The 57671-nt window shown below is 62.6% G+C and carries 49 protein-coding genes and 5 pseudogenes (1 of these 54 running past the window's edge); 36 read left to right on the forward strand and 18 right to left on the reverse strand.

The window, feature by feature from the left end; translation table 11 throughout:
- Positions 1 to 130: 130 nt before the first annotated feature.
- Positions 131 to 1441, reverse strand: a complete 1311-nt coding sequence (locus tag U1701_RS16250; protein ID WP_332783631.1) for an SLC13 family permease — start codon at positions 1439 to 1441, stop codon at positions 131 to 133.
- Positions 1442 to 1584: 143 nt separating this feature from the next.
- On the opposite strand from U1701_RS16250, the gene U1701_RS16255 reads away from it, so the two are divergent.
- Both U1701_RS16255 and U1701_RS16260 read left to right on the forward strand, forming a co-directional pair.
- On the forward strand, positions 1585 to 2391 hold the full coding sequence (locus U1701_RS16255) for a hypothetical protein (protein WP_332783632.1): 807 nt from the start codon (positions 1585 to 1587) through the stop codon (positions 2389 to 2391).
- 147 nt (positions 2392 to 2538) lie between these two features.
- Positions 2539 to 4032, forward strand: coding sequence for a L,D-transpeptidase family protein (locus tag U1701_RS16260; RefSeq protein WP_332783774.1), 1494 nt, complete (start codon positions 2539 to 2541; stop codon positions 4030 to 4032).
- Here U1701_RS16260 and U1701_RS16265 read toward each other — a convergent pair.
- Positions 4029 to 4444: pseudogene (locus U1701_RS16265) on the reverse strand (chloride channel protein); the annotation flags it as partial. The gene U1701_RS16260 and the pseudogene U1701_RS16265 overlap by 4 nt on opposite strands.
- 15 nt (positions 4445 to 4459) lie before the next feature.
- On the opposite strand from U1701_RS16265, the gene U1701_RS16270 reads away from it, so the two are divergent.
- The gene (locus U1701_RS16270) at positions 4460 to 4807 is read left to right on the forward strand and encodes a LysR substrate-binding domain-containing protein (protein ID WP_332783633.1); all 348 of its coding nucleotides are present in this window, start codon (positions 4460 to 4462) and stop codon (positions 4805 to 4807) included.
- Between the two features lie 22 nt (positions 4808 to 4829).
- Here the strand turns inward: U1701_RS16270 and U1701_RS16275 are convergent, their stop codons facing one another.
- A complete protein-coding gene (locus U1701_RS16275) occupies positions 4830 to 5057 on the reverse strand; it encodes a hypothetical protein (protein ID WP_332783634.1) in 228 nt (75 codons plus the stop codon).
- A 309-nt stretch (positions 5058 to 5366) separates the two neighbouring features.
- Here U1701_RS16275 and U1701_RS16280 point away from each other — a divergent pair, with 309 nt between their 5' ends.
- The 4 genes from U1701_RS16280 (at position 5367) to U1701_RS16295 (ending at position 8299) form a co-directional block, all read left to right on the forward strand.
- Positions 5367 to 6470 carry a sensor histidine kinase gene (locus U1701_RS16280; protein WP_332783635.1) on the forward strand — a complete coding sequence of 368 codons (1104 nt, stop codon included), beginning with the start codon at positions 5367 to 5369 and terminating at the stop codon, positions 6468 to 6470.
- Between the two features lie 119 nt (positions 6471 to 6589).
- A complete protein-coding gene (locus tag U1701_RS16285) occupies positions 6590 to 6997 on the forward strand; it encodes a response regulator (RefSeq protein ID WP_332783775.1) in 408 nt (135 codons plus the stop codon).
- Between the two features lie 212 nt (positions 6998 to 7209).
- Positions 7210 to 7392: a hypothetical protein gene (locus U1701_RS16290; protein WP_332783636.1), complete on the forward strand. Its 183-nt coding sequence runs from the start codon at positions 7210 to 7212 to the stop codon at positions 7390 to 7392.
- Positions 7393 to 7903: 511 nt separating this feature from the next.
- Positions 7904 to 8299: a response regulator gene (locus U1701_RS16295; RefSeq protein ID WP_332783637.1), complete on the forward strand. Its 396-nt coding sequence runs from the start codon at positions 7904 to 7906 to the stop codon at positions 8297 to 8299.
- On the opposite strand, the gene U1701_RS16300 is transcribed toward U1701_RS16295, so the two are convergent.
- From U1701_RS16300 to U1701_RS16315, 4 genes are all read right to left on the reverse strand, one after another.
- On the reverse strand, positions 8276 to 8575 hold the full coding sequence (locus tag U1701_RS16300; RefSeq protein ID WP_332783638.1) for a response regulator: 300 nt from the start codon (positions 8573 to 8575) through the stop codon (positions 8276 to 8278). The genes U1701_RS16295 and U1701_RS16300 overlap by 24 nt on opposite strands.
- 60 nt (positions 8576 to 8635) lie before the next feature.
- Complete coding sequence (locus U1701_RS16305) at positions 8636 to 12466, reverse strand: PAS domain-containing protein (RefSeq protein WP_332783639.1); 3831 nt, start codon at positions 12464 to 12466, stop codon at positions 8636 to 8638.
- 58 nt (positions 12467 to 12524) lie between these two features.
- Positions 12525 to 12716, reverse strand: coding sequence for a hypothetical protein (locus U1701_RS16310; RefSeq protein WP_332783640.1), 192 nt, complete (start codon positions 12714 to 12716; stop codon positions 12525 to 12527).
- Positions 12717 to 13032: 316 nt separating this feature from the next.
- The gene (locus tag U1701_RS16315) at positions 13033 to 13320 is read right to left on the reverse strand and encodes a winged helix DNA-binding protein (protein ID WP_332783641.1); all 288 of its coding nucleotides are present in this window, start codon (positions 13318 to 13320) and stop codon (positions 13033 to 13035) included.
- A 219-nt stretch (positions 13321 to 13539) separates the two neighbouring features.
- Between U1701_RS16315 and U1701_RS16320 the strand changes: the two genes are divergently transcribed.
- Complete coding sequence (locus tag U1701_RS16320; protein WP_332783642.1) at positions 13540 to 13908, forward strand: helix-turn-helix domain-containing protein; 369 nt, start codon at positions 13540 to 13542, stop codon at positions 13906 to 13908.
- Positions 13909 to 14021: 113 nt separating this feature from the next.
- Here the strand turns inward: U1701_RS16320 and U1701_RS16325 are convergent, their stop codons facing one another.
- Positions 14022 to 15386 (reverse strand): methyl-accepting chemotaxis protein, encoded by a 1365-nt coding sequence (locus U1701_RS16325; RefSeq protein ID WP_332783643.1) that lies wholly within the window; start codon positions 15384 to 15386, stop codon positions 14022 to 14024.
- A gap of 420 nt (positions 15387 to 15806) precedes the next feature.
- On the opposite strand from U1701_RS16325, the pseudogene U1701_RS16330 reads away from it, so the two are divergent.
- Positions 15807 to 16923: pseudogene (locus U1701_RS16330) on the forward strand (IS3 family transposase).
- A 91-nt stretch (positions 16924 to 17014) separates the two neighbouring features.
- Here U1701_RS16330 and U1701_RS16335 read toward each other — a convergent pair.
- The gene (locus tag U1701_RS16335) at positions 17015 to 17770 is read right to left on the reverse strand and encodes an EAL domain-containing protein (RefSeq protein WP_443026082.1); all 756 of its coding nucleotides are present in this window, start codon (positions 17768 to 17770) and stop codon (positions 17015 to 17017) included.
- Between the two features lie 350 nt (positions 17771 to 18120).
- On the opposite strand from U1701_RS16335, the gene U1701_RS16340 reads away from it, so the two are divergent.
- Positions 18121 to 18300 carry a hypothetical protein gene (locus U1701_RS16340; protein WP_332783645.1) on the forward strand — a complete coding sequence of 60 codons (180 nt, stop codon included), beginning with the start codon at positions 18121 to 18123 and terminating at the stop codon, positions 18298 to 18300.
- A 39-nt stretch (positions 18301 to 18339) separates the two neighbouring features.
- A complete protein-coding gene (locus tag U1701_RS16345) occupies positions 18340 to 18534 on the forward strand; it encodes a hypothetical protein (protein WP_332783646.1) in 195 nt (64 codons plus the stop codon).
- Positions 18535 to 18772: 238 nt separating this feature from the next.
- Here the strand turns inward: U1701_RS16345 and U1701_RS16350 are convergent, their stop codons facing one another.
- Positions 18773 to 19915: a diguanylate cyclase domain-containing protein gene (locus U1701_RS16350; RefSeq protein WP_332783647.1), complete on the reverse strand. Its 1143-nt coding sequence runs from the start codon at positions 19913 to 19915 to the stop codon at positions 18773 to 18775.
- Positions 19916 to 20066: 151 nt separating this feature from the next.
- Positions 20067 to 22460, reverse strand: a complete 2394-nt coding sequence (locus tag U1701_RS16355; protein ID WP_332783648.1) for a bifunctional diguanylate cyclase/phosphodiesterase — start codon at positions 22458 to 22460, stop codon at positions 20067 to 20069.
- A gap of 127 nt (positions 22461 to 22587) precedes the next feature.
- On the opposite strand from U1701_RS16355, the pseudogene U1701_RS16360 reads away from it, so the two are divergent.
- A pseudogene (locus tag U1701_RS16360) lies at positions 22588 to 22929 on the forward strand (transposase); the annotation flags it as partial.
- A gap of 64 nt (positions 22930 to 22993) precedes the next feature.
- Here U1701_RS16360 and U1701_RS16365 read toward each other — a convergent pair.
- Positions 22994 to 23747, reverse strand: a pseudogene (locus tag U1701_RS16365) (IS5 family transposase).
- 44 nt (positions 23748 to 23791) lie between these two features.
- Positions 23792 to 26164 (reverse strand): hypothetical protein, encoded by a 2373-nt coding sequence (locus U1701_RS16370; RefSeq protein ID WP_332783649.1) that lies wholly within the window; start codon positions 26162 to 26164, stop codon positions 23792 to 23794.
- A 433-nt stretch (positions 26165 to 26597) separates the two neighbouring features.
- On the opposite strand from U1701_RS16370, the gene U1701_RS16375 reads away from it, so the two are divergent.
- The 3 genes from U1701_RS16375 (at position 26598) to U1701_RS16385 (ending at position 29437) form a co-directional block, all read left to right on the forward strand.
- A complete protein-coding gene (locus tag U1701_RS16375; RefSeq protein ID WP_332783650.1) occupies positions 26598 to 27485 on the forward strand; it encodes a replication initiator protein A in 888 nt (295 codons plus the stop codon).
- 643 nt (positions 27486 to 28128) lie between these two features.
- Positions 28129 to 28962 (forward strand): helix-turn-helix domain-containing protein, encoded by an 834-nt coding sequence (locus U1701_RS16380; protein WP_332783651.1) that lies wholly within the window; start codon positions 28129 to 28131, stop codon positions 28960 to 28962.
- Between the two features lie 313 nt (positions 28963 to 29275).
- The gene (locus U1701_RS16385) at positions 29276 to 29437 is read left to right on the forward strand and encodes a toprim domain-containing protein (protein WP_332783652.1); all 162 of its coding nucleotides are present in this window, start codon (positions 29276 to 29278) and stop codon (positions 29435 to 29437) included.
- 55 nt (positions 29438 to 29492) lie between these two features.
- Here U1701_RS16385 and U1701_RS16390 read toward each other — a convergent pair whose 3' ends face one another.
- Both U1701_RS16390 and U1701_RS16395 read right to left on the reverse strand, forming a co-directional pair.
- Positions 29493 to 32081, reverse strand: coding sequence for a hybrid sensor histidine kinase/response regulator (locus U1701_RS16390; RefSeq protein ID WP_332783653.1), 2589 nt, complete (start codon positions 32079 to 32081; stop codon positions 29493 to 29495).
- Between the two features lie 93 nt (positions 32082 to 32174).
- Positions 32175 to 32984, reverse strand: a pseudogene (locus tag U1701_RS16395) (IS5 family transposase).
- A 253-nt stretch (positions 32985 to 33237) separates the two neighbouring features.
- On the opposite strand from U1701_RS16395, the gene U1701_RS16400 reads away from it, so the two are divergent.
- The 9 genes from U1701_RS16400 to U1701_RS16440 all read left to right on the forward strand — a co-directional run bounded on the left by U1701_RS16400 (position 33238) and on the right by U1701_RS16440 (position 45945).
- Positions 33238 to 33504 carry an antitoxin gene (locus U1701_RS16400; protein WP_332783654.1) on the forward strand — a complete coding sequence of 89 codons (267 nt, stop codon included), beginning with the start codon at positions 33238 to 33240 and terminating at the stop codon, positions 33502 to 33504.
- Between the two features lie 14 nt (positions 33505 to 33518).
- Entirely contained in the window at positions 33519 to 33908 is a 390-nt protein-coding gene (locus U1701_RS16405) for a type II toxin-antitoxin system VapC family toxin (protein ID WP_332783655.1), read from the forward strand.
- A 97-nt stretch (positions 33909 to 34005) separates the two neighbouring features.
- On the forward strand, positions 34006 to 38226 hold the full coding sequence (locus tag U1701_RS16410; protein WP_332783656.1) for a strawberry notch-like NTP hydrolase domain-containing protein: 4221 nt from the start codon (positions 34006 to 34008) through the stop codon (positions 38224 to 38226).
- Positions 38227 to 38350: 124 nt separating this feature from the next.
- Positions 38351 to 40414, forward strand: coding sequence for a ParB/RepB/Spo0J family partition protein (locus U1701_RS16415; RefSeq protein ID WP_332783657.1), 2064 nt, complete (start codon positions 38351 to 38353; stop codon positions 40412 to 40414).
- Between the two features lie 139 nt (positions 40415 to 40553).
- On the forward strand, positions 40554 to 41477 hold the full coding sequence (locus tag U1701_RS16420) for an ArdC family protein (protein ID WP_332783658.1): 924 nt from the start codon (positions 40554 to 40556) through the stop codon (positions 41475 to 41477).
- Positions 41474 to 42445, forward strand: a complete 972-nt coding sequence (locus U1701_RS16425; protein WP_332783659.1) for a phosphoadenosine phosphosulfate reductase domain-containing protein — start codon at positions 41474 to 41476, stop codon at positions 42443 to 42445. Before U1701_RS16420 ends, U1701_RS16425 begins: the two co-directional genes overlap by 4 nt.
- Positions 42442 to 42651, forward strand: a complete 210-nt coding sequence (locus U1701_RS16430) for a hypothetical protein (RefSeq protein WP_332783660.1) — start codon at positions 42442 to 42444, stop codon at positions 42649 to 42651. Before U1701_RS16425 ends, U1701_RS16430 begins: the two co-directional genes overlap by 4 nt.
- Before the next feature lie 514 nt (positions 42652 to 43165).
- Positions 43166 to 44293 (forward strand): hypothetical protein, encoded by a 1128-nt coding sequence (locus U1701_RS16435; protein ID WP_332783661.1) that lies wholly within the window; start codon positions 43166 to 43168, stop codon positions 44291 to 44293.
- A gap of 95 nt (positions 44294 to 44388) precedes the next feature.
- Positions 44389 to 45945 (forward strand): DUF6418 domain-containing protein, encoded by a 1557-nt coding sequence (locus U1701_RS16440; RefSeq protein WP_332783662.1) that lies wholly within the window; start codon positions 44389 to 44391, stop codon positions 45943 to 45945.
- A 27-nt stretch (positions 45946 to 45972) separates the two neighbouring features.
- On the opposite strand, the gene U1701_RS16445 is transcribed toward U1701_RS16440, so the two are convergent.
- From U1701_RS16445 to U1701_RS16455, 3 genes are all read right to left on the reverse strand, one after another.
- Positions 45973 to 46824 (reverse strand): ferritin-like domain-containing protein, encoded by an 852-nt coding sequence (locus U1701_RS16445; protein WP_332783663.1) that lies wholly within the window; start codon positions 46822 to 46824, stop codon positions 45973 to 45975.
- Positions 46825 to 46928: 104 nt separating this feature from the next.
- Entirely contained in the window at positions 46929 to 48074 is a 1146-nt protein-coding gene (locus U1701_RS16450; RefSeq protein ID WP_332783664.1) for an acyltransferase family protein, read from the reverse strand.
- Complete coding sequence (locus U1701_RS16455; protein WP_332783665.1) at positions 48071 to 48253, reverse strand: hypothetical protein; 183 nt, start codon at positions 48251 to 48253, stop codon at positions 48071 to 48073. The genes U1701_RS16450 and U1701_RS16455 overlap by 4 nt, the downstream gene beginning before the upstream one ends.
- Positions 48254 to 48703: 450 nt before the next feature.
- On the opposite strand from U1701_RS16455, the gene U1701_RS16460 reads away from it, so the two are divergent.
- From U1701_RS16460 to U1701_RS16515, 12 genes are all read left to right on the forward strand, one after another.
- The gene (locus U1701_RS16460; protein ID WP_332783666.1) at positions 48704 to 49000 is read left to right on the forward strand and encodes a hypothetical protein; all 297 of its coding nucleotides are present in this window, start codon (positions 48704 to 48706) and stop codon (positions 48998 to 49000) included.
- A gap of 272 nt (positions 49001 to 49272) precedes the next feature.
- Complete coding sequence (locus U1701_RS16465; protein ID WP_332783667.1) at positions 49273 to 50808, forward strand: hypothetical protein; 1536 nt, start codon at positions 49273 to 49275, stop codon at positions 50806 to 50808.
- A gap of 170 nt (positions 50809 to 50978) precedes the next feature.
- On the forward strand, positions 50979 to 51671 hold the full coding sequence (locus tag U1701_RS16470) for a DUF4336 domain-containing protein (RefSeq protein ID WP_332783668.1): 693 nt from the start codon (positions 50979 to 50981) through the stop codon (positions 51669 to 51671).
- 204 nt (positions 51672 to 51875) lie between these two features.
- A complete protein-coding gene (locus U1701_RS16475; protein WP_332783669.1) occupies positions 51876 to 52511 on the forward strand; it encodes a hypothetical protein in 636 nt (211 codons plus the stop codon).
- 23 nt (positions 52512 to 52534) lie between these two features.
- Positions 52535 to 53146 (forward strand): DUF6927 domain-containing protein, encoded by a 612-nt coding sequence (locus U1701_RS16480; protein ID WP_332783670.1) that lies wholly within the window; start codon positions 52535 to 52537, stop codon positions 53144 to 53146.
- The gene (locus U1701_RS16485) at positions 53139 to 54083 is read left to right on the forward strand and encodes a hypothetical protein (RefSeq protein ID WP_332783671.1); all 945 of its coding nucleotides are present in this window, start codon (positions 53139 to 53141) and stop codon (positions 54081 to 54083) included. The genes U1701_RS16480 and U1701_RS16485 overlap by 8 nt, the downstream gene beginning before the upstream one ends.
- Positions 54076 to 54303 carry a hypothetical protein gene (locus U1701_RS16490; protein WP_332783672.1) on the forward strand — a complete coding sequence of 76 codons (228 nt, stop codon included), beginning with the start codon at positions 54076 to 54078 and terminating at the stop codon, positions 54301 to 54303. Before U1701_RS16485 ends, U1701_RS16490 begins: the two co-directional genes overlap by 8 nt.
- 73 nt (positions 54304 to 54376) lie before the next feature.
- Positions 54377 to 54688: a hypothetical protein gene (locus tag U1701_RS16495; RefSeq protein WP_332783673.1), complete on the forward strand. Its 312-nt coding sequence runs from the start codon at positions 54377 to 54379 to the stop codon at positions 54686 to 54688.
- Between the two features lie 216 nt (positions 54689 to 54904).
- Entirely contained in the window at positions 54905 to 55231 is a 327-nt protein-coding gene (locus tag U1701_RS16500) for a hypothetical protein (RefSeq protein ID WP_332783674.1), read from the forward strand.
- Positions 55232 to 55457: 226 nt separating this feature from the next.
- Positions 55458 to 56417, forward strand: a complete 960-nt coding sequence (locus tag U1701_RS16505) for a DUF2493 domain-containing protein (RefSeq protein WP_332783776.1) — start codon at positions 55458 to 55460, stop codon at positions 56415 to 56417.
- Positions 56418 to 56592: 175 nt separating this feature from the next.
- Complete coding sequence (locus U1701_RS16510; protein WP_332783675.1) at positions 56593 to 57267, forward strand: antitoxin Xre/MbcA/ParS-like domain-containing protein; 675 nt, start codon at positions 56593 to 56595, stop codon at positions 57265 to 57267.
- 10 nt (positions 57268 to 57277) lie between these two features.
- Positions 57278 to 57671 carry the 5' portion of an RES family NAD+ phosphorylase gene (locus U1701_RS16515; protein ID WP_332783676.1) on the forward strand. The gene runs 182 nt beyond the window's last position, so 394 of the gene's 576 nt are visible here — the first part of the coding sequence; its start codon is at positions 57278 to 57280; the stop codon falls past the right edge of the window.

Genomic DNA, 57671 nt, shown 5'->3' on the forward strand with positions numbered 1-57671 from the left:
TCCCGGGGAGCCAGATCCTGCAGTCGGAAGCGAAGCTTGGTGTGCTAGCCGGTTCGTTCGTCTCGGGTCTTCTGGGCTACGCACTGTTGCGCAGCGTCGGTGCCGCGCGGCCGAAGGCCGATCCGGCGGTCTAGAACGGGAAGACGATGCGGATCGCGGCCACCGCAACGGCGCAGGTGATGATATTGAGCGGCAGGCCGACGCGGACGAAATCCATATAGCGGTAGCCTGCCATCTGATAGACGATGACGTTGGTCTGATAGCCGAACGGTGTCGCGAAGGCCGCGCTCGCCGCCATCATCACCGCGACCAGAAACGGACGCGGGCTGACCGACAGGCTGTCCGCCAGCGCCACCGCGATCGGCGTCACCAACACGGCGACGGTAGCATTCGACAGCAGCTCGGTCAGCACCATGGTGACGATGTAGAGCACGACCAGGGCGATCAGGGGGTCGAGACCATGGACGCTGGCGATCAGCATCTCGGAGATGCCGGCGGCAAGGCCGCTTTCCTCCATCGCCGTACCGATCACGACCATGCCGGCGACCAGCACCAGGATCTCGGGCTTCAGGCCGCGATACGCCTCGTCCGCGCTGATGACCCGCAACAGGATGAGAAGTACCGCGCCAGCGAAGGCAGTGGCGGCAATCGGCGCGACCCCTGCCGTGGCGAGCGCGATGGCGCCGCCGAAGACGGCCAGGGCCGCGATCGCCTTGCGCGGCTGAAGCGGGCGGTGCTCGGCGAACACCCCCGCATCGCCGACCGACGCACTGGCGATGCGGGTCGTGTCGACCGAAGCGGGTCCGCCGTCCGGCACCTCGTTTGCGTGGCGCCCCCCGAGCAGGCGGTTGCTGAAGAGGAAAAGGTAGAGCCCGCCGACGATCGCCATGGGCAGGCCGACCGGCGTAACCTCGAAGATGCCGAAGCGTGGCTGTCCAGCGACGCTCGCCATGTCGTCGACCAGCAGGTTGGTCGAGGTGCCGATCAGCGTGCAGCAGCCGGTCAGGATCGTGACGTAGGAAAGCGGGATAAGGTAGCGCTTCGGGCTCTGGCCAAGCGCCACCGCCACGTCGCGCACCACAGGGGCACCGAGAACAACGATCGGTGTCGAGTTCAGAAAGCAGGACACACTGCCGATCATCGACAGGAGCAGCCAGATGCCCGCGGTGCCGAGCCGGCGGCACATGGCAACGGCGCGCTCTATCGCGCGGTCAAGCAGACCCGACAGCTCGAGCGCGTAGGCGATGACGAAGAGCGAGGCGAGCGCGACGATCGCCGGGCTTGCAAAGGCGCCCTGCATCGCGACCGGGCGGACGACGCCCGCCATCAGCAGCACCGCGGCGCCGGTGAGCGCGACGACGTCGGCGCGTACCTTGTCCCAGACGAGTGCTGCGACGACCGCAACGAGGACGGCGAGCGTCAGGACTTGGTCGAACGGCATGGCAGCGAATGCGTCGGACGGGACGCGCGCGGTGTCAACGTCCCGTCCTGCGCATTCGGTGTGGAGCGGCGTGCGATTATCGCTATCGTGCCGCCATGCGCGAACCCAGCCCCCGATCCAGCCGTCTCGCTTTGGGTGGTGGCTTGGCTGCAGCGATTGCGGTGGGAACGGCAGGGTTCGTGCTCGGCCGGGAGAGCGTGCCATTGTCGGTACCGGTCGCGACCGTAGCACCCAAAACCATCACGCCTGCTCCGTCGCCGCAACCGACCGAAGCGGCAGCGATGGTGCTCGGCCGCGCCGACCTTCTGGCGTTGGCGAATACCGCCGCCGACGCGTTTGCATCCGGCAAGGCGGCGCCCGGTGACGTCGGTTCGGCGGCGGGGCGTCAGTTCGACCTCGTGCTGCCATTCGGTTGCGCCGGTCCAAACGATCCCGCCGCGACCGCGATGGGGTGGGAATATGACGCCGGCACCGGCACGCTGCGCGTGTCGGCGACACCGGTCACATGGAGCGGTGCGGACTGGCACGTCCGTCAGGGCGACGAAGCGGCAACCGCGACCGGCTTCTGGATCAATCGCCCGTGGTCGACCAACGAGCGCTGCCCTGTGCGTGTCGGTGAGGCCGCGCCCACCGGCACTGAGCCGGTAACGCTGCCGGGTCAGACGTTGGCGATCGCGACGTTTGGCGGCGACGGTGCGCTCGGCAATGGGAGACGCGCATTCGAGACGGTGCAGCGTGTGCCCAAGTTCGACGGATCGCGGGGCTTTCGCCTGCGCATTACCGGCCGGCTCGACCGCGCGGTATCCGGTGGCCCCGTGCGCTGCGTACAACCCGGCGGCGTCGACCAGCGGCCGATCTGCACAATTGCTGCGGTGATAGACGACGTCCGGATCGAGAACTCCGCGACGGGAGCGACGTTAGCGACTTGGACGATGAGCCACACAGGTTGAGGCCGTGGGCGATGCACCTCGATCGACTGCGCTTCGCGGCAACGGTCGACCCGTTATCGCTATGCCGATCCGAGCCCATGTTAAGATTGGCGCGTTTCATGAGGCATGAATGAGGAAATATCGCGAGCCCGGCTCGGCCGTGGCGCAATGCCGTATCTGATAGTAGCGCTTGGCGGGTTGGCTTGCGCGGGAGGGGCCATCGCCCAGACCACTGAAACCTCACCCGCTGTCACGGCGTCCGGAGACGTCACGACCAGCGCAGCACGCGGACAGCCTGGAGCCTGGTCAAGCACGAACGTCATGGCGTTCGACCAGGTGCTTGCCGATCGCGCCAAGCACGGTCTCGACCATATCGACTTCCTGAGGAAACCCGCCGACGGCGCGGCAGCTGATGACGGGGACGCCGCCCGGACCAAGGCGGCGCTCGAGTATGGAGGGGCGCTTGCCCATGGCCGCGTCGATCCGACATCGCTGTACACAGTGTACACCTTACCGCGTCCGAAGGCGGACCTCGCCGCCGGTCTTGTCCGCGCGCTTGCCAGGAACGGTCTCGCCGCGTGGTTCGACGGCATCGCCCCGCAAGACGCCGAATACAGGCAGCTGTCGGACGCCTATCTCGCCTTCAACGCTAAGGCGTCCGCCGCGACGCCGGCGCTGGTCATTCCCGCCGGCGTTATCCGCGTCGGCGACCGCGATGCGCGCGTTTCGGCCATCGTCGAGCAACTCGTGGAAAGCGGGTATCTGCCCGCATCTCCAGACACGTCCGCCCCGGCAGCCGGCTCACCTGCGGCGCCACTCTATACCCAGTCGATCTCCGACGCTTTGAAGGGGCTTCAGACCGATTACGGCATCGCTGCGGACGGGGTGGTCGGTCCCGAGACGTTGAAGGTCCTGAACCTGGGTGCGGGCGACCGCGCGCGTGCGCTGGCGGTCGGACTCGAACGGCGGCGGTGGTTGGACCGCACGCCGGCGACGACGCGTATCGACGTCAACACCGCCGCCGCCCAACTGCGCTATTACCGGGACGGCGCGCTCGTCGATACGCGGAAAGTCATCGTCGGCGAACCGAGCCACGAAACGCCGCCCTTGTCCTCGCCGATCTACCGCCTCGTCGCGAACCCGACCTGGACGATCCCGAAGTCGATACAGAACGGCGAGATGGCGGGTGTCGGCGACGACTATCTCCAGGCGCATGACATGGTGATGCGCGACGGCTGGATCGTCCAGCAACCGGGACCGAACAATGCGTTGGGGCTCGTCAAGTTCGACATGGCCAACGATCAAGCGATCTATTTGCACGACACGTCCGCTCCGGCCCTGTTCGATCGCAGCCAGCGGCATCTGAGCCACGGCTGCGTGCGCGTCGAGGATGCGCCTGGGTTCGCGCAGATGATCGCGGAAGACGAAGGCGTCGCCGAGGCATGGCAGACCGCAACCGCGTCCGGCGACATGATTTTCGTCCCGTTGCCGCGGCGAATTCCCGTGCGGTTGCTTTACCACAATGTCTATGCCGCCGACGACGGCAGAGTCATTTTCAGGACCGATCCCTATGGCTGGAACGATTCGGTCGCGGAGCAGCTCGGGTTCGCAAAGGCGTCGGCAAGACGTGCCGAGGCCAAGGCGATCGATGTCGGTCCCTAGACCTTTGCGGGACCGGGCATCGCGAAACTCTGCGACAGTCCGTGATACAGCTTCTCGCGGCATACCCACTGGCTGGCGGCATCGGCGATGTAGGCGGTGGCGAACATCGGCAGCATCAGCCCGCGGCTGGCTGTCGTTTCCGACAGGATGATCACCGCGGTCAGCGGCGCGCGGACGACGCCGGCGAAATAGGCGACCATGCCGAGGATCACGACCGCACTGGCCGGTTCGCCGGGAATATCTGGCGCAGCAGATTGCCGACCCCTGCCCCGACCGCAAGCGACGGCGCGAATATCCCGCCCGGCAGCCCAGCGATAGCGGTCGCCGCCGTGGCGACGAATTTCGCCGGCCCGAACCAGAGCGGCGCGTCGACTCGGACGATCATAGCGCGCGCCGCCGAATAGCCGGTGCCCCCGTTCCAGCGGTCGTGCGCGGATCGATCGGCCAGGCAAAGCCATGGGAGGTGACGACGCCGGCCGGAAAAACGCGCATCGCGGTCGATCCCGTTCTCAGCCTGTCGTCGCTCGTCATGGTCCGGGACGCGGTGCGGATGGGCGTCGGCATCGCACGTCTCCCGCTGTCGCTCGTCAGCCACGATCTGGCCGCGGGCACGCTGGTAAATTGGGGTGACGTCGAAGGGCCTCAGACAGCGCTTTGGGCGCTTTATCCGACACGCCGCTTGCTGAGTGCGCGCGTGTCAGCCTTCCTCGAATATCTGCGGGAGGCCTTTCCGCAGGGCACGCCCGACGAGCTTGCCGCCTATGTAGGGCGCTAAGGGTCTTATACGGCACCCGGAATCAGGGCCGCCCTGCTGAGGTGGTCAGGCAATGCCGAACTGTGCCTTGATGCCGGAAGAAGGCGTCGTCGCTGGCTAACTGGCGGTGAGCGAGAATCTGCTTGGCGTCATCGCCGGCCGCATAGCGCAACCGGTCGCTGTCGTCGGTCACGGCGCTGTGAACCAGTTCGGCGACCTGCTCCGGCGAAGAGCCGTTCGCCATGAACGGGCCGAACGCGGCGATGACCAACGAGACCAGGGGCTGATACTCTGCGATCGACTCGTCATTGCTGAATTAGAACGACCGTCCGGCGAAGTCGGTCTTCATCGCTCCGGGTTCGATCACCTTCAGCCGAATGCCGAGCACGCCGAGCTCGTAGTGCAACGCCTCGGAGATACCCTCGATGGCGAACTTCGTCCCGTGTTACAGCGCGCCCAGCGGGAAGGCTACCCGGGCAAGCAGCCTGCATATCGGCGCTTTTGTTGATGCTATATCGAGACTCCGTACGAGACGGCGAAGGAGTGGCGCCCTCGACCTTCGCATAGTATCAGTGATGGCATGAATTTCTCGAACGCTATTGCCGATAACGAACGCGAGCGCATGGCTGCGGTTAGACGCTACGATATTCTCGACACGCCACCCGACGGCGCGTTCGACCGCATCACCGCGCTAGCCGCGCGTCGCTTCGGTGTGCCTATCGCGATCATCAGCATAGTCGACCAGGATCGAATCTGGTTCAAGTCACACCATGGCGTGCCGATCAGCGAGATCGGCCGCGATCCTGGACTGTGCGCCTCGGCAATCCTGAGTGACGTGCCACATATCCTCAACGATGCGAGCATCGATCCCCGTTCGCTCGCCAACCCGCTCGTCGCCAGCGAGTTCGGCCTGCGCTTCTATGCGGGCGTGCCGCTGACCAGCAGCGACGGCTACAATCTTGGCACCTTGTGCATTATCGACAAGGAAGCCCGGCCCATAGAGCAAGCGCAGATTGAGGATCTCAAGGATCTCGCCTCGGTGGTGATGGACCAGATGGAGCTTCAACTTTCGGCGCGCCGCGCGGTCGGCCAGGCGGAGCTGATGGCCAAGGAAATCGACCACAGGGTGATGAACAGCCTCCAATTCGTCTCGGGCCTACTGATGATGCAGAGCCGCTCGCCGGATGTCGGTGAGGCCGCGTCGCATTTGCGGATAGCAGCGAACCGCGTTGCGGCGGTGGCGCAGGTTCATCGTCATTTCTATGCAGGCGATGCGGCCGAGGTGTCGTGCATCACTTTCTTACGCCGACTGTGTGGCGATTTGGCCTCGATCCTTGATCGTGAAGTCGAGGTGGATGGCGATGAGGGGAATGTCCCTACGACGCTGATCCAGCCGATTGGGCTACTCGTCAACGAGTTGGTGACCAATGCCGCCAAGCACGGCAAGGGCAAGATCTCCGTGAGCTACCGCCGCGCCGCTGGTGAGCAGATACTCTCGGTCTGCGACCAAGGCGACGGGCTGCCACCCGGGTTCGATCCGGCTGCTACCGGCGGTAGCCTCGGTATGCGTGTAATCACGTCGCTGATCCGGCAACTTGATGGCAAACTTTCAGCAGTGCCGCGTGCGGGAGGGCCTGGAGCCTGCTTCACTGTGGCGTTTCCGGAAAGCCGTGGGTCCGCGTGATGCGCGCGGCAGCGTCATCGCGACTCTGGCGCACCACACCGGGTGGCCACTCGTGAGAAAATATGTCCGGGCAGAATTTACATAAGGCAACTTCGTCAACCCAAATGGGTTTGAACGGTATGCCCCTTTCGAAAGTCCCCTACGCCCTCGTTGTCGACGACGATCCGCTAATCATGATGGACACGACGACCATCCTCGAAGAGGCCGGTTTTCGGTATTACGAGGCCTTTGACGGGGATGAAGCAAAGCTCATGCTATCGGAGAAGTGGGAGAGTATCACGCTCCTGTTTTCCGATGTGGAGATGCCGGGTGAGACGAATGGCTTCGCACTTGCGCGCCATGTTGCCAAACATTGGCCTGCCATCGAGATTGTCATTGCCTCCGGTCACGTCCTGCCGAAAGCCGGGGAGATGCCCGACAAGGCCACGTTCTTGTCCAAGCCGTTCAACAAGCAGACCGTCCACAGACACCTTCGTGAAATGTTGCCGGACGAAAAAAAGCCGGCGCCGCTCCGAAAGGCTGTTTAGCGGCCTGAGCCGCTCTCGTTGCTGGGCTTCCGAGCGGTTTGTACGGCGCTTTCTTAGCCCCCCGCCAGTGTATCGCACGGCCGACGCCTAACCGTTCGCAATTCGATCCTCCACACGCGGCTCCCGCCTGCCAGACCCCTGTGATTAACATAGCATAATTCCCGAATCAGGTAAGTGGTGCAGGCCTAACGCTTCAAAGGAAGGGCGCGAGCGTGGGCGACACAGACCAACAGTATTTTCAGGGGCGAGCGGAAGCGGAATTGGAACTTGCCAAAAGGGCCAACCATCCAGCAGCAGTGAACGCCCACCATGCTTTGGCAGGCCGTTATTATGATCCAACTTATAACGGTGCCGACAATTATCGGAAAACGTCGGAGCTTCAGACAGGCGCTTAGCTTCCTATTACCGAAAATAGCTATGCTGAATATGTCAGATAGAACGAGCAAGGCGCAAGTTCTACCTCTGCTCGCCATCTCCGGGTGAGCTAATTACCCAATTCATAGGCACTTGAATACGACAACTCCAACCGTCGCTTTCAGTTTTTAGAGACGCTGTTCCGTTGATTCCATAAACCACAGCCCCTTGGACATCTCTACTAAACTCTGTCTCAGCATCCGCCGGAGGCTCAGTGCTTCGACCGGGATCATTCCATTCAATTCGGGGCGTGGTTTTCCATTCTTGTCCGAATCTACGCTCGAGAGTACGGAGAGCTGATTATCGCGGCTCACAACGTCGCCCCCTCAATTCCCATGCGCGCCAGCTCGTGTCAGGCGAACCTGCAACAGGCGTGAAGCCGTACGGAGGCAGCTCGGACTTGCTAGGCTATCGAAAACGGGAGCCTTCTCGGAGGGAGGCACCAAGGACAATGGGCTATCCTTAACCACGCCGCTGCCTTAGGACCGTGGCATGCGCGAGGTAGAACCGAAACACCAGGAGGCAGCGCAGCGATTGCACGATCGATGCGTGCTGATCGTTGAGGACGAATATCTCTTGGCGGATGACCTGGCGCGAGGGTTCGACAAGGAAGGCATTAGCATCGTGGGTCCGGTGCCATCGCTCGCTCAGGCACTTGAGCTTGTCGAGCAGAAGCGCATCAATATGGCCGTGCTCGATATCGCGCTCGATGGTGACAAGGTTTACGATGTAGCGGATGCCCTGATCAGGCGAAATGTCGCGGTCCTGTTCGTGACTGGCTACGATCGGAGTGATATTCCGGCTCGCTTCGCCAAGGTGCCGATGTGCCAGAAGCCGGTAGGGGCCGACGAAGTGATTGCGGCGTTAGCGCGCCTCGTCGCCGAGTAGAGTCCGAGCAACAGTGGTTGGATCCACTGGCTTCTCGAAGCGCTCGATGTGCCGCCACTTCGGAGGCAGGCCCGAGGCGTCATAGCCGGTCGCGAAGACGAATGGGATGCTGCGGCTCATGAGGGCTTCGGCAACGGGGAACACGCCTTCGTAACCAAGACTCACATCGAGGATTGCGCCATCCACAGAGGTCTTGTCGAGCAATCCCAGCGCATCATCGACCGAGGCGGCGGGTCCTACGACATGCGCGCCAAACTCCTCCAGCCCCCGTTGCATGGCATCAGCTATGAATACTCGTCCTCGACCAGGAGGATATGTCGGCCTCGCAACAGCGTCTCATTCACCGCCCGAAACTCCTTCGCTTGCTGTCCGGGAGATCGGAACAGCGATGGTGCAGCGTACCCCATCATCCCCAAGTTCGTAAGTCGTCTTCGCTTTCAGCTGGTAGGGCAGAGCACGTTCTATCAGTTCGCGACCATACCCGCCTCCGCGAGCAGGGACGGCAACAAGAGGCATTTCGACACCGCTCTCCTGCCACTCAACATGGAGACGAGGCGGCTCATCCCCCGATTCCGGCTCGACGTGCCAGCGCACAGTGAGGTGCCCATTTGGAGCCATGAACGCCCCATATTTTACGGCGTTCGTCGCAAGTTCGTGAAGGCCGAGCGCGAGAGTCTGGACCGAACCCGAGCGCAGCGGTACCCCGGCAGGGCCATCGAGCGTGACCTTGTTCGCCGCGCCGTCGATCAAACCATGAGCAGCAAGTTCGGTGCGAAGCAGCTCGTCGAACATAACCCTCTCCCCGGCCGCAAGGTGAGAAAGTAACCCTTGGACACGCGAGAGCGCAGAAAGGCGGAGCCGGAAGCGCTTGCCGAAGTCTTCAAGCGATCCGGAGTTGCCGAGGGTGCGATCAGAAAGCGACCGCACTACAGCAATCAGGTTGCGGGTCCGATGCTGTAGCTCTGCTACCAACACGCCTTGGCGATCGACCGCTTCCTTGGCATCGGTAATGTCAGCCCCAAGGCCGGCGACCCAGGCGACCTTCCCGGTCCCGTCAAACAGGGGAAAGTCGGTGTTGTGCATCCAACCCAACGCCCCATCCGAGGCGCGCCTGAACTGAAACTCTTGCTCGACGCGCTCGCCGGCGCGAATGCGCTTGAAGTTGCGCAGAACTCGCTTGCGATCCTGCGGCTCGATCAATCGCGCCCAATTTCGCAAGCTTGGGTCCCCTCCGCGTTCCGGGCCAGCTATCCCGTAGATTGTGTCGAAGGCGGGACTTGCGAACTCCATTCGCATCGTTGCCGCGTTCCTGATCCAGAGAATATTGGTGGACGCATCGCTGAATTGCCGGAACCGCGCCTCGCTTTCCATCACCCGCTGCTGAGCTTCGAGCAGATCGGTGACATCCGTTGAGCTACCTACGAAGTGGTTTTCACCTACCGGCACCCCGCTGTTTCGCAACCAGCGATACTGCCCGTCGGAACGGCGAAAACGGCATTCGAAGACGTAGGCCTCGCGCCTTTCGAAACCCTGCCCGTACGCCGCGAGATAGCCAGCGGCGTCTTCGGAATGCAGGAACTTCGCCCACCCCATGCCGCGAACCTCATCGACGCTGACCCCGAAAAAATCGAGGTAGTTAGCATTGACGAATACCACTCCGGTCGCATCCGTTTCCCATATGAGAACAGGCGCTGCGTCTGCCATCTTGCGGAACCGCGCCTCGCTATTTGCAAGGGCCACCTCGGTCCGCGCGCGTTCGACCGCCGTCCAAGTGCGTTCGGCGACCTCTTTAACAAGGGAGACTTCGCCCGGTGTCCAAACACGAGGGCGGGTCGAAACGGCGCAGATCGCCCAAAGCGGGCCGCTGTCGGCTTCGCGTACACTCGCGCTGATCAAGGCGCCCACGTCGAGGCCAGTCAAATTAGCGCGCTCGCTGTCCGAAAGGCCCTCCCTCTTCGCGATCTCGTCGATAACCAGAGTCGGATCGAACAAGGCCTGAAGGCCTTCGGGAGAATCGGACAAACGTACCTGAGCGGGCAATGGAGGCAGTTGGTCGTCATGCACCTGATGGGGAACGTCGCTTATGCCTTCGGTTGGCCGGTAGATTCCAATGTAGCAGCGATCGAGCCGCATCTGCTCGAAAAGCATCACGAGCGCCCGGTTCGCTATGGAACCAGCGGATCGCTCCGCCCGCAGCGCATCGCTCAAGCGTAGCAGGAATGCCTGCCGTTCATCGCTTTCACGAAGCTCGATTTCGATCCGGCGCTGCTCGGTCACGTCATTGGCGTTGTGTATTAGGGCTTCCACCTCGCCGTCGTCATCGAGCACCGCTGAGTTGACCGGGCTCCACCAGCGCTGTTCGAACGTGCCGTCTGGCCTTGCGACGTCGTACTGAAGGTTGGGGAGCGTGTCTGGCTCCCGTGAAGCGAGTACTCGCTCGAGCGAGGCCCGCAAGGTGCTCACGCCTCCTATGGTCTCGTCGGACGGGTTGTCAGGGTAAGCATCAAAAATTCCGCGCCCGACCACCTCGTCACGCGTTCGCATGGTAGCTGACAAATAGGCGTCGTTGACATCGGCGATAGTGAAATGCGGCGCGTCCGGCTTGAGAACCAGGAACGGTGCGGGGGATGCCTGGAACAACCGGGTGAAGCTCTGATCCGCCTTCACGCGAGCGGTTACGTCCGTCGCGGCCCCGAACCACTCCCTGATTTCCCCAACGTCGTCGAGGAACGGGATAGCGCGTGAAAACGTCCATCCGACCGTGCCGTTCGCACGCAGCACGCGATGCTCCAACTCGAAGACGTCCTTGGCGGCGATCGCGCGGTCGATCGCTACGCGGACCCTGGGGCGCTCGTCGAGCGGAATGTAGGCGTCAACCCAGTCCGCCGTCGCCGCGTGGGTGTCGGCAAGAAAGGTGGACCCGTCAAGTTGGCGCATCTCGCGCCAGTCCGGGCTCATGCGATAGACCGATGATGAGCCAATTGTTGCCAGCGCGCGAAACCGCGCCTCGCTCTCCCGCAACTTCGTTTCCGATTGCATCCGCTCAATCAGGTCTGCCGCCTGCCGGGCAAGAATGTCGAATAGCGCGAAATCAGTTTCCGCAAACATGCGTGGGTCGCGCCATTGCGTCGAGATCATCCCGATCAAGCGGCCCGCGCGCGTGATTAGCGGTGTTGATTGACAAGAGCGGAGGCCCGATCGGCGAAACTCCTCGAGATCTTGCGTTCGCGCCATCATTGGCGAATTTTCCGCGTCCTCGACGATGCTTCGCTGGAGGTCGTGGAGGGCTGTGCCACAAGCCGTGGCGGAAGCCGCATCGACCGACTGCCAGAACGCCGCGGACTCAGCGTGGAAGTTGCGGAATGCAACGAGCTGGAGGTTTGCGTCGGCCGGATTGAAAATCTGAATGCTCGCCGCATCGGATTTCATGAGCGCAACTGCTACGTCGACAACCTGTCCATACATTGCCTGCGGCTCGTATTCACCTATCAGCCGGCCACTTAACTCCTGCAGCATTTTGGCGTCCGATAGCTCTGTCGCAAGCCGTGCATCGGCTTGAGCACGCCCGGCCGATTCCACGTCACGCGACGCTTCCGCCGCCCGCCTTGCTTCGATCGCCTGATGGGCCGCCGATGCGAACCGCGCGAGGCTCTTGATGAGCCGCGCATCTTCGGCCTCAAATTGACCTTCGGGGCTATGCTTGATCGCCCAAACCGTCCCGGCTGGCGTTCCGTCGATGTGAAAAGGCGCTAGCAATCCTTCGTGGATGCCGGGCTCCGCTTGCAGGAGTGCTGGAAACGCGCGCTCCGGATGATTCATGAGCAGAACCGTTTCGCGCGCTATGACCTCGCCGCATGGGCTCGCCTCGCGCGGCATGGTACCATCGCGATATGGCGACCAGGCTCCAGCCGAAGCAACCCAGCGAAAAGTGCCCTGCTCTCCGCCAGGTTCCAACAGGCTGATCCCTGCGGAATCGCAGTGTGTCAACTCGATCGCTACCTCGACCAGACGCTGGAGCACCGTGTCAGGACGGCTGCCCATTGCTTCGGCAAGTGAAGTGAGTGCCTGACTTTCGGATTGGTAGTCGGGTGTGCGGGAGGGGCGGCAATCAAGTTCGCCGGTTATGATGACGCCATCAACGTCGCAGCTTGTGCTCGCATCAAGCATTTGACGAACCCTCTCTGTAGCGATGGATGCGGTATCGCTGGCTATTCACAGCCAAGCACTACGCCGAAAGCTGTTGGCCCGCGAGGGCTGTGCGAGCGATGTTGATCGCTTTGCGACGATCGTCCGCCGAAAAGCGGTGTGGAAAGGCTTCACGGCCGATTTTATCTGCCATCGCCGAGAGTTCTTCCAGATCGGGCGACCGACCTTCACCGATGCACGCCAGCAAGGCGCGAGGGAACAAGCGTTCCATTTTTTCTCCGTGTGTTTTTTCGATTGTGAACCGTTGGCACCCTTCCGATCCCAAACTATGTTAATTCGGAAGGTTCCAGGTCATCAAACATCCGCACTCTTAAACAGCCGTTCGTGAGCACGGATACCGGGCGATTTGAGATAATTACAAACATGGCGCGGGTTCTCGCTACCAACGACAATCGGCCGGCCGCGGCTGCCTCGCTTCCTCGCTTCGCCCAGTGCACTCGCGCTACTCCGTCGGGTTCTCGCTGCCCCGTAGGTCCCTCACCGAGCCTGTTCGACGTGGTATATTGCGCCCGCGCGTGATCGACCTCTCAATCCGGATCGGATTGAGTGTTCGACGGGCCAGTCCAGCCAGCGACGCTCAAGCTCGCTTCAGCCTGATCTAGCCACTCGTCGATCGCGGCGCGCGGCGTGCCGCTGATACCGATGAAAGAACGACGCCCGTCATCGGCATCGGCGACCTTGGAGATCAGAGCGTCGTCGGCGAGCAACTCGACATAGCGATTGGCCGTCGTAGGTGCGACGCCGCTGGCGAGACAGAGGCTTGAGACATCGACGCGGCGCCCCTCGCGATCGGCGATGTAGAGATCGAGGATCATGTCCCAGGTCGGTTCGCCAAAGCGGATACCCTTGAAGGCTTTCGACCGACGCCAACGGCTTCCCAAGATCCACTTGGCAAAGGACAGCCTTCGGCCGGATCACTAGGAGCGAGGTGGAAGTCACTTCCTAGCGTTTACCTCCCAAATTCACGAGCGAAACGCGCGTTTTGCGCCACGCAGTGTTGTGTCCGCACGGGCTCCAAAGGAAGTTACCGAACGATGACCTATGCCTATCACCCCGGCGCAGGCTTCCGCCGCTTTGACACTGCGGCGGCCTCTGCCGACCAGCTCTCCCAGGCACTTCGCGGCCTGCCCGAGGGCAGCGGCCCGGGTCAGGCGCTCGCCGCCTTTAAGCGCGCCGCCGCCTATCTCGCTATTCCCCCGAGCGTGGTGCAGCTTGTCGATGTCCTGTTTGCTTGGACGAGACCCGAAGATTGGCGGTCGGCTTCGACGCCGATCGTATGGCCGCGCAACGACAAGCTTGCGCGCAAGCTGGGGCTGAAGGTGCAGAATCTGCTCGACCGCGCGATCGCTCTTCGCCTCATCAGCCATAAGGACAGTCCGGGGTCGGTTCCTATGGCGGCGTGACTCACAACCCACGGCCTCCGGCAGACCCCAGGGCGGTTCAGGTCATTGCTGAGCTGACGCCGTGAGTGCCGTATGCTCCGATAAACCCGCCATTCAGTCGTGACCGGAAGCGGTCAGCTGGAGACCCGCGCGACGAAGTCAGCCGTTAGACTCTGTAGCGAATTCAAATCACCGTCCACATCGCGCGAGCTCTCGGCGATGCTGCGAATCTCGCGTTCGACCGTGTCGGTGCGTTCGCCAATGTGTTTCATCGTGATCATCATGAAATTGGCAGATGAGGCTGTCTCCTCGACCGTGGCCAATATCTTCGAAGTCGCATGGCCTTGCGCTCCCATCGCCTGCCGGATGCGATGTGCCTGCCCCTCGATCTCGCCGATCGCGTCGCGAATAAACCTGTTCGCCTCAACCGTTTGAGAGCTCGCCGCCTGGATGGACGAGACTTGTGTTGCGATTTCCTCGGTCGCTCTTGCAGTTTGGCTAGCGAGGCTCTTCACTTCCTGCGCCACGACCGCAAATCCTCGTCCTGCGTCACCGGCCCTGGCTGCTTCAATGGTTGCATTTAGGGCCAAAAGGTTCGTCTGTCCTGCGATCGCCCGGATCAGGCTGACCACTGAATCGATTTTCTGCGCGTGTTGCGACAGGCCCTCAGACGAGGCGAGGGCCTGAACCGACGAGTCGGCGGCCTTGATCGCGATTTCCGCTGCTCCTGCAATTTCGATTTGCGTAGCAGAAATGGCGGAAGATAGATCGATTGCCGTGCGAGCGGCTTCTCCCATGGCCACAGCCGATTGGCTTGCTGAGCTTGCAATCTCGCCGGCTTCGCTACGCATCTTGGCTGCTGTTGCGCCCGCCGCATCCGACCGGCTCCGCAGCCGAGCGGAGTCGTCCAGTGCCGTCTTAAGCTGATGCGCGACTTCGTCCCGAAACAGTTCACCCTGTGCGCCGCGCTCCTCGGCTGCTCGCTCGCGGTCCAACAAGCGCACCTGGGTAAGCAGCAACTCCAACTCCACCATCCCGAGTTGCCGGACTGTTCTGCAATGGTGATTAAGCCGTTCGCGATCATCCTCATACAACGTCTCCAAGGCTTCAATGATAAGCTCGGTGTGTCGCGACAATCCGATCGCCACCATGTGTGACGGCACTTTCGTGCGAAATACAGTCTCGCCAAGAGTTCCTACGCGCCTGATCCACGCATCATCGAACGGAGCACTGAGCTTGAAGCGCATTTCGTCCATTGCGGACTCGATCATCTCGACTCTTTGCGAGGCGGACAGACCTTCATTGTGCGTAAGCGCGACGACGGTTTCCCAGTGGCGCCGTGTGGCGCCCAGGACCGCGTGGCCCGCATCTTCCCAAAGGGACGTAAGGTCGCTGCCGAATGCGCCATCTCGGCTGTACGTTTTGACCCGCGCCGAGACCGCCTCATCATTCAGCAAGGTCCCGCCTTCCCTACCCTGTCCAGTATCGCCGCGGTTCATCAGACTGCCACCCTCGCTTCGAGACCACTCTGCCTGACCCATGGTAAACAAGTTGTGCAAATGTAAGAAGATGGCTTTGTCGGGATCGCCTCATCGACGGCGAGTTGGCATGATCCGACCGGGTGCGCAGCTGTAGTTTGGGGGAGAACGATCTTCTCTGCTGCGAAGAGTAGCGGCTACCGTAATGGGAAACGGTCACAATACGGTACGTTTGCCGATTATGGCCGGGGCGGAGCAAGCAATGCTCATATGGGTCAACGATGCCCACGCGCTGAGGCACAGCAATAAGAGGATCGACCATGGATAAGTTTGGGCGGATCATGAATATGGAGGATGTGCGTGACCTGCTGCCCGTTTCCTGGACCGTTTTGAGCTGGAAAATTCCAGTTTAGGATTGAGGGCCAGGTGACGGAGGCAACGATGAAGAGATCGAAGTTCAGCGAGGCGCAGATCGCGTTTATTTTGAAGCAGGCCGAGGACGGCACGACGATCGGCGAGGTGTGTCGCAAAGCCGGGATCAGCGACGCGACATTCTATGCGTGGCGTAAGAAGTACGCCGGGCTGATGCCATCAGAGATGCGGCGTCTGCGGCAGCTCGAGGATGAGAACGCGAAGCTCAAGCGGCTGGTGGCCGACCTAAGTCTAGACAAGGCAATGTTGCAGGATGTCGTCTCGCGAAAGCTCTGAGGCCTGATCGGCGGCGCCAGCTCGTCGATGACATTCGGAGCATCTGGTCCGTCAGTATTCGGCGGGCGTGCAGTGTGCTTCGGGCGGAGCGATCGACCTACCACTATCGTGGCTGCCGCGCGGATCAGGCCGATCTGAAGAAGCGGATACAGGAGATCGCCGAGACGCGTGTGCGCTATGGCTATCGCCGAATCCATGTGCTGCTCCGGCGGGAGGGCTGGGACGTGAACGCGAAGCGTGTTTATCGGCTTACAAGGAGTTGGGACTGCAGCTGCGGCACAAGCCACCCAAGCGCCGGGTGAAGGCGAAGCTGAGAGAAGGCCGCTGCGCGGCGTCTTGTTCGAATGAAGTGTGGGCGATGGACTTCGTCCATGACCAGTTGGCGACGGGATCGAAGCTGCGCATCCTGACGGTGATCGACACGTTCAGCCGGTTCTCGCCGGCGGTGGTGCCGCGGTTCAGCTTCCGGGCGCCCGACGTGATCGAAGTCCTGGACCGCGTGTGCGGCGAACTCGGTTATCCGGCCTCGATCCGGGTGGACCAGGGAAGCGAGTTCGTCTCCCGGGACCTCGACCTGTGGGCGTACATGAGGGGCGTCACGCTGGACTTCTCTCGGCCCGGCACGCCGACCGACAACGCCTTCATCGAGAGCTTCAACGGCAAGTTCCGGGCAGAATGCCTGAACCAGCACTGGTTCATGAGCCTCGACGACGCGGTCGGAAAATGCGAGACTTGGCGTAGAGACTATAACGAGGTGCGGCCACATAGCGCGATCGGCAACAAGCCGCCGATAACGCTTGTGAACCGGTCAGCGGCACATGGCCCGCCCTGGCCGGCAGGAACTGGATGACGCCCAGTCGGGTGGTCCAAGAACGGGTAGCAGGTCATCCATCTGACGAGCTAACTTACCAATGGCAGGAATTCTGGGGAGCAGGTCACTGCTAGCGCAGCTTGGTTTGGGGCAGTTCATACGCTGGCAGGGTCTGGAACCCAGGTCGCGCGAATAAATACCCCTGCATAAACCGTACGCCGATCGAACACAGCGCCTCGTACTCGCCGAGCGTCTCGATGCCCTCTGCAACAACTGCGATGCCCATCCGTTCGAACATCCTGACCAGCCCCTCGACGATCATCTGTCGCGGCATGCTGGTATCGAGATCGCGGATCAACGCCATGTCGAGCTTCACGATGTCAGTCTGAAAGCGCGACAGCAGGGCGATCCCGGCGTGCCCAGCACCAAAGTCGTCCATGGCAGTCGAAAACCCCATGCGCCGGTACGTATCGACAATGTTGGCGACGTGGCCGCTGTCGATCATCTCCTCGTTCTCAGTGAACTCGAAGATCAGCCGCTCAGTGGGAAAACCGACCGCAGCCGCAGTCTTCAGCGTCAGCTTAATGCAGGCGACGGGCGAATAGACAGCGTTCGGCAGGAAGTTGATCGACAGGAAGGCGCCGGTCTTCACAATCCCGGCTTTAACAGCTTGCGTGATCGCGGCAACGCGACACTGTTGATCGAAAGCGTAGCGGTTCTCTGGCGTGACGGCGGCGAGCACCTCGCCAGCACCTTCGTCGTTCGGGCCGCGCGCGAGGGCCTCATAGGCCCAGGCTCGTCCGGTCTTCAAGTCGACGATCGGCTGGAACGCCATCGCCAGATCAAATTGCGTTCCTGCCTGTCGGCAGCCCTCGCATCCACTCACCGTCGCATATCTATTACAGTAGCCTAAGTGTACAAAGACTAAGGAAGTGTGCCTTGCGCGTACGTTCAGCCTTTCAGGCAGACGCTTCCCGAGCGCCTAGCTCTAGATTGGAGCGGCACTTGATGCCTGTGACGCAAAATACCTCATACGAAACGTTCGACAATCAGGATATTGACGACAAGCTTGCCCGCTTACGCGAGCGCCACGTCACACGTAATGGCGATGAGCCACATGCCTGAGTGCAAGTTCAATCAGCGGAATCCCCCGAGGGGTTGATGTGGGATAGGACGATGAAGTCGGCCCTGCCCTCCCGCTTGGCGCGTATTACTATCCCAGCAAAGGAGCGGATCATGATTGACAGCGAACCGAACTCCGACGAGGGCGCGAGCCCCGCCGAGGACATCAAAAAGCAGAACCCTACCGGAACGACGACCGGCGACCAGACCGGTGAAACTGGCGGCGACCATAAGGTTGGGGATCTCGCAAAGGCAGGCCGCGATGACATGGATACCGATGAGGACGCTGAATAACTGGCTGACCAAAGTCCAACCGCCGCGAAGGAGCAATCCATGACCGACCATGAACCGTCCGATCCAAGCCCGGACGATTTCCAGGAAACAGCTGAAACGAGCCTCGATGCGCGTATCGCAGATGAAAGTGCTGCCTACGAAAAGGCGATCGACACCGACACTGCCGATGACGAAGTGGCAGAGGGAAAATGGAGGTCGACCGACGACGGTGGCGGTACGAGCGAAACCGACTGAGTAGCGATTGATTTACGGTTGACTGCCTTGACTGTTTTGGGGGAATGAGACTGCTGCGCGGTCCCATTTCTTCGTGTTCGGCTACGAGTTTGGTGAAGACCAATTCGGGAACGGCTTTCGGAAAAAGTTGCGTTGGCAGGTCCGTTCGACCGGGCAGCGGCGGGATTGTTCCGCTAGCCGCTCGCGAAGGGTGCTCATCGGTATTCTGGGCTACCGAAGAGCGCTCTCCCCCTCGATATCACCCGCCGATACAGGTGGCAGCGCTATAGCGCCATGTGTTGCGACCGCCGCGCTTGGCCTCGTACAACGCGATATCCGCCGATTTATACAGAATTTCTTCCTGATCGCCGTCATCTGGAAATACAGCGACTCCGACACTGGTACTTGCTATCATTCCCTTACCGTTAAATCGAACTTCTTCGGCGAAACTGTCTGCAATGCGGATGCATATCCGCTTAATTTCGTCAGCGTTGTCGGCGCCTTGGAGGATGACGGCGAACTCGTCGCCGCCCAGCCTTGCCACCTGGTCGTCGGCGCGGACCGCGCGACGCAGTCGTGCGCTGATTTCCACCAGCAGCGCGTCGCCGGCGTCGTGGCCCAGCGTATCATTGATGTCTTTAAACCGGTCGAGATCGATCAGGAGTAGGGTAAAGCGCGTGCCGTGCCGACCTGACAGGGTAATCAGCCGACGCAGATGTTCGGTGAACATGCGCCGGTTGGCAAGCGACGTAAGAGCATCAAAGTAGGCAAAGTACTCAAGCTCGTCCTGTGCCGTCCTTAGCGTCTGTGCCGTCTTTCGGTTGGCGTTCACACTGGATATAACGTAGCCGATAGCAAGCAACGCTGCAAAAACGATTGTGAAGAACTGAACACTGGGGAGCGTTTCTTCGAGCCAAGGTAATGTAAGCAGCATTGCGGACGGAATGCCGCCGACGATAAGCAACAACGGAACCGAACGATAGGTGAACGCCTGTGCGTGGATTAGTTGTGCTGTAAGGATTAAAACTGACACAGCTTCGAACCCGGGCACATGATTTATCCAATATAGCAACGGCATCCCGCTCCAAGCTAACGACACCGACGCTGCCGTCAGCAGATAGATGAGACGCATGCGCACCGGGCGGGCCGGATTACGTCCGAGCACCAGCCGAGCGCGATAGGACGCGATCTCGCTTGATAGGCCAACGATCATCCAAAGGGCGGCCCATCGCTCGTCGATGTTGGCGGCAAGAAGGACCGCTGCCAGCAGAACCACGACGATACGGACAGGTGCGATCTTCTGACCCTCACGCGCGGCCGTATCGATCGTTGCGTCGATGTGCTCGGCAATCAGTCGCCGGATACGTGAAAGCACGTGCCGCTGTAAACTACCTGTGCGCATGAATGTACATATAAGCGCAAGAGGGTTTAATAAGATGCACTGATCGGGGGCTATGGTACATCTGGAGGTCCAGTTGGACATGCGCACTGACACTGATCGACGCCAAGCTTACGGCGTCCCACGAACGACAGTTGGTTTGGGAACTTGCCACTCAGGTGGCCACCGATGGGTGTGGAGCCTTGCTAGCCTTCGTGATGAGGGAGGCCAAGCCGGCGCGATCTAGCGGCCGGCTTATCAGATAGCCTTGGATCGTGTCGCAGCCGGCTGCGACTGAGAAATCGTACTGCTCGCACGTCTCGACACCTTCGACAGTCGTGGACATGCCAAGACATTTGGCCATTGTTATAATTGCACGGACGATCGCTGCGCTCTCTGCATCATAGGGTAACTGCCGCACGAACGACTGGTCTATCTTGATCTTGTCGAATGGGAATTTGCGCAAGTAGCTCAGCGACGAGTAGCCGGTCCCAAAATCGTCCATGGAGACGTGAACGCCTAGAGATCTGAGCTCATTCAGCGTTTCGAGCGTCCCACATTCGTCTGATAGCAAAACGCCTTCGGTAATCTCCAGCTCAAGGCGGGACGGAGCCAGGTTGGCAGAATGGAGAGCTGCGACGATTGAGGTGACGAGCGACCGTTCGCCGAACTGAGCAGGCGACAGGTTGATCGCGACACTAATGTCTTCTGGCCATGTCGCCGCCTCGGCGCACGCCGTTCTTACAACCCACTCACCAAGTGACACGATGAGGCCCGTTTCCTCGGCGACGCCAATGAAGTCGGCCGGTGGCACCAAGCCGCGATCTGGATGGTTCCAGCGCACGAGAGCCTCGGCGGACGTGATGCGTCCCGTTATGGCGTCCACCAGCGGCTGGTAATGTAGTTCCATCTGCCCTTTAGCAAGCGCGAGCCGCAACCCCGCCTCAAGGGTTCGGCGCTCACGCATTTTCTCGTCGAGGGATACATCGTAGCGACGAAACCGCCCCCTACCATCTGCCTTGGCGGCATAAAGTGCAAGGTCGGCGTTCCGCATCAACTCTGCCGGGTCGTCGCCGTCGTCCGGCGCCATTGCTATACCCACGCTCGCGCCCAGATGAATCGATTGTCCGTCGAGCATGAAATCGCGTGCTTCGATCACCTTGACGACGCGTTCCGCCAGCGCTTCGGCTGCGTCGGGTTCGTCAGTAGCCAGTTGCAGGACGGCAAACTCGTCGCCGCCCAAACGAGCAAATACATCGTCACTTCGTAAGGTAGATCGCAGGCGATCCGCGACCATGCCGAGGACGATATCTCCCGCTGCGTGTCCGAGCGTATCGTTGACGACCTTGAAGCGGTCCAAACCAAGCATCAGCACGGCGCTGGTCTGGTCGCGATTGCGACGCGATGCTGTGTGAATGGCGAGAAGATCGAAAAACCTCGTACGGTTGGTAAGGCCGGTCAAGGGATCGGTGAACGCCAGTAGCCGCATCTTTGCTTCGGTCTTCAGGCGCTCACGCTGATCCCTGACCGCGATGACAGTTTGGACCTTGTGGCCGAGGGCTACCTCACGACGCAGGACGCGGACCGGGACTTCCTGTCCGTCAGCGCCAATGAGGTTCATCTCCCGCTCCTCACGTTCTGGCAGGCTCGAGATATCGAGGCCCGGCAGCAGAGAGCTTACGAAGCCGCCTGATAACGAGCCTGCCGCGTGACCGGATAAAAGCTCAACGCTGTCGTTGGCTGTCACAACGACATCGCCCTGGCAAATCAGCAAACCCTCAAGTGCTACGTCGGCGAGCTCGCGAAGGCGCCGTCGGTCCTGTCGCAGGTTCGCTTTCGCTGCGAGATCAAACCGCCAGCCAAGAACTGCCAACACGAGCAGGGCGAGTGACACGCCAGCGACCACTGGCGTAATAGCCTGTGGAGAGACCGCGTTGCTGGGAAAGCGCTTCGCTGCATCGAAATGGAGCGTCATCGCGGCCATGCCGCAGAAATGGAGCAAGGCAATCGACAGGAACAGCAGCGGTGCTCCGGCTGAGCGTATTTGCCGATTGCGGCTTGCCACGGCCACCATAGCAATGCCTGAAAGAGGCAGGCTGACAGCGATAGACGGCAGGACTAGCCCCAGGTTCCATGCGACGGTGCCTTGAACGAGGTACGCCGCCTGTCCAACATAATGGAGAGCTGTCACTCCCACGCCTACGATCAGCCCTGCCACGAACTGCTGCCAGCGCTGGCGCACTCGAATGGCGATTAAAACGCCGACGCCGATCCCAATGATGGCGCAGGTCAGCGATATGGCGGTCAGCACCGGTTCGAACGCGGCAGGCATGCCCGGCTTGAATGCGAGCAGGACAATGAAGTGGGTAGCCCAAGCGGTGCCGGCGCTCGCTATAATGCTGACCACACCCCACTTGGTTCGGGCGGATCCACTCGCCCGAGCCGCATGATGGCCGATCGCGAAGGAGGCATAGATGCCGATCGCGCAGACGAGGCTGGCAGCTATCATCAGGCGAGGATCATGCATGTCTCGCATGCACTCGATCACAGAGGAGAGCGAAGCGGCCATGCGTAACGTAGTAAGTTGAAGTTGTTAATGAAACTCTCCTGCCAGAGGTGGCTCGGAAAAACTGCACAGCGGGATAAGTGGAGTGTCGGCCCGAAGGCAGCCAGAATGGCTGCGTACAGGAGGCATGATGAGCACGCGCCCGCGCCGGAATCATAGTCCGGCATTCAAGGCAAAGGTGGCGTTAGCCGCGGTGAAGGGGGAAAGGACGCTCGCCGAGTCGGCACAGCAGTTCGACGTCCATTCAAACCTCATCAATGAGTGGCGGGCGAAGCTGCTGGAGAGCGCGGCTGACGCGTTCGGCGCGGAGCAGGCTCCGGCCGAGTCTGCGGTCGATGTGACGGTGTTGCATGTGAAGATCGGCGAGCTGACGCTGGCGAACGATTTTTTCCGGGGCGCTCGGGAAGGCCGGACTGTTGCCAAGCGCAAAGCGATGACCGATCGTTCTCACGATCTGCCGGTCTCACAGCAGCTGGTGAATTGGCTTCCCTGGTCCGTGTTGAAGATTTCGGGTTCCTAGGGTCAGGACTCGTTGATCAGAGCCAGAAGATGACGGTTGCGGCGAGCGCGATAGCGGAGAAGAAGACGGTCGGGCATCGATCGTAGCGCGTGGCGACGCGGCGCCAGTCCTTCAGACGGCCGAACATAATCTCGATACGGCTCCGGCTCTGGTAGCGGCGCTTGTCGTATTTGACGGGGATGATCCGGGATTTTCGGCCAGGTTCAGGGCGTTATGCCCCTTGCCTGAAGAGCGTCCCTGTACCAGTCTGCGTCGTAGCCGCGGTCGCCCAGCAGCCACTGCGCCTTGGGTAGATCGTCGAGCAGCGCGGCCGCGCCGGTGTAGTCGCTGACCTGGCCAGCGGTCATGAAGAAGCTGAGCGGTCTACCTTGTGCATCGGTGACGGCGTGCAGCTTGGTGTTCATACCCCGTTTGGTGCGCCCGATGAGGCGCCCAAGGCCCCCTTTTTGACCCGCAGGCTCGATGCCGTACGGTGCGCTTTCAGGTAAGTCGCGTCGATCATGATCGTCTTGGGCGTAGCGCTCGCGGCGGCCAATCCCTTCATCATGCTGAGGAATACGCCCTTTTCCCCCCACCGCTTCCAGCGGTTGTAGAACGTCTTGTGGGGACCATACTCCCGAGGGGCATCGCACCAGCGCAGCCCGTTGCGGTTGACGAAGACGATACCGCTCAACACCCGCCGGTCATCAACCCGTGGCTTGCCGTGGCTCTTGGAAAATACGGCTCGAGCCGCGCCATCTGCTCGCCGGCAGCCAATACAGGTTGCTCATCCTCGGTCTCCTTGCGGAGCCTGAATCAGATCGCGCCTCTCAAATCAATGGGTCCTGACCCTAGCAAAGACCTGTGGGGCATCCCGCAACTCAAGGGCAAGTCGGCCGTCAGCCGGGCGCGGGACCATGAGCGCCGAGCCGGTGAAGCCATCGGGCACCATTACCTTCTTTCCTTCCTCAACCTCAGCCGAGACGCTGCGGATCAGGTAAAGATCTGACCCGCGAAGCGTGCAGATCGACGGCGTGCCGGAGCAGGTAACCCCGCTGATCGTCGGCAGCCGTACCAAGGTCGCAAGTGGCTGCCAGTCGCCAGCGCTCGTTTGCTGCACTATTCTGTATCGAAGCGGCCCGTAGGCAGACCCTGGCAGCGCCTTCGCCGGATCAAAAACGACGATCGCGACCTGCGGATCCTGCAGATGGACCGGAAGCTCGGTAGTCTTCCCACCCGCTTCCACCTCGATCCTGTCGTCGGCGGTAAAGCGCGTGGCGGCATTTGCCCGCACAGAAAAGACGAGCCGACCGTCAAACGGCACAACGTCGTCGCGGTTGAGGTCAAGTGCCGTCGTGGCCACCCCCGCTCGTTCGATCGATCGGCTGACGATCGCCGCGGACGGGCGCGGCGTTGCTACAGTGACATTCAGCTTCAGTTCGCGACCATCCCTCAGCACGATGCGCACGGGCAGCTTTTGCAGGGGTTGGAGAGCGTTGGCGGCAGCATCACTGATCATGACAAGCCGATCGGACGCGCCGACACGGGTCAGCGCGTCCGGCTTGAACGTCGCGCCGCCAAGATCGAGACTCGCGATCTGATCAAGCCGAGACCCGACGAGCACACCTGCCGCATCTCCGGCGTGGAGGATGAACCCCGAGATGCGGCTTACCTCGGCGAACGCCTTGAGCGCGATGCGCTGCGGCGTGTCTTCGCCATACGAGCGGACGAGCAGCGTCACCGGACCTGGCTTGATGTCGCCAAGCGGCACCTTCAGGGCCAATCGGTCCTGCGCATCCGCCGTCCAGCTGACCGGTCGGGCGCTGCCATCGGCAAAGTTGACCTGGACGTCGGCGACACAAGCCACGGCGCTGCCTGTCAGCGCGATCGGGGCGTCGCGCCCGACGACTAGCGTAGAAAGATCGGCGACCTGCCACGTCTGCTTACCACCCGTTACGAAGCGATAGGTCGGACCGTCAAATGTCTGGAATCCCCACGTGCCATGCAGCGTCCCACTCATCATGGGCGAGGAAGCCGGTGCCAACGCCGCAGACGCGGCGATCGTGAAGCCCCCTAGCGCCGGATCGGCCACAACCGGAATCTCGAGCGATTTTCCCTCAATGGGGTCGAGCCGTACGGCCATGTCACGGGTGTATTCGGTGGCAAAGACGAGCGGAGCGCCGGCCACTGGTAACGTCAGATTGGGCCGGCTCAGACAGAGCGGGGCGTCCCCCGTCGCTTGCAGTCGCGGCGGTGAGGGGTCTGTGACGGGCGGAAGGGCGACAACTAGCACCGACTGCGGCTTGCGGAACGACGGCACCACGTTGAGCAGCAGATCGGTCGTCTCGCCGGCCTGCAGGTTAAGCGCCGGGATGAACTGCAGTTGTGCGGACTGGAACGCCCCCAGGATGCGCGCGAGATCGCGCATTACGCCAATGTATGGGCTATAATAGCCGTACCCGGCCTGCGCGGTGGAGGCGAGCTGCAGAGCGATGTCTGCCGGCTCGCCTGCCAGCGTCTGGGCGATCGAGTTGGTCTGGCCGTCGGCGAGGACAACGGCGTTGCTGCCCTGCCCGAGGCACGCGGCGCGGGCGTCCGGCTGCTGTAGTACGCAGGACGGGTCTACTTTTACCGCGAGGCTTTGTCCCAGACGCGTCGACAGCGCGGCAACCTCTGCAGGGGCGCCGGGGCGAAGATGGTCGAGAAAGGAGGTAAGCCTCGCCCGATCGAGCATCGCCTGGTTCAGTTCCTGCGAAGCGCGGACGAACGCGCCCGGGCGGCCGCGCACCGCCGATGCAACCGCACCGATTGCTCCGCCGGTGTCGGGAACCAGCAGAACCAAGGCCTGCTGCGCTCCTTCCGGGACGACCGCATCGATCGTTGATTTTTTAGGCTTCCAGGTCTGAGCTTCGAACAGCCAATTTTTCGGCGGCGGATTGGTGGCCCCGCGCAGAAACGCCAGCACCAAGCGGTAGCGCGCGCCTTGCTGCGCCGGCAGATCGACCGCCACGCTCACCCGGTCGCCAGCCGAGAGATTGGGAACGCGCGCGAGCGGAAGCGAGGCACCGTCATGCCTCACAGTCACACGCAGTACGGGGCCGACAAGATCGAAAGCGCCGGTTTCCGCGAAAAGCACGGTAGCGGGCAGAGTCGTAGCCGCAAGCGCGAGGACGCAGCACGTGAGCCTGGTCGAGATGGTTTTCAGCACAATGTCGCTGTAAGCGCCCTTGTTGCTGACGGCTATCGCTATTGGACAGCCGCCGAATAGGTTCGTGTGTACGGGGCCCGGGAGATGTCCGCCTATCGTTGGACGCCACGTTCGACACCGAGCGTCAACGGTACAATCTTTCGCGTGTCGTCCGGCCCCGCTGACGTCCTTGAGCCTTTTCCGCGTGAAAGCACGAACGAGCGGCAGCTCGCGTGAGGACGCTAGCGATCTGGACGGGTTTTCCGTGTCAAAGTCAGAGTCATGTGAGCGATCTCGGCCAAATTGTGTCCAGAGCCAGCAAATCCAGGGGGCGTCCCCGCAGCGCTTGCGAATCCTCGTGCTATCACACGGATAACTCCCTCACGGGCGTCCAGCGGGTGGACATCGAGCTTCAAACCCCACAATCTGTCGGCCTGTTTGGATTAACATGGGCATGGCTGAAATCTCGATCAAGCAAGGCGACCTCTTCCCGCTGGACAGTCCCCTTTATGGCGACGTCCAGGGAGAGCGCACGGTTGCGGAGTTTCCGTTCTTCTCGCTATCCAAAAAAGCACAGATGACGCCGATGGTTTTCGAAAGCGGTGACGCCCGCATCGAGATCAATCCCAGCAAAACTGGCGTTGCGACGATCTACGACAAGGAAATTCTGCTCTACATCGCAAGCTTGATGGCAGAGCGTATGGAGTCCGGCGAGGTGGTTGATCGCGTCTGGAGCTTTACCGCCAACGATCTCTTTCGCGTGACCAGCACCAATTCTTCGGCTAGATCCTACACCTCGCTCAAGGCGTCCCTGAATCGGCTCCAGGGCACCCAGATCATCACCAATATCGAAACCGGCGGTGAGGGATCGGACAGCGCGTTCTCGTGGTTGCTGAAGGCTGACATCAAGTACGTAAAGCTCCCGAACGGCGAACGGCGGGTCAAGCGGATCGAAGTCATGGTCTGCGACTGGCTGCACCGTGCGATCCTGACGGATCGCCGGATTGCCGCCTATCACCTCGACTTTTTCAAATTGGGCCCGATCGAACGGCGGCTGTACGAGCTGGCAAAATTCAACTGCGGCGAGGCTGGCGGTTTCGAGGTCGACCTGAACGTTCTTGCCGAGCGGGTCGGTTGTGCGTCCGACAAGCGCGGCCTGGAATATTTCAAGAAGCAATTGAGGGACGTGGCCGAGCAGGACTCACTTCCCGAATATGTCGTCACGCTTGCCGAGGAGAAGATTCCGTCTCCCCGGGGCGGCCGCCCACGTATCAAAACTGTCGTGGCACTGAAGGCCCGCCGCGATGCGCTGGAGAACGCAGCGCTTCCAAACCCTCAATGATCGAACGCAACCAGTTTTCCGTGTGAAAGCACGAACGCGGATGCCGAGGGCGATTCGTCGGGGATTATGTCTCCTTCCCGACGCCAATAACCGTCTTGGCGGCTGCCGCCCTTCTCCACCATTGCCTACCCCGGCCATCCGGCAGGGGTTCTCCGGGTGAAAGCACGAATCTAAGTCGGGTTTTCCCCGTGAAGACACGATTCACGTCGGTTGAGCCCCCCCTGGAGGTTGGCGATGGTGAGTTGCGTGAATCGCAAGTCGCTCCTCGTCGTCCGCAAACGCTGTCACGAAGGATCGGCAAGGGGTTCGGGTTCGCCGCAGGGCGCGAGGACAGGATCTCGGTACGCGTTTGCTCTCCTTCCCGAGAGCATGGCGGTACCGCAGCACCCAGCCCCGCAGGCAGTCGCATCTGCCAGCCGAACGGGGATGAAGACAGCAAAACGGGGACGATCATGACCGGATAAAGAAAACCCGGCTCGAAAGCCGGGCATTCAGTTAGCTCTACTCTGGCACACGCCGGCAAGCGTGCGCGATCGGTCAGAACGATCCGTCAGATAGCCGTTAGCGGCAGCTTTCGCAAGAATGCGCGTTTCGCGCCACGCATTTTCTTTGCCTGTCCATGCCCCAAAACCGGGGAAGAATGATGGCAGCTATGACGGTTGGAGCGGCATCGCTCCAAGCGCTGGGAGCCTTGCGGCTCGGGCGCAAGGCACGCTCGGGATCGGTGCATCGCACGGGCGCGCCTGTTCTCAGGGACAGCGTCGAAGCGGGAACGTTCGAAGATGTGTTCTTCGCTACCCCCGCGAAAGGCGAGACCGATTCCATCCTGCGCGCCGCACGGCGCGCGCTGGATGCGGGTAAGCGACTGAGACGTGATGCGCGGGCCGATGGTCGCCAACTTACAGGTCTTGAGCGACACCTGACCGCACTGACGAGCGGAACTGTCCGGGTTCTCGAAGAGATCCTGACGCTTGCTCGGCTCAACGCTGGCCGGGTCTACCCGACCTACGAGTACCTCGCCGAGGCGACGAGCCTGGGTCGCGCCACCATCGCGCGCGCTCTCCATGTCTTGGATGCTATCGGCTTCGTCGTCCGCCAGCGCAGATTCAAGCGTGTCGAAGCGCAGGGTCCAGGGCCACGATACGAGCAGACGTCGAACGTCTATCGGGCATACCTCCCCTCGTGCATCATGCCATATCTACCACGCTGGATGCGACCGGCTCCCGTCCCCGACGACATCCTTCAGCAGGAAGCCGACCGAGTAGAAGACACGCGGCAAATGTTTTCGCGATTGGACTGCCGCGATCTCGCGCTAGCTGTAATTTCAAACGGACCGTTGGCGAAGATCCTTGCCAAGCTGGGTGCGGCTGTCGACGAACGTGAGCGCGAGTATCAGAATGATCCGCAACCGCTCATAGATTCCTATGAAACCAGGAATGATAGAGTTGGCCTTGACGGCCAACGCGCAAAAGCCTGACGGAGTCGGGATACAACGACACCGAACCCATCCAACATCAACTCAAGATCAACGGACAGGAGTGCCGGCTACGCCGTCACGTGCTCCCGAGAGGAGCATGCGTTTTCTGTGGTTCTCAAATGGCAGGCTTCGTCTTTGTTGATCGGTTGAAATGGGATCGAGGACGACGAGAGCGGTGTCTTTACGTGTCGATCGTCGCCTCGCGGGTTCAATTATCGGCCCGATGCGCCGCTAATTTCCGTCGCGGATATATGTCCGTTCTTTACGCGCAGACTCCCTCCCACACCCAGGGAGCGTCTCCGCCACCGAGAATGTGGATCGCGGACGCGCTGCCGATCGCCTGCTCGCCAAGGCGCGCGACCATCTCACCGCGAACGGCCGCGAGCTGGTCAGCTGCGTGCCCGAGCATCACGACGATTGGAACGACGCCTGGAAAGCGCATCTTTCGTGCGGTATTCATCCCACTTCGGGGTAAAGTGATCTGAAGGGAGCGGATGAAACAGCGGGGCGACCGCTAAATCAAACGGTCTTCAAATTGCAGCGCGGATTGATTCGACCGCAGCGCGAATTTTCTCGGTGCGGTCTTCCGCGATCCAGTTGTCAATACCTACTTCGAGAGCGTGTGCTTGATCCCCAAGCGCAGCTTCGTCAAACATTCCGGCAGACCCGGCGAGCTTGTGCATCATCTCCGCCACCTCGACTAGTTCGGGCTCTAAATATTGCCCGCGTTGAACAAGGTCGTCGAGCGCCGCTAGCGCCTCTTGCTTGCGGACTGCGTAGCGTTCGCGCGCCGTGGCACTCGGACCCGAGCCCGCATACGGAATGGCGGGGAGCGGTCGTGCGGTCGAGGAAGAATGGCCCCAACGGCGCAGCGCCGCCTCCAGGGCAGCGAGCGACACCGGCTTGGCAAGATGATCCTGCATTCCGGCGGATAGACACACAGATACATCATCGGCGTAAGCGTTCGCCGTCAACGCGACGATTGGCAGCTCACTGGCGGTGATCCCCTGGCTACGGAGTTGCCGCGTGGTTTCCGGACCGTCCATTACGGGCATCTGGATATCCATCAAGATGACATGATATGGTCGCCCCACTGTGCGAGCTGCATCAACCATAGCAACAGCCTCGGCACCGTCGGCGGCTATCGCGGAGTTGTATCCCAGCTGCCGCAGCATCGCCACGATCAGCAGCTGGTTTACATCATGGTCCTCCGCAACAAGCACGCGGCGGCGCTCGTCGGAACCCACGGGGCTCACGTCGCGATCAGAAGCCCCGATGCCGTCGACGGTTCCTGGCACCGATCCAACTTCGTAACCGGTGTGTTCGTCGATTTCCCCGGCCACAAGCGGCAACGCCAGCGTAAAGCGCGAGCCGCGCCCCGGAGCACTGTCGGCGGCCAGTGTTCCACCCATCAAGCCCGCAAGCTGCGCGCTGATCGGCAGGCCTAGCCCGGTGCCGCCAAAGCGTCTCGCGGTTCCGGTTTCTGCCTGCACGTACGTTTCGAAGATCGCTCCGATACGAGCCGGATCGACGCCAATACCAGTGTCTTCTACTTCGATGACGAGCGTGACTCCGGCCGCTGTTTCGGCGGGAGCGGCGCGCAGTGTGACTGATCCCTGCAACGTGAACTTGGCGGAATTGCCAAGTAGGTTGAGAATGATCTGCCGAAGCCGGAGGCCATCGCCGAGGATAATCTTTGGTAGAGCATCGGAGATCTCCACGCGTAGCGCCAAACCCTTTTGCTCTATCGCCGGCGTGACCAGGCGGACGCATGCGTTGAGCGCATGGTGCAAGTCGAACGGTTCCGACGCAATGTGCATTTGCCCGGCTTCGACCTTGGAAAGATCCAGAATATCGTTGAGCAGCCGCATCATTGCGCGACCTGAGTCAGCGATCAGTTCAGCTTGGCGGCGCTGCTCCGGACTGAGGTTGCCGGTAAGAAGCAGTTCGGTAAACCCGATTACACCGTTCATGGGCGTGCGAATTTCGTGGCTCATATTGGCAAGGAAAATCGACTTCGCATGAACAGCCGATTCTGCACGCTGTCGTGCCGCCCCCAGATCAAGCTCAAGCTGCTTACGCTCGGTTATGTCGCGCACGGCGGAGATAATTTCGTCCGGCTGTCCATCCTCCCCCCGCACCAAGCCGGCATTCGCCTCCACCCAGCGCCATGTACCGGGGGCGTCAAGCCGTACCGTTCGGTAAGTGAGCAGCAGGCGTTCGCGTTCACCGCTACGGAGCAGCTCAAGCGCATGCCTGACAGTGGACTCGTCCTCGGGATGTATACCGAGCATGAGGCTGCGCCCAATGACCCGCGCCGGATCTAGCCCGAATACCTGTTGAGTCGAAGGAGATGCGTACCGAAAGGTGTCGTCAAGCCCGACCCGGAACACGGCATCGGTCGCATTGTCTGCCAACAATTGAAGCTGCGCCTCGATCAGCTCACGCTTGCGAATATCGTCGGCCAGTTCGTCGTTCGCGGCACCTAGCGCCCGCATACGCAGCATTCGATCGTGCCAGACGAATCCAGCCAGCAGCAAGATCGTCACTATACTTGCTATAAGAGTGTCGCGCGCGAAACGCTCGAGGCGGAGTGACCGCGCAGCACGCTGCTTCCATAATAGCGCTTCTTCATTATCGACGCGGTTGATCGAAGCGATAATCTTCTTGCTCGCATCGCGATTATCGGGGCTGTCGATAAGTCGCCGAGCATCACGGGCACGCCCCTCCAGCACCAGCTTTAGGGTGCGTTCCATTTCGGCAGACCGGCGACTCGTCGCGCGGCGCAGTTCCCTGAGGTTTCGCTGCTGGCGCGGGTTGTCCTTGGTCATCGCCGTAAGCGCTGCGAGCTGCACTTCAGCCTCGCTTTGCGCAGCCCGTGCCGCGCTTAGGTCTCTTGCATTTTCGGTCAGCAGGAACCCTCGCCGGGCAACCTCCGCCCTGAGGCCAAGAATCCGCGCCTGCGCAAGCCGCTCTCGCACCTGCACGGTGTGATTCACCCATTGGTCGGATCGATCCTGCTGCCAACGCAAACCCGTCGCTGCGAGCCCGCAGAACAGCAGCAGTCCGAACGTCAGCATAACGAGATAGGACGAGCGCTCGCGGTTCAAAACGGACATGGATGCTCCCATTAGCACCACCAGCCTACGCCACCGGTGGTTAAGCAAGTTCTTAGGAGCCGTCTGGCGCAGCCTAAGAGTCCGTTTCGAATCTCATGTGGAACGAGCCACGCCTCGGATGAGCATCAAGACTGATGCGGCGTATAGGAAGGCGATGGCGGATCGGATGGTCTGTTCGAAGTCCTTTGCGAGGCGCCGGTTGCGATTGAGCCACGCGAATGTCCGTTCGACGACCCACCGCCGTGAATGCACGGCAAAGCCGGTCTGGTCGGCGAACTTGCGGACAATTTCGATCCCGATCGACGTCGCCATAGCGACACGCGCGCGGGAATAGGCGCTGTGGGCATAGGCAAGCTTCACGAACGGGTGCCGACCACGCGACAGCTTGAGCAGCGGCACGGCACCGTCTCGATTCTGGACGTCGGCCAGATGCACCAGCAATTCGGGCGTTCGGCCGTCAGTGTCGACCATGGCATGGCGCTTCGCCCTCTGATCTTCTTGCCCGCGTCGTAGCCGCGCGGACCGCCGGCCTCGGTGGTCTTCACGCTCTGGCTGTCGATCACAGCCGCCAAGGGCACCGGCTCGCGACCGACCCGGGCACGATCCATCTGGAAAAGGTGGTGGTTCAGGCTTTCGAACACGCCTGCGTCGCGGAGTTCGACGAACCAGCGATAGACGGTGCGCCACGGCGGGAACCTGTCGGGCAGAAAGCGCCACGGACAGCCGCCCTAAGTACATAGAAAATCGCGTCGAGCACGTCGCACAGTGCCACTGACGACGTCGCCCCCGATCGCTAGGCTTGGGCAGGAGCGGCGCTACAATTGCCCACTCCGCATCGGTCAGATCGCTTCCATAGCGCAGGGCTGCGCGGCTATGCAGCGCGCGGGCTGTCGGGTTCCACATGATGTCTTCCAGGTCTGGTCTCGCAGCCGCCCGGAGTCACATCGAAGCTCGATCGTCGACCGTTACACTACCGTTCTGACACGGCCTCTGAGTGGATGCATAGCCGTGGTCAAGATCTTTGGAACCGGGAGCACTGGTAACGTCATACCCGCACTTCTTGCCTGATGGTGACCGTCTTCCGGTTCAGAAATCACCTGTTTGAAAAACGCCACCAGTGCAGTATATACATGGCATATCCCATGGAGCTTGCGGTATGGCCGAGCCAGCACTGAACCGTGACATTCGCGAGGCGAAGCTTTTCCGTAACAACCGAAGCCAAGCCGTCCGCATCCCTGCCGAGTTCGAGTTTTCCGGCAGTCGCGTGCTGATCCACAGGGAAGGCGACCGGCTGATTATCGAGCCGGAACCGCGCCCGAACCTGCTCGACACCCTTAGGTCGCTGTCTCCCCTTGATCCGAGAGACGCCTTTTCCGACGACTTAGATGGGCCGTTGCTGCCGCTCAAAGACGTCGAATTGTGAGCCGCTCGCGCTATATGCTCGACACCAACATCGTGTCGGATCTGGTACGCAGCCCCCAAGGTCATGTTTTCGACCGGATCGCCGCGGTCGGCAGCGATACTATGTGCATCAGCATCATTACGGCCGCCGAATTGCGCTATGGATGCGCGAAGAAGGGATCGCCCCGGCTACTCGCGCAGGTCGAGACCATCCTCGGCAGCATAGAAATCCTCCCCTTCGATGTACCGGTCGACGCTGAATATGCCGGTATCCGCGCCGAACTTGAGGCCGAAGGCAAGCCGATCGGGCCGAATGATCTGTTGATCGCAGCCCACGCCTATGCAGCAGGGGCGACGCTGGTGACGGCCAATGTCGGTGAGTTCGAACGTGTCCGCGGGCTGCACGTGGAGAATTGGCTGGCTTGACGGGCGGCGCGGCCGGCCAGCCTGTATTGAGAGGAGAGGGAGCCTTCGGCTTGTTGATCCGGTGATGAGCACCGGGCGATAAAACCGGAGGCCCTCGATGCGCACTTCAGCCGCAGCTCTCGAACTCGATTTCACCGAACCCTCGATCACGGCCGCCAAGGCGGTCGCCGACACCATCGCCAGAAGCGGATCGCTCCAACGCGACACGCTGCTGTGGGTCATGGAGCAAGCCTATGGCGGATCCTCGGCCGACGGTCGCTGGTCGCTTCGCGACGCTTACGACATGCTCGAACTCGCCGAGGTCATGCACCTGGCGAAGGCCGACCTGCCGTCCACCCCGGGCGATTGCCTTGCCGCGCTGACCGCGCTGGTCGCTGGCCTGCCGACGCATACCGTCCGCAGCGAGGAGCAAATCGAGCTTCAGCAATTCTCGACGCCGGCGCCGATCGCCTACCTCGCTGCGCTCGCTGGCCGGATCGCGACCACGGACCTGGTTCTCGAACCGTCTGCCGGCACCGGACTCCTCGCGGTGTTCGCACACCGAGTCGGCGCGCGCCTCGTCCTCAACGAGATCGATCCGGCCCGCGCCGAGATGCTCGCAGCCGCCTACCCGGGCGTCGCTGTCACGCGCCACGACGGCGAGCTGATCCACGATCTACTCGAACCGAACATCCGGCCAACGGCCGTCCTCATCAATCCTCCGTTCTCACGCAGCATCGGTCGCCACGCCGACCGCCAAGCAGCGTTTCGGCATCTTCGCGCCGCATTGATGCGCCTTGGCACCGGAGGCCGCTGCGCCGCCATCCTCCCCGATCGCGTCGACACGTCTGGTCGCGCCTGGGGAAAGGCGATCGAGGGCTGCACGCTGACGCTGCACCTCGAACTGCCGGCGTACGCCTACGCGAAGCATGGCACCAGCCAGACCGTGAAGCTCATGGTGCTGGAAAAGGGGACCGGCACGCCTGCGGAGCTGATCCGCTGCGCGACGCTCGCCGAGGCGCTCGCGGCGATCGCCGCAAAAGCCGCTCCGGTTGTGTCCCCACCTGTCCCCCGCACGGCCTCGCTGCTCACCCGTCCGAGCGGGCGCAGCTCGCTTCTTGGCGGCTTGGCGAACAAACCGCGCCTGAGCGCACCACCCGCAAAAGCCGCGCGGTCACAGACCGCGACCCCGATCGACTACACCGTGTTTGCCGAGCCACTTCCAACCGGCGAGTCTGTCGGTGTGTACCTGCCCTACCGGCCGAGCCGCATCGCCATCCCCTGCGCATCCGCGCACCCGACCGCTCTGGTGGAATCGATCGCCATGGGTTCGATCACAGCGCCGCGTCCGATCTATGTCCCTACGCTGCCGCAAGCGGTCGTCGACGCGAAGACGCTCTCCGACGCGCAGCTCGAGACGCTGATCTATGCCGGCGACGCCTTCGAGCGCGACATCCCCGGACTGTTCAAACCCGTCGAGGAGGGGCTCTCGATCGCACCATCGGAGGATGGCCGTCCATACCGCACCGGCTTCTTCCTCGGTGACGGCACCGGCGCCGGCAAGGGCCGCCAGGTCGCCGCGATCATCCTCGACCAGTGGCTGCGCGGTCGCCGCAAGCACATCTGGGTCTCCAAGACCGAGACGCTACTCGAAGATGCGCGTCGCGACTGGTCCGCTGTTGGCGGTCTCGCGCTCGACATCCAGCATCTCAACCAGTGGAAACTCGGCACGCCGATCGGCGCGGCCGAAGGCGTGCTGTTCCTCACCTATGCGACGCTGCGCTCCAATCGCGGTGACAAGGGCACACGGCTCCAGCAGATCCTCGAATGGGTCGGCGACGATTATGACGGCATGATCGTGTTCGACGAAGCGCACGAGATGGCTGGTGTCGCAGGCGGCGAAGGCCGCTTCGGCACCAAGGACGGCTCCGATCAGGGGATTGCCGGCGTTCGCCTGCAGAACCACCTTCCCCGCGCTCGCGTCCTCTACGTGTCCGCGACCGGCGCATCGGACGTCAACAATCTGGCCTATGCCACGCGGCTTGGCCTGTGGGGTCCGGGCACGGCGTTCGCCGATCGCCGGACCTTCGTCGACTCCCTGCGCCGGGGCGGGATCGCCGCGCTGGAGCTGATCGCGCGCGACCTGAAAATGCAGGGCCTCTACGTCTCGCGTGCGTTGAGCTTCGCCGGCGTCGAGTACGACATCCTCGAACACAAGCTGACCGTTGACCAGATCGAGGTCTATGACGCCTATGCCGATGCGTGGGCGATCATCCACAGCAACCTTCGCGCGGCGCTGGACGCGACCCGCGTGACGGACAGCTTCTCGAACGACACCTATAATAGCGGCGCCAAGGCCGCTGCGTTGTCGATCTTCGAGTCCACCAAGCAGCGGTTCTTCTGCCAACTCCTGATCGGCATGAAGCTGCCTTCACTCGTGCCCGCGATCCGCGCCGATCTCGCCCGCGGCGAGAGCGTCGTGATCCAGCTCGTCTCGACGTCCGAGGCCATGCTCAACCGGGCACTTGCCGCGCTGACCGTCGAAGAGCGGGCGAACCTCGACATCGAGCTTTCGCCGAGGGAGTTTCTCATGTCGTACCTCACAGCCGCCTTCCCGGTTCGGCAGATGAAGACCTTCGTCGACGAGACCGGCAAAACGCGCTCCGAACCCATGTCAGACGAGGACGGCCGCCCCGTCTTCAGCCAGGAGGCGCTCGAGATGCGCGACAATCTCCTCGAGCAGCTCTGCGCGCTGCCGATTGTCGGATCCGCGCTTGATCACATTATCGGGCATTTCGGTACCGATGCGGTCGCCGAGGTGACGGGGCGCAGCCGGCGCGTCATCATGGACGCCCACGGCCGCCAGCGCGTCGAAAGCCGCTCGCCCCGCACCAATCTCGCCGAGACCGACGCCTTCATGCGCGGGCAGAAGAAGATCCTGATCTTCTCCGACGCTGGCGGCACCGGCCGCAGCTATCACGCGAGCCTGACGTGCGAAAACCAGTCGCGCCGCAACCATTACCTCCTCGAGCCGGGCTGGCGTGCTGACGCCGCCATCCAGGGGCTGGGACGCACGCACCGTACCCACCAGGCCACCGCACCGCTGTTCCGGCCGGTGTCGACCGACTGCCGGGGCGAACGTCGCTTCATCTCGACGATCGCGCGCCGGCTCGACAGCCTGGGCGCGCTCACCCGCGGCCAGCGCCAGACTGGCGGCCAGGGCCTGTTCGACCCCCGCGACAACCTCGAAAGCGATTATGCCAAGGAGTCACTCGAACAGTGGTTCCGCCTGCTCGCCAATGGCAAGCTGCGCTCGACCACGCTGGACGAGTTCCAGAAACTGACCGGCCTCGAGCTGGAGGGCGAAGGTGGCGGGCTCAAGGAGGAGATGCCCCCGATCCAGCGCTGGCTCAACCGCATCCTTGCGCTGCGTATCGCCATGCAGAACGCGATCTTCGACGAATATCTAGGGCTGATCGAGGCGCGGATCGAGGCGGCCAAGGAGGCCGGCACGCTCGATCTTGGCGTCGAGAGCATCAACGCCGAGCGCATCACGATCCTCGATCGCACCGTCATCCGGCGCGACCAGACCAGCGGCGCCGAGACCGAGATCCTTCGATTGGAGACCGAGGAACGCTACAAGCCGCTCGCGCTCGATCGCGCTTTGCGGATCCTCGGCGACGACGCTCGCCCGATCGTCAACCGCAAGTCGGGCAAGGCCGCGATCCGGTGCAGCACCTACTCGCTCACCGACGACGATGGCGAGATCGTGCGCCGCTACGAGCTGGTGCGCCCGACGCGCACCGAACGGATGCGGCAGGATCTTCTCCTAGAGACGATGTGGGAAGATGCGAGCAAGGAGGAGTTTGCCGCGCTGTGGCAGGCCGAGGTCGAGGAGATGTCGGGCAAGACCCGCACCAACACGCTCTACCTCGTCACCGGCCTGCTCCTGCCGGTCTGGGACCGCCTGCCCGACGATCACGTCCAGGTCTGGCGTCTCAATACCGATGACGGGCAATCTTTCCTCGGCCGCATCGTCCCCGCCCCGCTCGTAACCAAGCTCGCGGACGCCTTCGGCATCGCCGCGACCATCACGGTGTCGGGTGCCGAGACCGCCAAGCACGTCATGGGGACGGCTGAGATCACCGCGCTCGGTGCGTACCGGCTGAAGCGCAGCCTGGTCGCAGGACAGCAGCGCCTCGAACTGCTCGACTGGCCGCACACGCGGTTGGCCGAGCTGAAGGCAGCCGGATGCTTCACCGAGATCATCCAGCACAAGACGCGGATGTTCGTCCCCGTGGCGACGGCTGCGACCGTGATCAACCGCATCACCGCCTGACCCGAACAGGGCTCTCTTCCCGGGTCACCAAAGGGAGGGGAGGGAGCCTTCGGCTTTGTGAGCTTGATGAGCAGGCTTGCGCGACCGTCGGACACGGCGCGCCAATTCCAGATGGAGACGACCGATGATCCAGTCCGTGAAGGTCAAGAACCTGACGCTGTCGAAGGACAATGTGCGCAAATCCAACCGTGACGCAGGGATCGACACCCTCGCCGCGAACATCGCAGCCCAGGGGCTGTTGCAGAACCTGATCGTCACCCCGCTCAAGAAGGCGGGTACGTTCACGGTGAAGGCGGGCGGTCGGCGCTTGCGCGCGCTCCAGCTCCTGATCCAGCAGGGCACCCTCCCCGCTGATCACACCGTCCCGGTCCTCGTGCTGAGCGACGACGACAACGCGATCGAGGCAAGCCTCGCGGAGAACTTCCAGCGCGTGCCGATGAATCCGGCCGATGAATGCACCGCGTTCAACTTCCTGATCCAGAAGGGCATGACGGCCGAGGACGTCGCCAAGCGTCAGGGCGTGACCACCCGCTTCGTCGAGCAGCGCGTGCGCCTTGCCGAGCTGGCCCCGCCTGTCTTCGAGGCGCTCGCAGCCGGCGAGATCACGCTCGGCGTTGCGCAGGCTTACGCCGTCACCACCGACGTCGATCGCCAGACGCGCGTGTTCGCCCAGATGAAAACCTCCTACTACGGCGACAACCCCGACAATATCCGCCGCGCCATCCTCAACGGCACCGTCAAGGCGAACGACGCCAAGGCGCGCTTCGTTGGACGCGAAGCCTATGTCGCAGCAGGCGGTCGCATCGAGGGCGACCTGTTCGCCACGGAAGGCGATGAGAACTGGATCGACGTCGATCTGATCGAGACGCTCGCAGCTTCCAAGCTCGAAGCCGCAGCGGCCGAACTGGCGCGAGACCAGGGCCTCGCGTTCGTCACGCCGATCGCGGCGACGCACGTCCCCTACGACCTCGAGCGCCAGCTTCACGAGTACCACGCACCCGCCCGCGCCCTCACCGAGGACGAGACCGCGCGTGTCGAGGTTCTGTCGGCGGAGAACGACGCGCTGATCGAACAGCTCGAGCAGGAACTGCCCGACGGCAGCGCCGAAGCCGAGGCGGCGAACGCGCGCATCGAGGCGATCGGGCGCGAGCTGGAGACGATCGAGGACGCCCGTCACGAGATCGATCCGGCGCTTAAAAGCCAGATCGGGACGTTCGTCTATATCGGGTGCGATGGCGAACCCCGCGTCCACACCCGCCTCTTCAGCGAAAAGCCGGTCGTGGATCCGAACGCCCCGCCCAAGCAGTCGGGCGGCGCGGCCGGGGACGGCGATGCCGGTGACGGCGAGCAGGGTCCGAAGCTCAGCGCCACGCTGATCGACGAACTGGCGACGCAGCGCCGTCAGATCCTCGTCGCCCATATCGCCAGCGACCCGGCGATGGCACTCGACCTGACCATCTTCCTGATGGCGCAGAACGTGGTGTTCGAGCAGGCGCACATCCCGAACCACTCGACCTTGAAGTCGAGCGCCGCGGGCTTCCCGATCTTCGGGTTCCGCGACGAGGGATCGATGGCGTCGCAAACGATCGACGACCAGCGCCAGAAACTCGACACGAGCTGGGCGGGTCTACCGACCATGACCGCGCGGTTCGACGCCTTCCGGGCGCTCGATGACGAGGCGCGTGGCGCGTGGGTCGCATTCTCGATCGCACGTACGCTCGAGCCGACCCTCAACGTCGCCGAGGGCTATCGCAGCAACGGCTTCCACGACCACCTCGGTCGCCTCCTCGACATCCAGGTCGAGAATTGGTGGCGCCCGACGGCCGAGAACTTCTTCGGCCGGGTCAAGAAGACCGTCATGCTCGACGCGCTCGAGGAAATCGGAGGGCCGATCCTGCGCGGCCGCTACAAGGACGCCAAGAAGGGCGACCTTGCCGGCACCTGTGCCTCGCTGTGCAACGGCCAGGGCATCGTCGAGGCCGAGATCCGCGAGAAGGCGACCGCCTGGTTGCCCGACGCGATGCGCTTCGAGGCACAAGAGAAGGCGGCACGCGCCCCGTTGCGCTCGAGCTTCGCCGATGACGAGACCGGCAGCGATCCGGACGAGGACGAGGATACCGACGTCGACACCGGTGACGACGCAGTGATCGGTCACGAGGAAGAGGAGGATTTCAGCCAAGCGGCCTGACGCCGGCTTGCACATTTCGAGGCACCTGGGGGCGGCACTCTTCGCGCAAGTGTTGCCCCTCTTTTTGTAACCCGCAGCCGCCCTTCCAGAGGGGAGGATGCTCACGCGGGTTCGCCTCACCTCAATCAGGAGACCGATCGTGGCACAGACCACCGACAAGCCCTCGCCTGCCGACATCATCACCAACGCCATCATCGACAAGCTCGAATTCGGGGTGCGTCCCTGGGTCAAGCCGTGGCGCCCCGGCCTTGGCGGCCGTCCGCTGCGCGCGACCGGCGACCCCTACAAGGGCATCAACTGCTTCTGGCTATGGCTGTGTGCCGAGGGGGCCGGATACAACTCGCGCACCTGGATGACGTACAAACAGGCGCAGGCCCTTGGCGGCCAGGTCCGCGAGGGCGAGCGGTCGCAGATCGCGATCTTCTACAAATCCTACAGCAAAACCGTCGAATCCGTCGTCACCGGCGACACGACCGACGAGATGCGGCGCGTGCTGCGCTCCTACGCCGTGTTCAACTGCGACCAGATCGACGGGCTGTCACCCGACTTCTACCCGAGCCCTGTCAGCATCGTGCCCCCGGCCGATGCGCTCCCCGAGCGCGCGCAGCGCTTCCTCGATGCGCTGCCAGCAACCGTCCACACACGCGGCGATCGCGCGTTCTACGACCGCACCGCCGACAGCATCACCATGCCGCCCGTCGAGCTATTCTCGACGCGCGCCTACTTCGCGGCGACGCTCGCCCATGAGGCTGGCCACTGGACCGGCCATCCCGACCGGCTCGATCGCACGTTCGGCAAGCGCTTCGGCGACGACGCCTACGCGTTCGAGGAACTTTGCGCCGAGACGACCTCAGCGCTGCTCGGTGCCGATCTTGGTCTGCCGACGTCGCATATGGACGACCATGCCGCCTATATCGGCTCGTGGTTGAAGGTGCTGCGCAAAGACAGCCGCGCGATCATGACCGCCGCGGCGAAGGCCGAAGCCGCAGCCGGCTATCTGCTCCGCGCAACCGGCCTCGACGCCTCGGCCGAACCCGAGGAACAGATCCGTGAAGCAGCATGACCGCTCCGGCCGCCCTCCCCGACCTCGGCGCCTACCGGCGCTTCGTCGTGGCATTCAGTGGCGGCAAGGACAGCCTTGCCGCCCTGCTCCACCTCCTCAGCCTCGGCGTGCCGCCACACGCGATCGAGCTGCATCACCATGATGTCGATGGCCACGGCCCGACCTTCATGGATTGGCCGTGCACGCCCGCCTACGTCCGCGCGATCGCCGAGCATTTCGGCATCGCGCTCTACGTCTCGTGGCGCGAAGGCGGCTTCGCGCGCGAGCTGGCGCGCGCCGACGCGCCGACCGCCCCGATCGCGTTCGAGACCCCAACCGGTATCGGCCATGCCGGGGGCAACGGCCCTGCCGGCACGCGCGGACTCTTTCCCCAGACGTCTCCCGATCTTCGGGTGCGCTGGTGCAGCCCCGCGCTGAAGATCGACGTCCTCGCGGCCGCGATCCGGAATCAGCCGCGTTTCCTCGACGGCCGCACGCTGGTCATCACCGGCGAGCGCGCCGAGGAAAGTCCCTCGCGTGCGCGCTATGCGACGCTCGAGCCGCATCGCACATCGACCCTCGCGCGTGCGGTCGATCATTGGCGCCCGGTCCATGACTGGACCGAGCGCCTGATCTGGGACGCGATCGCGCAAGCGCGGATCTGTCCCCACCCGGCCTACGTCCTGGGTTGGGGCCGCCTGTCCTGCCGAGCCTGCATCTTCGGCTCGCCCGACCAATGGGCGACGCTCCGGCTCGTCTTCCCTGCCGCCTTCCGACGGGTTGCGGCTCGCGAAGCCGCGAGCGGGAAGACGATCCATCGCTCGCTCACCGTCACGCAGCTCGCCGATCGTGGCACGGCGTTCCCGGCTGCGACGCTCCATCCCGACGAATTGGCGCAAGCCGATGATCCGGTCTGGCGTCTCTCGATCCTGGCGGATCGCTGGACGCACCCTGCCGGCGCGTTCGGCGATCATGCAGGCCCGCCATGAACGCCGGCACGCGCCTCGATCTCATGGACCTGCTCGCTCCCACCCGGGAAGACCCGCTGTGGGAAGCCGAGAAATCGGGATGGCGCTGCTTCGTCATGGGCAACGATCGATGCCATTACCGCCGAGGGAGCAAGCTCCGCACGGCTTGGCAGTCCGGCTATGACGCGGCCTCACGATCGGCCGATCCTGTTGGCGGGATGCTGTAACGGCAGCGATCGCCCAAGCGCGATCGTTCAGTCTGTCTGTACGTGAACCAAACCAGCCATTCTGGCGAACCGCACGATTCCCGTTTTTCCATGTCTGGTTCGCAATTTTGGGAAAGTTCAATCGGGAACAGATTTTGGGAAAGCGGCCGTTTCGGCGGTGACGACACATCCGTAATACCTTGACCTTCCCGTCCTACGTTCGTTTGTGGGAATGCTGGAACCGCCGCTTTTGCCCGCAAGCGACGTTGGTTCCGACGCTGAGAGCCAACATTCTGACGCAGGGTTCCGACGCCTGCAAACCTACGGAAAAGTGTGGGGTTCAGTCGGTGTCGAAACCGCCGGTTTGACACCATATTTTGCCGGAAAATCCAGTGATCGCGGACTTAAGCTAACGATAGACTATTTAACAATAGACGGGGCACGCACGTTTTTTGATAAATCAAATCATATGCTTTTTTAGGTGGACGTTTTAGAAGATAGAGAACGTAAATCGCCGAAAGCATCAGCGCCACGCATGACCAAACCCATGACCTCCACGGACATGACCGCGACCCTGCAAGCCGCCCTTGATACTGCGGTCGCTGCCGGTATTAGCTGTGTTATTCCCGCAGGCGGACACCGCCTTTTGAGCACCGGCCTCGGCTATTCCAGCAACGCCAAAATCCTCATGGTTGGTGATCTGTACAACGATCACGGCCCGGCAGTCGGCACGTTATATTGCCTGACCAATCGGTCGCGCGGGCGCATGTCGAACGTAACGGTGACTGGCCTGGGCGGCGCGTTCGTTGGTGCTGCGTCCGATCCTGCGGGGGCCACGCGCAAGGGACTTGGCATCGTCGCCACGGACGGCTTCACGGTCGTGGGCGTCAAGACCGCGGGGCCGCTTACCGGGTTCGGCATGGAGATCAAGAACTCGACCGGCGGCCACATCAACGACCTGCATCTCGCGGCGGGCGTCAACAAGCCGGGTGCCGACGGCCTGCATTTTTTCGGTGCATGTAGCAAGGTCACGGGATCGAACATCCGCGTCCAGAGTGGCGACGACGCGCTGTCCTTCACGTCGGAAAATCAGGAATCGATCGACGCGTTGATGGAGCGGATCACGCTGACAGCCATGACGCTGAACAGCGCCGGCTTTTCGTGCATCAAGTTCTACACCAGCAAGACAACCGGCAAGGCGATCATCCGCAACGTCACGCTGACCGGGATCAAGGGGCGGATCACGCAGGGGCCAACTGGCTGCCCGCTGATGATGCAGAACGACGGCGTGAGCCGGGGATGCGTCATCGACAAGGTGACGATCGCCGATGCGGATCTTGATTTCGGCGCGGCGACCCAGGACGCCCCGACCGCGTATCTGACCGATTGTAGCAACGTCACGCTGCGCAACGTCACCCTGCGCGGCCGCCGCAACGGCCAGTTCCTTCGCGCGGTACGCTGTACCGGATTGCGAGTGACGGGCGAGGTCTGGGACACGATCGCCGGCAATTCGATGACCGACCTCGTGCAGCTCGAACATTGCAGCGATTACGACATCGACCTCGTCGTGCGATCCGCGACCGGAGCCCGGGTTGGATCGCTGCACGTCAAGAACAGCGGGACCGACGCGAAGATCCGCTACATCGGCATGACCGGAGCATAATCCTGTCCTTAGCGGCTCGGAACGTCGAGCACGGCCATGTCGCCAAGTCCGCGTTCAACCAAGCCATTTCATTTCATTTCACATCAAATGAAGCAATGCCACCGCGGGAGCAGGGTAGAAAAGGGCGTCGAAAAAGCGAGGACGATCTGGCAACTGCTGCACTCTTCAGGGATCGTTTGGCCCCGCGACAAACGCGCCATGCCGGGAGCGATCTGGCCTGGGGTGTACAGTTCGCTTCGCTCGCGGCGTCTCTCGGACTCAACTGGTATCTCGCTCAGGCAATACCGAGCGCGTTGTTCTCATGGACATCGCTCGGCCTCTTCGGTTGGCTGTTACTGCTGGTGGGCAGGATAAGCCCTGCCGGCCTGATTTTGCTGTTGCCGCTGGTCATTACGCGGGGGGCAACACTGCTGTCGTTGATGTTCATCGAGGCCGGAGCCTACATGCCGGAGGTCAACCGGCTGGGAGCGGCAGGTGACGCGAGTGCTTCGTTCGTAGCATTCACAGCGGTGTTCTTTCTCGTTTATGCCTATGTCTTCCGCACGTTTGAGCGCCCATTCCTCGCCTTCGTACGCTCACCGTTAATCGACAACCTAGTGGCTCTGCTCGGCTGGCCGGTCGTGCTGATCTGCATGGCTTTGGGAGCTATCGCCTTCAGTCAGGGTGCCCAAAGCGGATTTCCGCTCTTGCAGGGAGTCGACCGCTTCCTCTACCGCCGCGAGTTTGGCAGCCCCCTCGTTCTGATGCTCCTCGATCAGAAATTTCTGGTCGCCGCAATCCTTGGCTCCGTGGCCTTTGCGCCGCGTCATGCGCCGCTGCTCAAGACTGCCGCGATCATGACGCTGGCCGGGCTGACAGGCCTCTATTTCCTGTTCGGCGACAAGTTCTTCACTATCCTGACGCAGTTGTCGTTCTTCGTCATACCTCTGCTTCTTCAGCGGCTGGGCCAGCTCAAACGGACGATCCTGCGGTTGGCACCGCTGGCGGTTGCGATGCTGTGCGGTTCGCTGGGCGCGACACTCTACATCTATTCCGGCTATGGGCGCCTGCCAGTCGATCGCACCATCACGCTGGTGGGCGAGCGGATCGCCGGACAGGGCGAGTTGTGGTTCGTCGCGTCGCGAGATGCGCGGCAGGTGACAAACTGGGATGACACCCTCGTGCAGCGCTACAATGAGGCGCTGAGTGGTGAGGAGCCGTCCGAAACGGCGTCTGCCAAGGGCATCGAAACCTACTACTTCATCCATCGCTACTCCCCCTCGAAGCTGGCTGCGTCCTTCCAGAAAAGCCAGGGATGGGTGCAGCTCACCATGGGCTTCGAGGCCATGATATTGGTGATGTTCGGATATGTCGGCGTAGCGGTTGCGATGGCGCTGGCGGGTGCGCTGGTCGCATTGTTGTCGCTGTACCTTCGCCGCACGTTCGCCTCGGGCTTTCCGGTCAGCCTGTATTTCTCGGTCTGGGCGTATCTGCAGGTCTACATCACCGTGCAGCAGGCTCGGTTTTGGAGCATTGGCGCACCCGGGCAACTCAAGCGCATGTTGCTGTTCGCGACGTTCGAACTGGTGCTGCTCGCGATCAACCGCGGCCAGATTCTCGCGCTGCTGTCCCGCACTCGTGCCGCAGACCTGCATCGGGCACCCGCCCCATAGGGTGTTCGGCACCGAACGGCACCTGCCTCACGAAGCGAGGCCGTTGAACCCCGCAGGGAAGAAGAAGCCGATCGGGCAGTCCGCGGTTGGCGAACACTGCAACGTCATTGCTTGGGCCGGACTCCGCAGGAATGGGATCGGATTGCCCGCGGCATCGATCAAGTCCGCGCCATAAGCACCGCTCCCCGATGCCTGGCCGTCGCGGCGCGTGCCATCGGTCGCCAGCGCCTGCATCGCGCCGAGCGATGCCAGCGCACGCGCTATCATCGGATCAGCCGCCGCTTTTGTCTCAAGCAGGGATCGGATCAGACCACCGTGATAAATTGAATCGGCAAGCACGCCGGCAACAGTCGTGCGTGCGGTTGCACCGAGAATACCTAATAACAGCATCCGGTTGCAGGCGGCGACCTCGTTGCCGACCACGAACGCGCCGAGCAGGAACGCCGGATCACCCGAAAACGGATCGAACGTCGTCGTCTCGCCATTCAGTCGCGCGGCCCGCCCCGCGATGAAAAAAGCGCTATACGGCTCCTGGGTCAGATCGATCGACGGCTGGGCCGCTGCCGCGTTCCCTAGCGCGCTGCGCAGCGCGGCGACGTGTGCGACCTTGTCGCCAGCGATCTCATCTGCATATCGGGCAAGGTCAGGATCATGAAAGGCGATTTTGCGCCCACCGCGGGCGGAGCCCAGTTCACCGATCCCCGCGAGAAGATGCCGCGGCAGTCCATCGCCGGTGACGGCAATACGATGATACTGAGCACCAAGGTAGGCAAGGTTCAGCGCGACGTTCAGCCGCTCCACATCTCCTGCCGCGCCGGGTGCCGCCAGGGGAACGGTCGTCGACTTGCGATCACCAGTCGCAAGGTCAGGGCCGGTCATTACCGCAGACGCGGCAACGACGGCAGCGGAGGATATCGCAAGACCGAGAATTTCGCGCCGCCGGAGCAGGCCACCTCGCCGTGTCGGAGATAGGAAGCTGGCGGTCATGGCGCGAAGTCTCCTGCTGCTTCTTGGGGCGAGGCTGTCACCGCGCCGGTTGGCCGGTCGCCACTCAACCATCGCCGCATCGGCGTCTCGAACAAACGCAGCGATGCGATCGATACTACCGGCAGCACCACGAACCCGGCAGAGATCACCGCCAGATTCATCGCCTGCCCGCCCAGGCCCAGCCGCGGTGCCGCGACGTCCAGCACTGCCCAGGCGACGGGAACGTGCAGCATGTAGATCGAATAGGTAAGCTGTCCGAGCGGAGCGATTGCCCGGACGGTGCGCCCCGCGCGGCGTTGCTGGTCGGCAGCCAGCCCGAACAGCGGTATGAGATAGACGCATGCCACCCGAAAACCCGCGGGCGCTTCGGCGACCCTCAAGGCGACGAACAGCGCCAACGCAACCCACATCAGTGCCGGGGCCGCTGGCACCCGCCCAAGCAGATCGCGCCGACTGGCGAGCAGGCCACCGAACAGAAAGGCCGGGACCGCTCTCAACACGCCAAAATCATAGGATCGTTCGAACCAGGGCGGTCCGCCCCTGGCATTCAGACCTGCCAATGCAAACAGGACGATCAGCCAGACCAGCCAGGCCAACCGACCCCGCGCCAGCAGCATGGTCATGAGGGGGAAGCAGACATACATCGCCATTTCGGCGCTGATCGACCAGCTTGGCGTGTTGAAACTCAGGTCGCGGCAAATGCCGAAGGAATGCACAAGAAGCGCGGTCGGGACCAGGCACGACCAGTCCGCACTTGATCCCGTGCGCCCGAACCGTTCGGCCGCCGCTGCGATCACGCAGAAGAAGGCAAGCGTCAGCAGATGGAGTGGGAGCAGCCTGGCGACCCGCTTGCGCAGGAACCGACCATAGTCGTGCGGTCGCTTGATCCGTCCTCGGTACAGATCGAAAATCACGACGCCCGAGATTACGAAAAACAGGTCCACGAACTGCCCGAAGCCAAACAAAGCTTCCAGCTTAACCGGCGGCGAACGCCACGTGATCCATTCCTGATAGTGGAACGCGACGACCCCCGCTGAAGCGATGAACCGCAGGGCGTCCAAGTGCAGGAACCGGTCCGATTCAGGGCTCAGTCGAAAAAACGCGGCCAGATCGCCTAAAGCGCTACGCGACCCGACCTTCATTGTCCTGCGTGCCGTTTGCCTGCGCCGTTGCCTTCAGACGTGACCTCGGCAAACGGCTGCAAAAATTGTCGGCCGTCATATCGCTCGAATGGCGACTTCGGCGTGCGCGAGCTCGACCAGCGCGTAAGCGCGGCCGTCATCGGGCGCTCGACCCAGCTATACACCGCCAGCGCAATCACGATTCACCGCCTCCATCGGACGCGACATCTGCGCGGTGGTATCTTTGTCCTCATATTCTATTGGACCACATTTGCGTTCGACCGATTGCGTCAAAAGGCGCAGTTTACGTAGACCAGCTAGAGAATGGCCGAACGTCTGCACTGGGATGGCTAGATCATTGAAACGGCGATGGCTTTGGCTAACCCGAAGTCGTTATCAGCGTGCCACTGGGTCAACCAAAGATGTCAAAACCAAATCGTGGTGACACCACGCGGATACGTCGCTCCTTTCCGTTTTAGCGAGCAAGACGGGTTTCGGGAAAGCCGGCGCTTTCCCATTGAACGATCGATTCCGAGAACACCCGCGGCGTCTCTGCGCGTTCCTAATCGGGATCGCCGGACCGGACGACCTGCCGGTTGCGGACGTAGAACTGGCGGTTTAAAAGTTGGAAGCAGCAGGAGGATATTCGAATGATTGGAGCTCTTCGCGTATCGCTCGCAACCGTCCTCATACCTGTGGGTTTGTTGGCGGCTTTTTTCATCTGCTACGCGGCTTTCTATCCGGCGTTTTGGGCAGCAAGCGTCACCCCAGCGGGCAAGGCGTTTCAGATTGGAACCCTGCTTCTCGCGTTGGTGACTGCGTCTTTGATTTGGCGGAAGGAGCTTTTGGAGCGCCACCTATGGGCGGCCGGCCTTCTGCTCCCTGCCGGTTTGATCGTGATCATCACCGTGTTCGCTACGGCTTTTACGGCGCTTAGCGGCTTCTAAAGTCGGATTGCTTCTTAACCCGCGCATTCCCGGAATCCGATCGATTCCGGGAACGCCGATGCCGTCTCGCCCGCCGTTCGTTTGCGGGAGGACCAGGGCGGCGGAAGGTTGACCGCGTCGAGCCATACGGTGGCTCAGGTCTGACCTGTTCACGCACGTTGTTGCCGCTATTGTTCTCGGTCACGGTGGAAGCGCTTCAGGTATAGGGCGGCGCGACTGTTCAGGGAGAACATTCAGTGTCGATAGTGCGTCAGGGGGTCAGCATCGCAGCCATGCTGCTAGCAACCGGTGCCTACGCCGACACGCCGGGTCGCTCGACCATAACCGTGACGGCGAACGCTCGCGAAATGAGCGTACAATATGATCTGCCTCGCGAGGCGCGCTCCATCGCGCTAGCGAGCACTGCCGATGGCGCCGAGCGGACTGGCTGGACGTTCACGCCTGGTTTCGCCGCCGATGGCAGCTCAATCCGCCGCACCGATGGGGCGAGCTTTCGCCGCGCCTTGGTGACCATTTCACCTGACACGAAGATGATCGACCGTGTCTACCCGCAGGCATTACGGGTTGGAGAGGGTTGGCAACTCTACGTTCCTTACCTCCGGACAGCGTCCGGCGAGGCGCGGATCAAGGTCCGTGTGCCGCATGCCTGGATCGTTGCGCCGTCACGATCGCTGACCGGGACCCTTTACGTCGGGCCACGTGATTACCTTCAAGCCGGGATCGTTGCGGCTCCCGCCATACCGGGCGCACTTCGATCGCAGGTTGGGACGGCATTCGAGCGTGCCCGTGCCGTATACACCCGTCGGTTGGCGATAACGCCACCCGGCCCTCCGCTCGTCATCATTGCACTTGATCCGACACTGCGGTGGGGCTGGCGAGGCGACTCCACGCCGGGCGCCCTTTCCCTGCGGTTCGCTCCGGACGCCGTCAGCCGGCCCGTGTCGCAGGATCGCGTCGCGCGGTTCGTCGCCCATGAGCTGTTTCACGACTGGTGGCAGGGCAGGCTTGCCCTGCCCGATGGAGAGAGGGGGGCGTGGATCGAAGAAGGCATGGCAGAATACGCCGGCTTGCTCGCGAGCGGTGACGACGCGACAATCAGCGCGGAGTTGGCGCGGCACCTGAACGGGTGCAGCGACACGCTGGCTCCCGCAGGGCTACTTTCCGCGCCGCCAATTAGCGGGCAGGCGGTGTATGACTGTGGTACGGTGTTCCAATGGGTGCGCGACCTGCAACTTCGCCGTGTCAGCCACGGACGCGAGGACGCATTCACCGGCTGGTCGGATCTGCTTCGCCGCGCCCGCCGCACCCATGCACCGATCCCCTGGGCGGAGGTGATCGCGGTACCGGCAGACGTGGCGGGCACGGACGCTGCCAAGGCCCTTCTTGGTCTGGACGCAGATCGATGGCCTCGCCTCGTAGACGCACTGAACGGACTCGGCGCTCACGTGCTGCCGACCCAGGATGACAGTGAGTTGCGCATCGCGATCTTGAAGCACCTGCTGACGCTGGCGTGCCGCGATCGAATCGGCTTTTTCACTCAGGAGGGAAGCGTGAAGCTCGACACCGGTGACCGATGTGGACCTCTGAACGGCAATCCCGTGGTCGACGCGATTGCTGGGCACAAGCTCTTCACCGATGCCGCAGGTGCGTTCGATGCAGTTGCTGCTCTGTGTGCGTCCGATCGCCGCGTGTCGTTCGAGAACGAAGGCCGGGCCGTCGCCGAACTGTCCTGCGGCAAGGCGCTTCCACCAGCTCCAAAGCGCTGGGCCGTTCGGGCTTGGCGTTCGGTTGAAGGTGAGACCAGTTAGCAGGCGTGCGGGTGACAATCGAGTGCGACAGGAACTACCACGTTCGTCAGAAGCCCTTCGGGCGCGCGTGAGCGCCTTTCCCAAAACTCGATCGTTTGCGGGAATGGTGTTGCTCCGCCTATCCACCGCATCGAGTCCGTTCTAAAGTCCGGTTGGACGTGGGGGCGAGAATGCTGCGACAATTCGGTGAAGAAATATGGACGGCTAATGGGCCGACCGTCTCCGTTGCCGGGTTCGCCTATCCAACACGGATGATCGTTATCCGGCTGTCAAACGGCGCATTATTCGTCTGGTCGCCCACGGCATTATCCAGCGAGCTTCAAGCCGTCATCGATAGCCTTGGGCCGGTACGTCACATCGTCGCGCCTAACACCTTGCATCATATGTTCATCGGCGAATGGCAAACGGCGTACCCGGCAGCAGAATCCTATGCGGTGCCAGCATTGCGCGCCAAACGACCGGACTTGAAATGGGACCGTGACCTTGAGGACGCGCCCCCGCCGGACTGGTCGAATGAAATCGATCAGGTCGTTGTGGGAGGAAACAGGATCACGACGGAAGTCGTATTTTTCCACCGCCAAAGCCAAACGGCAATCTTCACCGACCTTATTCAACACTTCGAGCCCGGTTGGTTCAGAGGATGGCGAGCCATCGTCGCAAAGCTCGATTTTCTTACCGCGATCAGGCCAACCGTTCCCCGGAAGTTCCGAATGACATTTCGCGATCGGGAAGGCGCTCGAAACGCGGTGCAGCGAATTATGGCATGGCCTACATTGGCGGTACTGACTGCACACGGCGCACCAATCACACATGATTGCCGCGATGTGATCGCCCATGCTTTCGATTGGTTGCTTCGCAAATAACGCGCCTTTGCGATCCCGGTCGCTTTCCCATTCAACGATCCTTTTTGAGAAAAATTGGGCGGCGCTCGCAACGGCAGCTATCGCCATCGCCCCGCTGGAAACCGACCTGTCTGCACTCCACAATCTACGGCGCTGCTCTGACCGGACAGAGGAGAGGAAGCCTTCGGCCTTTTGAGCGCGCCCTGGCGCTCAGGAGGTTCGGCTATGTTCTTCGACACCCACTACCGCCACAACGAGGCGCTGTCTCCCGAGACGCTCGGCACCGTGCCCGCAGCGCTCCATGCCCTGAACGCGGGCGTCGACGACTGCCGGCGTGCCGGCAAGTCGATCGACCGCGATGCGTCGATCCTGCTGCTCATCCGCAACCTAGCGTCGATCGCCGAACGTAGTGCGCCTAGCACCAACGAGCTGCGGCTGCGCTGCGCTGAAGATCGCAACAGCATCATCGTCGGATCCGCGCTGCTCGACATCGCCGGCAACAGCGTCGCCGGCGACGCAACGGCGAAACGGACCTTCCATCGGCAGGCACGCCTCGCCCTCGCTTCGCTCGCCGAGACGATCGGCCTTGAGGCGCATGACGTCCGTATCGATACCGACATGGGCGGCATAGCGGACGATGGCACGACCGAGCTGCGCCACGCTGATCTCTCGATCCGGGTGCGGCCGCACAGCTTCCTCCCCGACAGCGAGATCACCTTCAACCGCTGCCGGGGCGGCGAATACGCTGGCCCGGTTCAACGCGCGCCGATCGCCGAGCTGCTGGACGTGAGCACGTTCCAGCGCCGGCTTACCGCGACGGTTGGCGACGTTGGCGCTCCGCGCCTCGCCGCTGCCGCCTGACCTCACGTCATCGGAGACTTATCATGGGTTGGCTCTTCATGCGCGATATGGGCGGCTACGCCACCCCGCGCTCGTATCTCGACAACCAGTTCACCTACCAGCGCGACACGCATCGCCTGACCGTGCTGGCGTCCGCCATGGTCGGATCGACCTATTACGCCGCTTGCGAGCGCCTCGCGGACGACGCCGAACGGATCGTGTTCGGCACCGTCTGCCTTACCAAGACCAGCACCGGCGCGCGTGACGGCTGCACGTTCGGGTACAAGGATATGGATGAAACGGTCGGGCCGAACGAGAGCGAGTGTCCGGCTGCGATCCTCGACGAGCTGACCGCCACGGACAGCGAATATGCCTTGGCCTGGCGCGCGCGGTGCCGCGCCAACCTGCTCGCGAAAAAGCTCGACCGGGCCAAGCCGACCCCGAAGCCCGGGCAGACCATCGTCTTCGATGAGCCCATGCGCTTCAGCGACGGTAGCGACCGCAGCCGCTTCGAGGTGGTCGCCAATCCCAAGGGCAAGACGCCGCTCTTCCGCGACCCGGAAAGCCGCGCGATCTGCCGCATCCCGGCATTTCGCAAGCGCGCCTACCGCATCGTTCATGCCACGATCGTCGTAAGGGACGCGGCCAGTGGCTGACCGCCCGCCCGTCATCGCGGCCTGGGGTGCCGGCGTCGATTCCACCGCCATGATCGTCGAACTGGCGACACGCGGCGAGCCCATCGACATGGTTCTCTTCGCCGATCCCGGCGCCGAGAAGTCGGCGACCTATGCCTTTATCCCCGTGTTCCGGGCATGGATGTCCGAACGCGGCATCGCGTCCGAAATCGTCCGTTACCAGCCCCGCAATTTCAAGCACTGGCCGCCCTATGCGGGCATCGCCGAGAACATGCTGACCAACGCCACCCTGCCCTCCGTGGTATTTGGTGGCGGGTCGTGCAGCCAGAAATGGAAGGCGGCCCCGCAAGATGCCTGGACCGCCCAGTGGGAACCCGCGCGCCGCTGCTGGGACGCAGGCGGGCGCGTGGTAAAGCTGATCGGCTACGACGCTTCGGGACGCGACACGAAGCGTTACCATCACGCCGTCGGGTGCGAGAATCCTCGCTACGCCTACCGCTACCCCTTGCGAGAATGGGAATGGGCGCGGGCCGACTGCGAGGCGCGCATCGCGCGCGCCGGCCTTCCCGTCCCGCCAAAGTCGAGCTGCTACTTTTGCGGCACCATCAAGCCCGACGAGGCGCTGGAGCTTTCACCCGAGGAGCTGCGCATCATCGTGTTGATGGAGGCGCGCGCCAAGCCCCGCCTCCGCAACGTCGATGGCCTGTGGCGCAGGCCGGTGCTTGGCCGTCGCGGCGCGACGCCCCGTCCCGGCAGCATCACCGAGTTCATCCGCGAACGCGGCCTCCTTTCACCCGCCGAAGTCGACCGCCTCATCGAGGACGCGCCGACCGCGCTGCTCGATTTCCAGGCGGCACAGGCTGCGCTTCCGCCCGAGCAACGCGCCCCGATGGGGCGCTGGCTCGACGACTTTCACCGCGCGTCCAACGCGCTGGCCGGAGACAGTCACCATGCCTAACCCGATCATCAAGCAATTCGTCGTCGAGGGATCCACGGCGTTTCCATTTGCCCTGCTTAACATCGATCAATGCTGGCCCGCGCGCGCCGCAGACGCGGCCGCGATCGCGGACCATGCGAGCGATGCCGATACGCGCCGCAAGATCATTCTCGCGACGGCCGCAAGATATGCGCCCAATCGCCAGGGCTGGATCGCTAGTGGCTGGCGCGTGATCGACTGAAACAGCCTCCCGGAGGGGAGGCATTCCTTGGACAGATGGACCTTGGGCTCATGCTTCAGAAAGGATCGTCACCATGCGCAGCGTTGCCGTTTACCTCACCGGGCGGCTCTATGGCGGTCCCGAGGAAGGTGGCTGGTGCTACGATGCCGGCGAACTCTGCACCGACCCGGCACTGACCGCCTTCGGCGTCACCTTTGCCGAGGGTCACGAGGACCGCGCTCGGACGATGGCGCTGGAGGTTCAGGCGCACCTTGATCGCGACTGGAACGTCGGCGATCACGCGCGCGAGATCAGCAGCGTCCTCTCCGCTGGTCGCTTCGAGGCCCGCGTCTACGACGGCTGGCCCCCTCTCGCCTTTCCGGCCGAGCGTCCCCGCTACGAATGACTCGAACCGCTTGGGTCTCCCATTTTGCCAACCTTCAGGAGTCCGGTCCCACGAAGACCTTCACCGTCCCCGTTCGAATATCCTGCCCATTACCGTGCGGGAATCACGGCCGAGGCGGAAGATGTCGTCAGCGCCTGCCGCTCCGCTTGTCGATGTGTCGCATCCGACCAACGGGTGGAAGATCCTCAATACGGAGCATCCCAATAATGTCAGCGCTTGTCGCTCAAGGTGCGGACGTCGTTTCTTGGCGCTTTGTCCGCCGATGGCGGCGCTGCCTCCGTCCTGCCCGTACCGGGCGTGTTCTCTGAGGTGGCGGCGGGCGCGGGCTATGCCGCGACCTGGAGCGAGGATCTCGTCGACCAGATCCGCATCACGGTCGATGCGATCGGCGCCGATGGAGGATTGCGGATCAACCCAGCGGCGATGGTCCGCCTCTGTGCAACGGGGCAGAGCATCCTCGACGACATCGCGCGGTCCGGGTTGAGCCCGACAGTTCCGAAGGCGGCAACAAGCGTGGTCACGTCTGCGCCCAACGCCACCTGACTTGCCGTAGCCTTCCGCCAGAGGGATGCGGCACATGGGTGGCCGCGAGACCCCCGCAACCGCAAAAATCCGGGCCGAGTTGCCGCTTTACGGCTGCCCGCACCACCCCGGTTTTTGCGGTTTCCCTCCGCTACGCTCCGGTGCGGGCGCCTCTTATTCGGCCGCCCAGGAGGTGCGCATCCGGCGGATAGGCCGCCGGCCTCGATCAGATGAAGGGCTTGACCCCATGACCACTTCCCTCGCTGCCGCACTCTCCGCTCTGGAGCTTGGACACCTCGAACCCCGCGCCGAAGACGTTTCGGGCATGTGCCCGCCCTCGACCGACGCACTGGAGCAGACCACCACCGCCATCTGGAGCGACCTGTTCGCAACCCTCCAGAATACGTCGCTCGAACGCGACATCGAGGAGATGGGCTGGGGCCTGGTCAACCTCTTCCACCGGGCCGCGGCCAAGAAGCACGCGACCATCGACCGTCTCACCGACGAGATCAGGCTCCTCCTGGCCGAGCAGGACGGTTCGGAGATCAACACCGCCAACCTCGAGGACAAGATCGACCTTGCCAAGAAGATCGAGGAAGCCGCCACCTGCTACGAACACATGCGCGACACCGCAGCGGCACACTACATCCGCGAGACCGGCCGTTCCTGGATCCCGTCGACCGGCAACCGCATTTCGCTCGGGGTGACGTCGGCAATCGTTGACGGACGTGCCTTCCTTCAGGCTCGCCGCGAGCGGGTCCGCGACGCCAACACGGCACAGGGCACCCCGATCGTGTTTGCCGGGGGACGGCTGACCTTCCGGACCGACGAGGACATGAAGGCGTTTGGCGACAACCTGCTGCGCACCCTGGGTGCGGTTCGGGAGCGAGTCGGCGACATGTATCTCGTCCATGGCGGCGACATGAAGGGGATCGAGCGCATCGCGGCGTCGTGGGCCGAACAGAACGGTATCCAGCAAGTCCGTTTCGGTCTCGATCGCAAGCTGGGTGATCGTGCCGGCTTCCGTCGCAATGAGCAGATGCTTTCGCTGAAGCCCCGCTATGTCATCGCCTTCCAGGGCAACGGCGTGACCGAGCGATTGGTGATCGACGCCAAGAAGGCCGGCATCCGCGTGGTGGATCGTCGCGGTCCGCTCGGCACCCCGCCCGCAGCGCAGAACGCTCAGCGCGACCGACAGGTCGCCTGAGCTAAGGCTTGGCCGCTGGCACGCCAGCGGCCTTTGCCCGTTGCGTTTTGTCGAAGGATTATCGACCTCGCACCCCCGCGAACATCGCGTTCAGGAGAGCCAGCACCTGGTTCCTGTTGATGATGGACAATCCGTTCAATCTGCACTATGTGGGCAATGACAGTTGGAGGCGATGATGAGCGAAGCGGCACTGACGTTGGACGTGGCTGAGGTGCAGGCCGTCCTGCGTGGACGCAACCCGCGCGCGCCGGCCGCCGAGATCAAGACCATGGCCCGGATCGTCTCGATCGCGGTCGACGTCATGTCGGGGCTTCCGGCGGTCAATCTGCGCGGGGAGGCCCGCGAGCACAAGCTGCGCGCGGCGCTGGAGCAGGTCGCTCGCCAGTTCATGCCGGCCGAGACGACGAACGAGCCCGTTGAGCGGACGCGGGGCAGCGGTCTTGGCGAGGTGATCAGCCTGAGCGAAGGGCGTGCCCGTCTCGCCGCCTATGCTGCCCCGAAAGCGATCGAAGACTGGGCGGGACCCGTGGGTGGTGCCAGCGACATCGAGGCGCAGATCGGCGTCAAGCGAACGACGCTCAATACTTGGTACAAGCAAGGCGCTGTCATCGGTCTGCTCCGCGGACAGCGCAAGCTGGCCTATCCGCTCGAGCAGTTCATCGACGGCCGTCCCCTCCAGGGCATCGCCGACGTCCTGGCGGTCGCGCCCGACGCGCGCTCGGCATGGCTTTGGATGCGGCAGCCGCACGGCGCGCTTGACGGAGAAACGCCGCTCGCGGCCCTGCGCGCGGCAAGACAGGACAAGGTCAGCGCGGTTGCCTTGCGGGACTTCGACCGCGAAATCGACTAATCGCGCGGGAATGGCGCTCGACCCGAAGATCCTCACATCGCTGACCCGCCGGGTCGAGCCGGCCGACTATTTACGTGTCACGCCCTGGGCGCGGCGTAGCACGCCGCTCGGCATGGGCTTTGGCGAGACCCGGTTCGCCAGTCCCGGCAAGGCCTTCAGGCTGCTCTACATCGCCGAGGATCTCGCGACCTCTGTCGCCGAGGCGATCATCCGCGACCGTTTCGAGGGAAAGACCGTCCGCGAACTGGCGCAGTCGGACATCGCCGATTGGGGCGTATGTGCGGTTTCGGCGACCCGGCCGCTCCGGCTGCTCACGCTGCGCGGCGACGCCTGCTTCAAGCTCGGAATCTCGACCGACATCGTGGGTGCCAAGCGCCACGATGAAGCGCGTGCCTTCAGCCAGG

It is taken from the genome of Sphingomonas rhamnosi (genome assembly GCF_036663615.1).
In the GTDB taxonomy this organism is placed as follows: Bacteria; Pseudomonadota; Alphaproteobacteria; order Sphingomonadales; family Sphingomonadaceae; genus Sphingomonas.

Coding starts and splice junctions, on each gene's coding strand:
- U1701_RS16475 (WP_332783669.1), top strand. CDS start 51,876: ATGTTCTTCGACACCCACTACCGCCACAACGAGGCGCTGTCTCCCGAG.
- U1701_RS16340 (WP_332783645.1), top strand. CDS start 18,121: ATGATTGACAGCGAACCGAACTCCGACGAGGGCGCGAGCCCCGCCGAG.
- U1701_RS16410 (WP_332783656.1), top strand. CDS start 34,006: ATGCGCACTTCAGCCGCAGCTCTCGAACTCGATTTCACCGAACCCTCG.
- U1701_RS16430 (WP_332783660.1), top strand. CDS start 42,442: ATGAACGCCGGCACGCGCCTCGATCTCATGGACCTGCTCGCTCCCACC.
- U1701_RS16465 (WP_332783667.1), top strand. CDS start 49,273: ATGCTGCTAGCAACCGGTGCCTACGCCGACACGCCGGGTCGCTCGACC.
- U1701_RS16425 (WP_332783659.1), top strand. CDS start 41,474: ATGACCGCTCCGGCCGCCCTCCCCGACCTCGGCGCCTACCGGCGCTTC.
- U1701_RS16345 (WP_332783646.1), top strand. CDS start 18,340: ATGACCGACCATGAACCGTCCGATCCAAGCCCGGACGATTTCCAGGAA.
- U1701_RS16450 (WP_332783664.1), bottom strand. CDS start 48,074: ATGAAGGTCGGGTCGCGTAGCGCTTTAGGCGATCTGGCCGCGTTTTTT.
- U1701_RS16325 (WP_332783643.1), bottom strand. CDS start 15,386: ATGAACCGCGGCGATACTGGACAGGGTAGGGAAGGCGGGACCTTGCTG.
- U1701_RS16490 (WP_332783672.1), top strand. CDS start 54,076: ATGCCTAACCCGATCATCAAGCAATTCGTCGTCGAGGGATCCACGGCG.
- U1701_RS16380 (WP_332783651.1), top strand. CDS start 28,129: ATGGCAGCTATGACGGTTGGAGCGGCATCGCTCCAAGCGCTGGGAGCC.
- U1701_RS16280 (WP_332783635.1), top strand. CDS start 5,367: ATGAATTTCTCGAACGCTATTGCCGATAACGAACGCGAGCGCATGGCT.
- U1701_RS16310 (WP_332783640.1), bottom strand. CDS start 12,716: ATGGAACGCTTGTTCCCTCGCGCCTTGCTGGCGTGCATCGGTGAAGGT.
- U1701_RS16295 (WP_332783637.1), top strand. CDS start 7,904: ATGCGCGAGGTAGAACCGAAACACCAGGAGGCAGCGCAGCGATTGCAC.
- U1701_RS16320 (WP_332783642.1), top strand. CDS start 13,540: ATGACCTATGCCTATCACCCCGGCGCAGGCTTCCGCCGCTTTGACACT.
- U1701_RS16305 (WP_332783639.1), bottom strand. CDS start 12,466: ATGCTTGATGCGAGCACAAGCTGCGACGTTGATGGCGTCATCATAACC.
- U1701_RS16415 (WP_332783657.1), top strand. CDS start 38,351: ATGATCCAGTCCGTGAAGGTCAAGAACCTGACGCTGTCGAAGGACAAT.
- U1701_RS16400 (WP_332783654.1), top strand. CDS start 33,238: ATGGCCGAGCCAGCACTGAACCGTGACATTCGCGAGGCGAAGCTTTTC.
- U1701_RS16300 (WP_332783638.1), bottom strand. CDS start 8,575: ATGCAACGGGGGCTGGAGGAGTTTGGCGCGCATGTCGTAGGACCCGCC.
- U1701_RS16390 (WP_332783653.1), bottom strand. CDS start 32,081: ATGTCCGTTTTGAACCGCGAGCGCTCGTCCTATCTCGTTATGCTGACG.
- U1701_RS16315 (WP_332783641.1), bottom strand. CDS start 13,320: ATGATCCTCGATCTCTACATCGCCGATCGCGAGGGGCGCCGCGTCGAT.
- U1701_RS16285 (WP_332783775.1), top strand. CDS start 6,590: ATGCCCCTTTCGAAAGTCCCCTACGCCCTCGTTGTCGACGACGATCCG.
- U1701_RS16480 (WP_332783670.1), top strand. CDS start 52,535: ATGGGTTGGCTCTTCATGCGCGATATGGGCGGCTACGCCACCCCGCGC.
- U1701_RS16445 (WP_332783663.1), bottom strand. CDS start 46,824: ATGACCGGCCCTGACCTTGCGACTGGTGATCGCAAGTCGACGACCGTT.
- U1701_RS16355 (WP_332783648.1), bottom strand. CDS start 22,460: ATGGCCGCTTCGCTCTCCTCTGTGATCGAGTGCATGCGAGACATGCAT.
- U1701_RS16505 (WP_332783776.1), top strand. CDS start 55,458: ATGACCACTTCCCTCGCTGCCGCACTCTCCGCTCTGGAGCTTGGACAC.
- U1701_RS16495 (WP_332783673.1), top strand. CDS start 54,377: ATGCGCAGCGTTGCCGTTTACCTCACCGGGCGGCTCTATGGCGGTCCC.
- U1701_RS16435 (WP_332783661.1), top strand. CDS start 43,166: ATGACCAAACCCATGACCTCCACGGACATGACCGCGACCCTGCAAGCC.
- U1701_RS16510 (WP_332783675.1), top strand. CDS start 56,593: ATGAGCGAAGCGGCACTGACGTTGGACGTGGCTGAGGTGCAGGCCGTC.
- U1701_RS16460 (WP_332783666.1), top strand. CDS start 48,704: ATGATTGGAGCTCTTCGCGTATCGCTCGCAACCGTCCTCATACCTGTG.
- U1701_RS16440 (WP_332783662.1), top strand. CDS start 44,389: ATGCCACCGCGGGAGCAGGGTAGAAAAGGGCGTCGAAAAAGCGAGGAC.
- U1701_RS16470 (WP_332783668.1), top strand. CDS start 50,979: ATGCTGCGACAATTCGGTGAAGAAATATGGACGGCTAATGGGCCGACC.
- U1701_RS16250 (WP_332783631.1), bottom strand. CDS start 1,441: ATGCCGTTCGACCAAGTCCTGACGCTCGCCGTCCTCGTTGCGGTCGTC.
- U1701_RS16375 (WP_332783650.1), top strand. CDS start 26,598: ATGGCTGAAATCTCGATCAAGCAAGGCGACCTCTTCCCGCTGGACAGT.
- U1701_RS16260 (WP_332783774.1), top strand. CDS start 2,539: ATGCCGTATCTGATAGTAGCGCTTGGCGGGTTGGCTTGCGCGGGAGGG.
- U1701_RS16350 (WP_332783647.1), bottom strand. CDS start 19,915: ATGCGCACAGGTAGTTTACAGCGGCACGTGCTTTCACGTATCCGGCGA.
- U1701_RS16405 (WP_332783655.1), top strand. CDS start 33,519: ATGCTCGACACCAACATCGTGTCGGATCTGGTACGCAGCCCCCAAGGT.